We start from the raw sequence: 56,509 nt of genomic DNA, 5'->3' as shown, positions 1-56,509 counted from the left end.
CCGTCCGGCGCGCCGCCCTGCTCGTCGGCTGGGCGCTGCGCCACGACGCCGAGACCGGCCCCGGCGTCGACCCGTACGACCTGCGCCGCGAGGCCTGGATGCGCGCCCGCATCCAGGCCGCCGCGGCCGGCGGCCGACGGATCGCCGCCGTGGTCGGCGCCTTCCACGCGCCCGCCCTGCTCGACGGCCCGACCGCCACCGAGGAGCCTCCGCACCCGGACGACCCCGGCCACGTCCTCTCCCTGATCCCCTACACCTACCCGCTGCTCGACGCCCGCTCCGGCTACCCGGCGGGCATCCGGGACCCCGAGTGGCAGCACACCGTGCTCGACGCCGGCGGCGACCCCGACCGGCTCGCCGAAGCGCTCACCACCACCGCCGTCCGGATCTGCGCAGCCCTGCGCGCCCGCATCCAGGCCGCCGCGGCCGGCGGCCGACGGATCGCCGCCGTGGTCGGCGCCTTCCACGCGCCCGCCCTGCTCGACGGCCCGACCGCCACCGAGGAGCCTCCGCACCCGGACGACCCCGGCCACGTCCTCTCCCTGATCCCCTACACCTACCCGCTGCTCGACGCCCGCTCCGGCTACCCGGCGGGCATCCGGGACCCCGAGTGGCAGCACACCGTGCTCGACGCCGGCGGCGACCCCGACCGGCTCGCCGAAGCGCTCACCACCACCGCCGTCCGGATCTGCGCAGCCCTGCGCGCCCAGGACCACCCGAGCGGCCCGGCCGACGCCCGCGAGATCGTCCGGCTGGCCGGCGACCTCGCCCGGCTGCGCGGCCACGCCGCCCCCGGCCGCGGCGAACTGGTCGAAGCGGTGCAGACCGTCCTCGCCCAGGGCGAACCCCTCGGCCGCGGCCGGGCCGTCGCCCGCGCCCTCGAACAGGTCCTGATCGGCACCCGCACCGGCCGCCCCACACCCGCCGCCCCGCGCAGCGGACTCGCCCCCGCCGTCGAGACCCTCCTCGCCGACCTCGGCCTTCCCGGCCCCACCGACCCCGGCCCGCGCGACCTGCGCCTCGACCCGCTGCGCAGCACGCTCGACCGCCGCCGCGAGATCCTCCTCCACCGCCTCACCGCCTGCGACGTCCCCTACGCCGACCCCGTCGCCACCAGCGGCGCCGGTGGCACCGAAACGCTCGGCACCCGCTGGCGGCTCCACTGGACACCCGCCACCGCCGCCATGCTCACCGTCGCCGGCACCCGGGGCGTCACCCCCGCCCAGGCCGCCGAAGGCGCCCTGCGCGTCCGCCACCCCGTCGAACCCACCCCGCGCGAGATCATCGACGGCCTCACCGCCGCCGCCTCCTGCGCCCTCCCCGCCCTCACCGGAACCCGCCTCACCCAGCTCACCACCACCCTCCCCACCGCGGCCACCCTCCCCGAACTCCTCGACGCCCTCGCCCTCCTCGACCGCCTCGCGGCAGGCCACTTCCCGGGCCACACCCCGAGCGAGGAGCAGCCACCCGCCGAGGTCCCAGCGGCAGCGTCGGCCGGCGCCGGTGACGTCGTGTCGGGTGCGGCTGGGGCCGGCTCGCCTGGGGGCGTTGCCGCTGGGGCCTTGGGCGCGCCGGGGCTCGGGCAGTCCGCGTCGGCTTCGGCCGGTGGCGCGGGCGTCGCGGCTCCTGCTTCGGGCGCCGTGGCGTCCGGAGGGGAGGGCGGTGCTGCCGGGGCCGGTTCACCGGCCGTGCCTGGTGGTGGGGGTGTTGCCTCCGCGACCGTAGGTGTCCTGACGTCCGGGCCGGATACCGGAGCCGCCTCGGGCGTACCGATGTCCGGGCGAGGTGCCGGGACGGCACCCGCCACGGCGGTGGCGTCGGCCCCCGGTCGACCGTCCTCGCCGGTTCCTCCCGGTGGCGTGGGTGTCGCCGCCCTGGTGGCGGCGGTGCCGGAGGTCGGCCAGCCGCTGGGGTCAACCACCGCTGACCGCCATGCGGTCAGCGGCTCCTCCGGGCGGTCTCTGGGCGCGGCCGAGGAGGTGTTGACGGTCGCCGCGGTGCGGCAGTTGGAGGGGCTCGGCGGGTCGGACGATCCGCAGGACGCGCGGGCGCTGGTGGAGCTGGTGCGGCGGGCGGACCGGCTGGGCGGGGTGCGGTTGGCGTACGTGCTGGCGGAACTCGCCGAGCGGGGCAGCCCGTTGGTGCGGGGTGCGGCCGGAGCGGTGCGGGTGCTGCTGGGGCAGGAGACGGCCGGTGTGTTGGGCGGTCGGGCGGCCTCGTGGGTGGACGGGGCCACCGGCCCGGAGGCGCGCCAGGTGCTCGGGCGCGCGCTGGTCGGGTTGCTGACGGCGGCGGAGGGGCTGTTCGACTCCGCGCCGGAGGCGCTCGAACCGGTGTTGGAGCGGGTCACCTCGCTGCCCGACGGCGCCTTCCTGGACCGGCTGCCCGCGCTGCGCGGCGGCTTCGACACGCTCAGCCCGGCCGCCCGTGACCGGCTGCTGGCCCTGGTCGAGGAGCGCCTGGGCACCCGGCTCACCGCGCTGCCCGAGGAGGCCGGGCCCGCCGTGGTCGCCGGATGGGTGCGGGCGGACCTCGCGGCCCGCGCCGCGCTGGCCCGCCGGGGCCTGGTGCGGACGACTCCCGACGACGCTCCGGCACCGGTGCCGCAGGCGCCGGCACTCCCGTCGGCACCCCCGCTGGCCCCCGAGCGGACGAGCGGAAGAACAGTGGAGCACGCCTCCGCCAACGCCCTGGCTCCGGCCGAGCGCTGGCGGCTGCTCCTCGGCCGTCCGGGCAGCAGCGGCCTGAGCGGCCGTGGTGCCCGACTCGCCACCGCCCTGGACGAGTTGTACGGCAGCGGTCACGGCGAGGGTTCCGGTCCGGGCCTGGAGAGCCGGGGCGGCCGGGGTGGCCGCGAGGCCCCGTACCCCGGGGTGCGGGAGTGGGCCGAGGAGCTTGAGTCGCTGTTCGGTCCGGGCCTGCGGGAGGAGGTGCTGGCCGCTGCCGTCGCGCAGGGCCGTGCCGACGTCCTGGAGGCGGTCGATCCGTCGGCGGTCCGCCCGTCCGTCGATCTGCTGCGCACCGTCCTGGAGCACGCGGGCGGGTTGCCGGAGGCCCGGCTGGCGCGGCTGCGTCCGCTGGTGCGGCGCCTGGTGGACGAGTTGACCCGGGAGCTGGCGACCAGGCTGCGTCCGGCCCTGACCGGGATCGCCGTGCCGCGGCCGTCCCGCCGTCCGGGTGGCGGGCTGGACCTGGACCGGACCATCCGGGCGAACCTGGCCACCGCCCGTTCCACGCCGGAGGGCGGCACGCTGATCGTGCCGGAGCGTCCGGTGTTCCGGACCAGGGCCCGGCAGGCCAACGACTGGCGGCTGATCCTGGTGGTGGACGTCTCCGGATCGATGGAGGCCTCCACGGTCTGGGCGGCGCTGACGGCCTCGATCCTGGCCGGGGTGCCCTCGCTGAGCACCCACTTCGTGGCGTTCTCCACCGAGGTGGTCGACCTGACGGAGCGGGTGGAGGATCCGCTGAGTCTCCTGTTGGAGGTGCGGATCGGCGGTGGCACCAGCATCGCGAGCGGCTTGCGCTACGCGCGGGAGCTGGTGACGGTGCCGTCGCGCACGCTGGTCGCGGTGGTCAGTGACTTCGAGGAGGGCGGGCCGGTCTCCGGGTTGTTGGCCCAGACCCGGGCGCTGGTGGATTCCGGCGTGCACGTGCTGGGTTGCGCGGCGCTGGACGACACCGGGACGGCCCGCTATTCGAAGGCGGTCGCGGGCCGGTTGGTCGCGGCCGGGATGCCCGTGGCGGCGTTGAGCCCGCTGGAACTGGCCCGCTGGGTGGGGGAGAAGGTGCGATGCGTGTGACTGCGCGGACGAACGACTGGCCGGGTGTGCGGCCGGAGGTGGTCGCCGAGGTGGTGGCCGGGTTGAGCGCACGGCTGCAGAAGCGGCTGGACGGGGCGGCGGCGAAGCTGGCGGAGCGTCCGGTGGCCCGGGAGGGCGACGAGTGGCGGGTGGAGGTGGACGAGGAGACGGTGCTCGTCCTGCACGCCCCGGGCGGGGTGGTCGCCGGGCAGGACGGCGTCCGCTGCGGCTGTCTGCTCGCGCCGGCCTGTGTGCACCGGGCCGCCGCCGTCACCCTCTGCCCCCTCGCCGAGGCGCCCCCGGAGACCGAGACCGAGGCCACGCCGGAGACGGAAGCCGAGGCGGAGCAGCCCACCGCGCCCGCCGCGCCCACCGCGCCCACCGCGCCCACCGCGCCCACCGCGCCCACCGCGCCCACGGGAACGACGGAGGCCGCCCAGGCACCGCAGGAGCAGGCGACCCCCCTGACCGCCCCCGAACTCGCCGCCGCCCGGCACCTCCACCGGGCCGCCGCGGCCGTCCTCGCCGCCGGGGTGAGCGGCGCGGGCGCCGTGGCGCAGGCCGAGCTCCTGCGCGCCGCCCACCGGGCCCGGCTCGCGGGCCTGTACCGTCCGGCCGCGGCGGCGGTCACCGTGGTGACCCGGGTCCGGGCGGCCCGCTCCGGCGCGCCGGACCACCGGTTGGCGGACCTGGTGGCGGGCCTGCGCGAACTGCTGGGCCTCACCGCGGCGTTGACCGCGGGGGAGGGCGCCGGCGCGGTCCCGGTCGCCGAGCTGCGCGGCACGGCGCGCCAGTCCTACCGGGAGGAGGGCGGCCTGCGGTTGTACGGGCTGTTCGCCGAGCCGGTGCTGACGGCGACCCACGCGGGCGCCGTCGCCTGGGGGGTGGACGCCGACGGGCGTCTGAGCACCCTCGGCGAGGTCATGCCGCACGACGACGCGGCGGCCGCCGCCCCGCAGGCGGTCGGGGCGGGCAACCGGACGGTCCGGCTGGGGGACGCCGCGCTCAGCCACCGTGAGTTCAGCCGTGCGGGGCTGGCCGTGCAGGGAGCGACCAGGTCCGCCGCCGGGCGACTGGGGGCCGGTGCCGGCGTCCGGGCGGTCCGGGCGGCGGGTGTGGCGTGGACGGCGGAGCCGGCGGCCCGGCTCTGGTCCGAGCCGGCGGCCGCCCAGGTGGCGCGGGCGCTCGCGGCCCAGGACCTGCCGTACGAGGGCCGTCCGGCCGGGAGCGACCTGCTGTTCCTGGACGTCACCGTGCTGGGCCCGGCCCCGACCGGGCCGGGCGGGGAACCGCAGTTGCTGGCGCGGTGCGCGGAGGACGGCCCGGTGGTGGCGCTGCGCGCGGCGCACGAGCACCCCGAGCTGCCGTTCCGGGCGAACCTCGCGCTGCTCGCCACCGCGCCCGGCCTCCGGCTGCGGGTGATCGGCCGGCTGGAGCGCGCGGACCGCCCGGAGCTGCGGCTGCTGGCGATCGGCTCGCCCCCGGAGGGTCCGGACCCGCAGGGCCCCGGCCCGCTCGCCCTCACCGCCGACCGAGCGGGCCGGGTCAACCTCGGTCTGGAACGCCTCCAGACCGCCGACCTGGCGGCCCCAGGGCCAGCCCCCGAGCCCGCCCGCGAGACGGCACCGGCTGCGTCGCCCGGTGCGGTACCCGGTACGACGTCGGCGGACGGCCCCGGGCTGCCCGCGCCGTACGGTCCGCCCGTCCACGTGCTCGGGCGCCGGGTGGAGCAGACCGTCACCACCGGGCGGCACGCCCTCGGGCCGAGCGAGGCCACGGCGGCGGCCGACCGCGGTCTGCTGCGGGCGGCTGGGCTGTCCACCGCCGCCGTGCTGCTGGACGGCCTGCGGGCCGCCGCGGCGAACCAGCGGCGGGACGTGTTCGGCCGGATCGTCGCGGACGATCACGGCGCCTTCGCCCACGCCTGGTTGGCGGCGGCCTGGTACGCCGAGGAGCTGGCCACGGCGCTCTGCTCGGCGGCCTGGAGCGGGGAGGGCTGAACCAGGGACGAATCGAGGGACGAGTCGAGGGGCGCGCCGAGGGACGCACCGGAGGACGCACCGAGAGCCGAACCATAAGGCGAACTATTTGCAGGGACCGGTAAACCGCGCCGACTGGCATACTTGGGGAAGGGAGGCACCGAACAGCCGGTGCAGCGGAAAGGACGGCGCGCCATGGGGATCCGCGACGACGCGGCCGAGATCCGGGCGCGTGGCTGGCGCACGCTCGCCGCGCTGCACGGGATGATCGACACCGCGCTGGAGAAGGCGCTCCAGGCCGAGTGCAAGCTCTCGGTGGTCGAGTACACGGTGCTGGAGGCGCTCTCCCGCCAGGACGGCTGGCACATGCGGATGCAGCAGCTGGCCCGCGCGGCGGCGTTGAGCAGCAGCGCGACCACCCGGCTGGTGAGCCGCCTGGAGGACCGGGGCCTGTTGAGCCGCTACCTCTGCGCGGACGACCGGCGCGGCATCTACACCGAGCTGACGCAGGAGGGCCGTGACCTGCTGGTGACGGCCCGTCCGGTGCACGACGCGGCCCTGGAGGCGACCCTGGCCCAGGCCACCGGAGTCCCCGAGCTGGCCCCGCTGGTCGACTCGCTCGCCGCGCTGAACCCGGCGCACGCCTGAACCAGCGGACCCACGGGCTCACGGACCTACGGACCCGCTGAGCGCCCGGGCGAGCGAACGACCGCCCGGCCCGGGGCCGTCCCTCAGCGCCGTCCGGCGGTCAGGGCGTCCCGGTGCACCCGGTCGAGCAGGGCGAGCAGCAGTTCCTTGCTGGATCCCCGCTCCCGGACGTCGCACAGCACGACCGGGACCTCCGGACCGAGGTCGAGGGCGTGGCGGACCTCCTCGGGGGTGGCCTCGCGGCGGCCGTGGAAGCAGTTGACGCCGATCGCGAACGGGATGCCGCGCTGCTCGAAGAAGTCCACGGCGGCGAAGCTGGATTCGAGCCGCCGGGTGTCGGCGAGGATGATCGCGCCGAGGGCGCCGAGGGCGAGGTCGTCCCACATGAACCAGAAGCGGAACTGCCCCGGCGTGCCGAAGAGGTACAGCACCAGGTCGTCGCGGACGGTGATCCGTCCGAAGTCCATGGCCACCGTGGTGGTGGACTTCTCCTGGACGCCGTCGAGGCTGTCGACCCCGATGCTGGCGCGGGTCATCCGTTCCTCGGTCTGCAGCGGTTCGATCTCGCTGACCGAGCCGACCATGGTGGTCTTCCCAACGCCGAATCCGCCGGCGACGAGGATCTTGACCGCGCCCGGCACCAGGCTCTGGGTCGTCAATTCGGTTCTCCTGTAGGGGAGCTGGGAGAGCGGGGGGAACAATCGGGCTGGGGCGCCCGCCGCTCGCCGGTGCGACGGCGAACCGGTGAGCGGCCACCGGCGACCGGCCAGCGGCCACCGGCGGGGGGAGGTGCTCCCGTCAGAGTCGGCGGACGCCCTCGATCACGGCCTGGATCAGCGAGATGTCCGGTGCCTCGGCGAGCTGGACCGGGGCACGGGTGAGGATTAACCGGGCCTCGGCGAGGTCGTCGAGCAGTACCTTGACCACGCTGACCGGCAGGTCGAGGGTGGCCGCGATCTCGGCCACGGCCAGCGGGCGCTCGCGGCAGAGGTCGATGATCGCGGCCGGTTCGGGCGTGAGCCGGGTGGTGTCGGTGCGCGGGTCGGCGGTGACCACCAGGGTGATCAGCGCGAATCCGTCACGGACCGGTCCGGTACGCCCGTTGGTGATCGCGTAAGGGCGGACCAGATGGCCGGCGTCCTTGTCGTAGAACCAGCCCTCGTCGGCGTCGGCGGTGGTCACGCACCGCCACCCGCGCCGACCTGGCCGGCGTCGCTGCGCGGCGCCGCGGTGAGGTACTGGCCGACCTGCTTGACCAGCATGTTGATCTCGTAGGCCATCAGCCCGGCGTCCACCTGCTCGCTGGTGAGGACGGCGAGCCGGGCGCCCTGCCCGGCCGTGGTGACGAACAGGAACAGCTGGTCCATCTCGACCACGGTCTGCCGGACCTGCCCGCCGTTGAAGCGGTGCCCGGCGCCGCGGGCCAGGCTCTGCAGGCCGGAGGCGACCGCGGAGAGGTGTTCGGCGTCGGCCCGGTCGAGGTTCTGGGACATGCCGACCAGCAGACCGTCCTCCGAGAGGACGATGGCGTGGCGGGTCTCGGGTACCCGGGCGACCAGCTGGTCCAGCAGCCAGTTCAGGTCGCGCTGGGTTTCGGTGTGCTGCGTCATCACTGCTGTTCCTTGGCTTCCTGAGCGGCGGAGGCTTCCTGAGCGGCGGAAGGTACGGCCGGGGTGCGGGGGGTGGCGGGCGTGGCCGGCTCGCCCGGGTCGGTGCCGGCCGCGCGGGCGGTCCGGGTGCCGCGCTGGATGGCGGCCATGGTGGCGCGGGAGCGCTGCGGGGAGGGGTCCTCGGCGGCGGCGTCGGCGCCACCGAACCGGGGCGCGACGGGTGCGGTCGGCGCGACGGGCGCGGCCGGGCCGGCGGGTCGGCCGCCGGACGGCGGCAGCACGGCGCCGGGCGCGTGGGCCTCGCGGAGCTGCTCGGCGAGGCTGGCGTTGCGGACCCGCTGCGGCAGGACCCGCGGGGTGCGCAGCTCACCGTCCGGGCCGTGCTCCACCTGGTCCTCCTGCGGGCGGTCGTGGGTGGGCGCGGAACGGTCGGCGGGGACCCCGTCGAAGGGGGCCGCGGCCGGATCGGCCGGGAGGTCCGCGCCGCGGCGCTTGGGCAGCGGGCGCTTCGGCAGGGCTCCGTCCGTCAGGTGACTGTCCGTCGGTGGCACGTCCGCCGACGGTCCGTCGGTCAGGGCGTCCGCCGGGGCGTCGCCCGGCAGCTCGTACCGGCGCGGCAGGGCGGGCCGGGGGACGACCACGGCACCGGGCAGTCCGGGGATCTGGGCGCCGATCGGCAGTCCGCCGTTCGCGGGAGCCCCGGGAGCCCCGGGAGCCCCGGGAGCCCCGGGAGCCCCGGGAGCCTCAGCGCCCGCGGTTCCACCGTCCACCGGGCCGCCGTCGAGCAGTCCACCGTCGATCAGCCCGCTGTCGAGCAGGCCACCGGAGGGCAGGCCACCGGAGAGCAGCCTGCCGTCCGACAGCCCGTCGGCCGCCGGCAGATCGGCCAGGTACCCGCCGTCGCCCGGAACCGGCTCAGCGCCCGCCCCCGCAAGGCCCGTCCCCGCAGCGCCCTCGACCGCGGCCGGAGGGGCCTCGGGCCCGGCGGGCGCCGCCGGACCGTTGCCCAGCAGTCCGCCGAGGACGTTGGCCAGCGCGCCCGACAGCTCCTGGTCGACCTCCCCGAGGTCCTCGTCCGCCGTGGGCCGGGCCTCCGGCACCGGGGTGCGGGTGACCCGGGCGCCGGAGGGCAGTCCGGGAACGGAGGCCGGCTGCTCGGCCTGCTCCAGCAGCACCGAGGGCACCAGCACCACGGCGCGGGTGCCGCCGTACGGCGAGGGTCGCAGGGTGACCTGGATGTCGTGCCGGGCGGCGAGCCGGGCGACGACGAAGAGGCCGAGCCGCAGGTCGTCGCCGAGCGCCGAGACGTCCAGCTCGGGTGGGTTGGCCAGGTACTCGTTGAGCCGCTCGTACTCCTCCTCGCTCATGCCGAGGCCGCGGTCCTCGACCTCGACCGCGAGGCCCTTGGGCACCTCCTGCGCGGAGACCTGCACCTGGGTGTACGGCGGGGAGAAGGTGGTGCCGTTCTCGATCAGTTCGGCGACCAGGTGGATGACGTCGGCGACGGCCTGTCCGCTGAGCGAGGCGCGCGGAACGCCCTGGACGACGACGCGGGCGTAGTTCTCGGTCTCGGAGACGGCGCTGCGCAGCACGTTGACCACGGGCACGGCGTTGCGCCAGCGGCGGGCGGGCAGCGCGCCGCCGAGGATGACCAGGTTCTCGGCGTTGCGCCGCATCCGGGTGGCCAGGTGGTCGACCGCGAACAGTTCGCGCAGCAGCTCGGGTTCCTCGTGCTCGCGCTCCAGCGCGTCCAGCATGCTGATCTGCCGGTGGATCAGGATCTGGGTGCGGCGGGCGATGTTGAGGAAGACCTTCTTCGTCCCTTCGCGGCCCTGGGCCTGGTGGACGATGGCGGCGACGGCGGCCTGGCGGACGGCGGCGAGGCCGTCGGCGGTCTGCTGGACCTCGTCGCCTGTTCGGCGGGAGGGCGCCCAGGCGGGCGGGGTGGGCACCGGTTCTCCGGCGCGCAGCCGTCCGACCACCTCGGGGATCTCTCGCTGGGCGAGCGCGAGGGTGTCGGCGCGCAGTCCGGACAGCCGGCCGGACAGGGTCCGGGCGGCCCGGATGCCGCGGATCAGGCTGTAGAGCAGCACGACGGCGACGACGGCGGTGCCGATCAGCACCGCGGTGCGGTTCCCGGCGTCGCGCAGCAGGTAGGCGGCGTAGCCCCAGGCGGCGGCGAGGCCGAGGCTGGGGACGAGGACGAGTGCGAGGAGCGCGCTGCGGAGGGAGCCGGACCGGCCGGCGCGGTGGCCCGTGCGGGGGGCCGATATGCCTGGCATCTGATTCCTTGGTGCAGGGCCGAGTTGCAGGCCGGGTCGCGGGTCCGAACGGCGGGTTGGCCCGTGCGGCCCGGGCGGGCTTATGGGCGCCGAGGCCGGGGTCGCCGGACGGGGTGACGTGGCGTCACCGTCCGGGCGGGGGTACAGCCACGGCCGCCGACGGCAGGAAACCTATCAGTCCCAGGTGGCATCATCGCAACATCAACTGACGATATGTGAACGGCTGATGGCACCGGCCGGTCCTGCGGCCCGAAGCGTTCGTCGACGGATCGCAGCAGCTCAGGGCCGTGTCCGCGACGCAAACGACGGATCTCCGGGAGGCTGGGTGCGCCTCCCGGGGATCCGTCAGGAACAGGTCAAGAGTCGTACGCCGAAGGGTCGCCGCCGTCCGATCCGCCCTGGGGCCCGGCCGGGCCTCCGCTGCCGGGGCGCCGGGCACCGTCCGGTCCGACCGGACCCGGTCGGTGCCGAGTGCCGGGGATCAGCTCGCGAGCGGGATCCGCACCACCCGGGCGGTCCGTTCGTCCTTGCGCTCCGCCTCCTGCTGGTTCAGCTCGGTCCACGCCCAGCTGGCCAGGTCGGACAGTTCGGCCGACCACTGCTTGCCGTAGGTGCCAGAGGCGACCTGGCCGAGCCGCAGCCGCTGGACGTCCGAGGTGCCGGCCGGGGCGTAGATGTGGGTGGCGTCCCGCAGGTAGCGGATGATGTTGAACTCCTCCTGGGTGCCGCGGGCGGCGAGGATCTCCATCGCGCTGCGGGCCGAGTCCATCGCGTACTCGGTGTTGATGAGCTTGGCGTTCATCAGCTCGGCGTCGCAGGGCTTGCCGTGGTCGAGCAGGTGCGAGGCGTGGTACGCGGCCAGCTTGGCGGTCATCAGCTTGGACTGCAGCTCGCCGAGCTTCAGCGCGACGCTGTTCAGCTGGTTGAGCGGCTTGCCGTACAGCACCCGCTCCTCCGCGTAGCGCACGACGTCCTCGACGATCGCGACGTGGATGCCGAGCGCGACGGCGCCCAGGTTGAGGCGGCCGTACAGGGTGGAGGAGGAGTAGGCGACGTCCAGCCCCTGGCCCTCCACGCCGAGCCGGTTGCCGACGGGTATGCGGCAGTCCTCGAAGACGAGCTCGCCGAAGCTGAAGCCGTGCAGGCCGCCCTGGGTGCCGAGGGTGCCGGTGCGGAAGCCGGGGCGGTCGCTCTCGACGAGGAAGGCGGAGAGCCCCCCGCTGCCCTGGCCGGTGCGGAACACCACGCCGTGCACGTCGCCGATGTGGGAGTTGCCCACGAACCACTTGCGGCCGTTCAGCACGTACTGGTTGCCCTCGCGGCGCGCGGTGCCGGCCATGCCGAGCACGTGGCCGCCGGACTCCGGCTCGGTGACCGCGATGGTCGGCAGGGACTCCCCGGAGGCGAACCTGGGCAGCCACTTGCGCCGCTGCGCGTTCGAGCCGAAGTGGATGACCTTGGCGACGCCGAGCTGCGAGGCCTGCGCCATCGCGCCCATCGCGCCGCTGACGCGGGCCAGTTCCTCCACGATGATGGTCTTGGCGAGGTGACCGAGCCCGAGGCCGCCGAACTCCTTGGGGATGGTCACGCCGATCCAGCCGCGACGCGCGATCTCCCTCGACAGTTCGAACTCGACCTCCCGATCGGCCTCCATCCTGGCGACCTGAGGGCGAACCTCCTTCTCCGCGAACTCACGGACCTCCGCCCGGAGGCTCTCGTGTCGTTCGTCGGTGAAGTAGTCCATGGCCATGCTTGGTCCTCTCGTTTCCGGGGGAGTCGTGCCTCCGTCCATGCCGTAGATGCCGCTCGGCCGCCCCGCAGGGGAACACGGTGGGGGTGTGGGATGTGGCCGGCCGATCGCTCCCTTGCCTTCGGTGCATGCGGACCCATGGCGCGGTTTTCCGAGGGAGAGGAACACCGTCCGTGTCTTCGGCAGGGCTCATTGTCGTATGTGAACACCCCCCGCACGGCTAGTTGATCTTGGATTGGCGTGATCCCGGTCGTCCTTGTGGTTGGTGGGTTTCGTGCTGACATGGACGGGGAAATGATCTTCCCCCTTCCGGAGACCCGGCTGAGCGGCCGTTCACATGCGGCTTTGACTGATCATCGGCAAAGACGGTGGCCGGTACCGGTAGCACCGAAGAGACCGGATGTCTGATTACATGTGCGCCATGACTGATGTGATGAGCACTCAAGGCCAGTTCCCGGGTGCTGCCGGGGAGTCCGAACGGACTCGCAGGCTGCGCAGCCTGGGTCTCAACGAACCGTCCGCCGATGAGGCTTTCGACCGCTTCGCGCACCTGGCAGCCAGCATCACCCGCGCCCCCATCGCGATGGTCAACTTCATCAACGACGAGCGCCAGATGTTCCGGGGGCTCTACATTCCGCCAAACTCGCCCGAGATCGCGACAGATGAGGGCGCTTCCTGGGCGGACCGGGGCATCGCGTTCGACCTTCCCACCCGTCAGATGCCGCTGAGCCACGGCTTCTGCCCGCACGTGGTCGCCCAGCGCTCGCCCCTCGCGCTGGACGACATCCTCGCCTACCCCCGGTTCGCCGGAAATCCGGTCGTCGACGAACTCGGCGTCCGGGCCTACCTCGGCGCCCCGCTCGTCGACGACACCAACACCGTCATCGGCACCGTCTGCGTCCTCGACCGGGAACCCCGGCAGTGGGGGCGCGAGCGGCTGCGCGACATCCAGCACCTCGCCGAGGCGCTGCTCTCCGAGATCCGGCTGCGCGACAACCTGCTCGCCCAGCAGCAGGAGATGTTCGCCGCCTTCGACGGCTCCCCCTTCCCCATCATGCTCACCGACGGCCCCGGCCAGGAGATCCGCTACGCCAACGCCCAGCACGCCGACACCTTCGGCGCCCCGGTGGCGTACGGCTCGATCGGCCAGGCCTACCCCCAGCTCGGCGCGGCCGGCCTCCAGCAGGCCGTCGCCGAGGCCTACCGCACCGGCCGCGCGACCGTCCTGAACGACGTCCGGGTGCAGCCGACCCGCCCCGAGGCCCAGCGCATCCAGCAGATCTTCAGCTTCACCTGCACCCCGATGCGGACCGCGCGCACCGGCCAGGTCAACGGTGTCCTCACCGTCGGCATGGACGTCACCGCGCAGTCCCGGACCGAGGAGGAACTCGGCACGCTGGCCGCACTGCTGGTCGACCGGCTGCAGCAGAACGGCGTCGCGACCACGACCGGCCGACCGGGCATCGCCGGCGGCTCCGGACTCGTCCTGCCGAACTGAACCGCCGACCGGCCGCCCCCGCGCGGCACGACGGCCCACGACCGTACCGCCCGCTCCTACCGTTTGGCCCGTATTACCCGCATTGCTCGCACGACCCGCGTGATCCGCAGTACCCGCACTATCCGCATTCCCCGTACGACGTGCACGACCCGCACGACCCGCACGACGCGTCCGTACCGCCCACCGCCGTGGCGGGGCGCCTCTCACCCCCGAGGAGAGGCTCCCCGCCACAGCGCTGTCCGGACTAGGGCGTGTCTGACAATTCCCGCCGGGCGCGCGACGCCGGGGCACGCACCTCGCCGCGTTGTCGTCGGTCGCCGATGCTCCGCATGGACTCCCTCCTCCGCCTTGCGATGCACGCACCCCAACGCCGCGCGCTGATCCGACGCGAATTGTCAGACACGCCCTAGCCCGGCAGGTGCCCCGGCCCCGGCTGCGGCCCCGGCCGCCGCCCCCGACACCCGGCCGCGGCCCCGGCCGTACGGTGCGGCGCAGTTCGGGCGGGCCGAGTGGGTGAACCGTCCGGCGCCCGTGCTCCGGCCCGGCCCGCGCGCCGGGCGGCGGTGGTAGGCATGGGCCGCATGGACTGGTTCGCCGCCCCCGACTACTGGCTGAGCCGGCTGCTCGTCCAACGCCTGCTCGCCGCCCTCTACCTGATCGGATTCCTCAACGCCGCCGCGCAGTTCCGCGCCCTCATCGGCGAGGACGGCATGCTCCCGGTGCCCCGTTTCACCGCCCGGGTCCCGTTCCGCCAGGCCCCCGGCCTCTTCCACCTCCACTACAGCGACCGGTTCTTCGCCGCCGTAGCCCTCGGCGGGGCCGCCCTCGCCGCCGCCGTCACCGCCGGGCTCGGCGACGCCGTCCCGCTCTGGGCCTCGATCCTGCTCTGGGCGGTGCTCTGGGTCCTCTACCTCTCCATCGTCAACGTGGGGCAGACCTGGTACTCCTTCGGCTGGGAGTCCCTGCTGCTCGAAGCCGGCTTCCTCGCCGCCTTCCTGGGCAACGCCGACACCGCCCCGCCCACGCCGGTGCTGTGGCTGCTGCGCTGGCTGGTCCTCCGGGTCGAGTTCGGCGCCGGACTGATCAAGCTGCGCGGCGACAGCTGCTGGCGCGACCTGACCTGCCTGCGCTACCACCACGAGACCCAGCCGATGCCCGGGCCGCTCAGCTGGTTCTTCCACCACCTGCCCGACCCGCTGCACCGGGTCGAGGTGGCCGCCAACCACGTCGTCCAACTCGTCGTACCGCTCTGCCTGCTGCTCCCGCAGCCGGTCGCGAGCTACGCCGCCTGCGCCGTCATCGCCACCCAGCTGTGGCTGATCGCCTCCGGCAACTTCGCCTGGCTCAACTGGCTCACCGTCGCCCTGGCCCTCGCCGCCGTGGAACCCGCCCGCCTCGGCCTGCCCGTCCACGCCCGCGCCTACCCCGGCACCCCGCTCTGGTACGAAGCCCTGGTGATCGCGCTGGTCGCGGCTGTCCTCGTGCTCAGCTACTGGCCGGTACGGAACATGGTCTCCCGCGGCCAGGTCATGAACCGCTCCTTCAACCGGCTCCACCTCGTCAACACCTACGGCGCCTTCGGCAGCGTCAACCGCCTCCGCCAGGAAGTCGTCGTCGAAGGCACCGACGAGTCGGTCCTCACCCCGCGAACGGTCTGGCGCGAGTACGGCTTCAAGGGCAAGCCCGGCGACGTGCGCCGCCTCCCGCGTCAGTACGCCCCCTACCACCTGCGGCTGGACTGGCTGATGTGGTTCGCCGGCATCTCGCCCGACTACGCCCGCCCCTGGTTCCTGCCCTTCGTCGCCCGGCTGCTGGCCGGCGACCCGGCGACGCTGCGGCTGCTGCGCCACAACCCCTTCCCGGACGCCCCACCGACCCACGTCCGGGCGACCCTCCACCTCTACCGGTTCACCGATTGGCGCGAACTGCGGGAAACCGGCGCGTGGTGGCACCGCACCGCGCTGGGCGAGTACCTCGCGCCGGTCGACCTTGCCGCCCTCGGTCGGGCCGGGCACCGACCACCACGGGGCCGGCCCCGGCGGGGACTCCGCGAGGTCCCGCTGGAACGGCCTCGGCGGCCGGGCCCCCGCCCCGGTCCGTCCACCGTTCGGAGGCCGGGACACCCGCCCGGACCAGCGCCGGACCACCCGGGCGGGTCCCCCGAGTAGCGGCCAGGCGGGCGGTATGGCACACGACACCGGCCCGTCGGGGCGGTGGGTGCGTGCAAGGCTCGAACGGGCACCCGTATTCTGGCCTCCCACAACCGGCAGGCCGACCGCGCGCCCCCTCGCCCCGCCCCAGGGGCACCCCCGCGCAACCGGTCCGCCGTCCCTCGTCGTCAGCCCCGCCGCCGTCGCCCAGAACCGGACCTCACATGACAGTGCTTCACTCGCGCAACGCCGACGCAGCCGACCCGGTGGACGTCGCCGACGCCGCAGACGTCAAGGACCCCCAGGACGCCGCCGCGGAGACCGACCTCCGCGAGGACCTCGGCCGCTACGCCGAACTCGGGGCCTTCACGCTCACCGCCGACACCCACGCCTGGTACGCGGCCGTCGACACCGTCGCCACCCCGGAGGACGCCCGCGCCGCCTCCACCGCGCTCGCCGAACTGCGCGGCCGCGACCTGCAGCAGACCTGGGAGGCCGTCACCGCCCTGGCCACCGAGGTCAAGCTGGACGAGCCCGACACCGTCGCCAAGACCGCGCTCCTGGTCGAGATGCTCCAGCGGGTGCACCGCACCTCCGCGACCCTCACCACCGCCGCGTACGACGCCGACCTCGGCGCCCTCGCCGCCGCCACCGCCGACAGCGCCTGGCGCCGCGAGAACGGCGTCAAGCTGTCCTGGCTGCGCGGCCGCTCGCTGCGCAAGCAGGCCACCGCCCTCGCCACCGACCGCCGGGTCCGCCGCGAGGACCTGCACGAGGCCCTCACCTCCGCCGAGATCGAGCGCCGCGCCTGGGCCGCCCTCGCCCCGGCCGGCACCCTTCCGGTCGCCCCCGCCGACGGCGCCCTGGTCGAGCGCACCGCCCAGGCCGTCGAAGCGATCGGCACCGGCCTGCGCGAACTCGCCCGCCTGCTGCCCGACCACGACCTGGACGGGCTGCCCTTCGCCGAACTGATCGACCTCGTCGAGCGGCTCGCCGCCGACGAAGGCACCCTCTACCGCCTCCCCACCATCGGCGGCCTGCGCGCCACCCTGGAGGAGGCCGGCCTCGGCGACCTGCTCGCCGAACTCGCCACCGCCAAGGCCGACCGCCGCGCCGCCGAGGCCGCGTACTCGGCCCGCCAGGCACTGGCGAGCGGGCAGCGCGACGGGCTGGCGGGGCAGACCGCCGTCGAGGAGCCGGTGACCGAGGAGCCGGAGGTCGAGGCGTCGGAGGTCGAGGCGTCGGACGTCGAGACGTCGGACGTTGAGGCGTCGGATGCCCCGGGTGCCGATGTCGCGGTGTCGGACGTGCCTGAGACGGTCGTTGAGGAGCCGGTCGCCGAGGAGCCGGTCGCCGACCTGTCGGACGCCGAGGCCGCGGCGCGTCAGGCGCTGGCCGGTGGGCAGCGGGACGGGCTCGTCGAGGAGGCTCCGGCTTCGGTGGAGGCTCCGGCTGTTGAGGCCGACGAGGCCGAGGCCGTCGTCGAGGTCGAGCCTGAGGTTGAGGCCGAGCTTGAGGTCGACGAAGCGGTCGAGACGTCGGCCGAGACCGAGCTGGTGTCGGGCCCGGAGGCCGACACGGACGCCGCTGATGTCGAGCCGCCCGCGGTGGAGGAGCTGACCGAGGTCGAGGCCCCGGCCGCCGTGGTCTCCCTCCCGGCGCCCTCCCCGGCCGCCGACGACCTGGTCGCCGTCGCGACCGCCGCCCTGGCCGAGGAGGCCGAGCCGGTCGTCGTGGTCGAGGAGCCCGCCGTCGAGACGGACGAGCCCGCTGCCGAGGTGGAGCCGGCCGAGGCCGAGGAGGCTGCTGCCGAGGCGGTCGAGACCGTGGTCGTCGACGAGCCCGCTGACGTTGAGCCGGTTGCCGAGGTCGCGGTCGAGGAGACCGCTGTCGAGGCCGAGATCGAGGCCGTGACCGAGGAGCCTGCCGCCGAGGAACTCGTCGCCGAGGAGGCCGTGGCCACTGAGGACAGCGTTGCCGTTGAGCCGGTGGCCGAGCCCGTTGTCGAGGAGCCTGCCGGCGAGGTCGAGCAGCCGACCGCCGTGACGGAGACCCCGGCTGTCGAGCCCGAGCTCGAGGCCGTCGCCGTTGAGGTGGAGGCCCCCGCTGTCGAGGCCGAGGTCGTCCCGGAGGAGTCCGCCGAGCCGGTTGCCGAGGTCGAGCCCGAGCCCGCCGTCGAGCCCGAGGCCCCCGCCGTCGAGCCCGAGGCCCCCGCCGTCGAGCCCGAGTCCGCTGCCCGTCCCGCGAAGCCGGACTTCACGCCCGGTCGCCCCGTGACCGCCTACTCGGCCGACGAGCTGCTCGCCGTCGTGCGGTGGCTGGACGGCGACGGGGTCGAGCGGAGTGACGAGGAGCTGCTGCGGGCGGCCATGAAGGAGCTGGGCTTCGCCCGGCTCGGCCCCCGGATCAAGGAGGCGCTGGGCGCCGCCGTCACCGCCGCGCGCGGCTGACGGGGACATCGCCTGACCGACCGGGCCCGGGACGCGATCGTGCGTCCCGGGCCCGGTCGCGTTCCGGGGGCTCCGGTCAGCCCGCCTTGTTCCAGGGCTGGCCGGACATCAGCGCCTTCACGTTGGCGACGTACCCGGGGTTGGGGATGTCCAGGCTGCCGACGACCTGGCCGGTGGCCGGGTCGGTGACGGCGTTGTAGTGCACGTTTCCCGCGCCCGCGTTGTACGCGGAGATGACCAGGTCGAGCAGGGGCGTCTTGCCGGTGGCCGGGTCGGGGGAGAGGTCGTAGCCGCCGCCGAAGGAGGAGTCGCCGTAGTAGGCGACGAGCCAGTCGAGCAGTTGGGTGCCGAGCTGGACGTTGCCGGTGAGCGTGGTGGCGTCCGAGGTGGTGCCGTACTTGCCGTTCATCCAGCTGATGGTGTTCGGCATGACCTGCATGGTGCCGATGCCGCCGTCACAGGCGAGGATGCCGGACTGCCAGCCGCTCTCCTGCCAGGCGATCGCCTTGACCAGGTTGACGGGCAGCGGCGGGAGCCGGTCGGTGCCGCCGCTGGCGAGCTTGAGCGTCCGGGACTGGCCGGCGGCCGCGGTGAGGGCGGCCGCGACGGCTTCCTTGGGTTCGTCCGGCCGGGGCTTGCTGGGCTGGCAGCCGCTCTGCAGTGGCGGCACGTGCGGGGTCGGCGGCGCGGGCGGCGGCGGGGGTGCGACGGGGCCGGGCTTGGCGGTCGGCACCGGGGCCGCGATGACGGGCTTGGCGACCGGAGGCTGGGTGGGCACCCCGGCGGGCGGGTTGCCGCCGGCCCTGGCGGCGGTGCCGGGCTGGGTGCTCGGCGTGGCCTTTCCGGACTTGCCCGCGCCGGCACTCGGGCTCTGCGGGGCGCCGGGGCTCGCGGTCGCGCTCGGGCTGGCGCTCGCCGGGGCGCTCGGGCTCGCGGTGTCGGTCGCGGTCGCGGACGGTGTCGCGCTCGGGCTCTCGGTGGACGGGGTGCTCGCGGCCACCGTGGTGGTGCCCGGCCCCGCGCCCTGGTGCCGGTCGGCGTGCTGGGTGCCGCAGCCCGTCAGGACGGCGGTCGACACGGCGGCGGCCGACACCAGGGTCAGTGTCCGCCGGGTGGTGCTGGCTCTCATGTGTGGTCCCCCCTCGTCACCGGTGGGCCCGGTGAGTGGCGGTCATCCTATGAGGTGCTGGTTCCGCCCCGTACGAACGGGTGGTCGAGCGCCTGCCGAAGGACGGCCGGTGCGGTGACCAGGGACGGTCCGTACCAGGTCAGGTGCCGTCCGCTGACCAGGGCGACCGGGGTGCCCGGGAACGCCTCCGGGCCGTCCTCGGCGGTGAAGCGGTACGGCTCGTCCGGCAGCACCACCAGATCCGGTCGGACGGAGAGCAGTTCGGGCAGCGGGACGGCGGGGTAGCGCTCGGGGTGGTCGGCGTGGACGAGGTGCAGGCCGAGACGGCGCAGCAGGTCCCCGGCGAAGGTGTCGTGGCCGAGCACCATCCAGGGGCGGCGCCAGATCGGCACGATCGCCCGGGGGCCCGTGCCTGTCCCCGTGCCTGTCCCTGTGCCCGCCCCCGGTCCCGCTCCCGTCCCCTTCTCCGGCGCGGCCGGTGCCCAGGCCGCCTCCGCCTCGTCCAACCAGGCGGGGCGCGGCAGTCGGCAGGCGAGGGTCAGCAGCCGGTGCAGCGAGCCGAAGGCGTCGTCCAGGGTGCGGATGTCGGTGACCCAGACCGGGACGCCGGCCGCCCGCAGCGCGTCCAGGTCGGGGCGCCGGTTCTCCTCGTCGTTGGCGATGACGAGGTCGGGTCCGAGCGCGAGGACGGCCGGGACGTCCGGGTTCTTGGTGCCGCCGATCCGGGTGACGGCCAGGTCGGCGGGGTGGCTGCACCAGTCGGTGGCGCCGACCAGCAGCTCGGGGGCGGTGGCGGCGACCGCCTCGGTCAGCGAGGGCACCAGCGAGACCACCCGGCGGGGCGGGTGCGGCCCGAGCCGGACGGGAAGGTCGAGATCGTCGCGCGCGGTGGTGGGGTCGGCCATCCGGCCAGCCTATGTCCGCCGTGAATCCGCCCGGGGGCCGGTCGTGAATCCGCTGTGAGCCCGCCGGTGCCGGACAAGAATCCGCCGGGATCCGCCGGAACCCACCGCCCGGGCCGTCCGACTACCTGGTCCGGGTCCGCAGCACGGGCCCGAGCACGGATCACCCACCAGGAGAGTTGTCATGCGCCCACGCGTTGTCTGCGGAATCGCGGCCGCCGTCGCCCTGTTCGCCACGGCCTGCGGAAGCGGTGGCGGGGGTGGCCAGGGTTCCTCCGTCACCGCCCAGGCCGCGCCGGCCGGTGCCTACCCGGTCAAGGTCGCCGACTGCGCGGGCAAGGAGACCGTCATCGCCAAGGCACCGGCGAAGATCGTCACCAGCAACGCGTCGAGCCTGGAGATGCTGCTCCGGCTGGGCGCGGGTGACCGGGTGATCGGCACCGGCTTCCCGCCCGGCAAGGGCACCCTGCCCGCGGACCTCGCCGACCAGGGCGGCAAGGTCCCGGTGCTGGGGGACAAGGTGATCCCCAAGGAGAAGCTGCTGGGCTCCGGTGCCGACCTCTACGTCGACACCTTCAGCGCGATGCCGATGATGGGCGGCGGCGCCACCGGGCCGAGCGAGGAGGAGTACGCGGCGGCCGGCATCCAGCACGTCTTCCTGCTCTCCACCGCCTGCGCCGGCACCCCGAAGGCCGCCAAGGCGCCGCGCACCGACCTCGCCGGGGTCGAGGACGACATCCGCCGGCTCGGAGCGGTCACCGGCACGGCGGCCCGCGCGGAGGAGCTGGTGACCGGGATGGAGAAGCGGATAGGTGAGGTCCGCACCGCGCTCGCCGGCGTCCCGGAGGGGCAGCGGCCGAGCTACTTCGTCTTCGACTTCGACGCCGGGACCAAGCAGCCGGTGGCGGTGTGCGGGCGGCAGGTCGCCAACGCCGTGATCACCCAGGCCGGGGCGCGCAACGTGTTCGCCGACTGCGACGCCGACTTCAAGCCGGGCTCCTGGGAGGACGTCGTCGCCAAGAACCCGGACTGGATCCAGCTCGCGGTCCGCAACCGGGGCAGCGAGGAGGCCACCCGCAAGGCCTTCGACGACGCCGAGGCGTTCCTGAGGAGCTTTCCCGCGACCCAGGGCCTGAAGGCCGTCCAGGAGGGGCACTTCGTCCGGCTCGGCTCCGAGGTGACCACCATCGCGGGCGTGCGCAACGCCGACGCCGTCCGGCAGATCGCCGCGACCGTCCACCCCGACCTCGTCAAGAACGGGCAGTAGTCCGTGACGTCCACGTCGGTCGATCACGTCGAGGCGGTCGACAGCCCGCGCCCGGCCCGCATGCTGCGGGCCGGGCCGCTGGCCGCCGCCCTCGCCGTCGCCCTGGTGCTCGCGCTGACCGCGGCCGTCTCGCTCGGGTCGGTGGACATCCCGCCCGGCGAGGTCTGGTCGGTGGTCGCCCGCCGGCTGACCGGGCAGACCCCCGAAGCCGGCACCCGCGACCTCATCGTCTGGCAACTACGCGTCCCGCGCGCCCTGTTGGCGGGAGTGGTGGGCGCCGGGCTCGGCCTGGTCGGCACCGCCGTCCAGGCCCTGGTCCGCAACCCGCTGGCCGACCCGTACCTGCTCGGCATCTCCTCCGGCGCCTCCCTGGGCGCGGTCGCCGCGATCGTGCTCGGCACCACCTTCGGACTCCAGCTCTCCTTCGGCAGCGCGCTCGGCCTCACCGTCTCCCTGGCGGCGTTCGCCGGCGCGCTCGCCGCGTTCTCGCTGGTGTGGCTGATGGCCCGGCGCGGCGGCGGCTTCTCCCCGCTGCGCCTGGTGCTCGCCGGCATCGGCATCGCCCAGTTCCTCGGCGGCATCACCAGCTACCTCGTCCTGCAGACCCGCGACGAGCAGCAGACCCGGGGCGTGCTGTTCTGGCTCATGGGCAGCCTCGGCGGCGCCGTCTGGGCCCAACTCGCCGTCCCCGCCGTCGCCGTGGCGCTCGGTCTCGCTCTGCTCCAGGCCCGCGCCCGGGGGCTCAACGCGATGCTGATGGGCGACGAGACGGCGGCCGGGCTCGGCGTGGACGTCGCCCGGCTGCGCCGCGAGGTCTTCGTCGTCACCAGCGTGCTCACCGGGGTCCTGGTCGCCGTCTCCGGGGCGATCGGCTTCGTCGGGCTGATGGTGCCGCACGTGTGCCGACTGCTCCTCGGCGGCGACCACCGGCGCCTGCTGCCGCTGTCCGCGCTGACCGGGGCCCTGCTGCTGGTCGTCGTCGACACGGTCGCCCGGACCGCCCTGGACGGCCAGGAACTGCCGATCGGCGTGGTCACCGCCGTGCTCGGCGCCCCCACCCTGCTCTACCTGCTGGACCGACGTCTGGAGCGCAGTTGAGGATCGCCGTCGAGGACTTGAGCGTCGCCCTGGCCGGGCGGACCGTGCTGGCCGGGGTCCACCTGGTCGCCGAGGAGGGGGAGATCGCCGGACTGGTCGGGCCCAACGGGAGCGGCAAGTCCAGTCTGCTGCGCACCGTCTACCGGCACCTGCGGCCGAGCGCCGGGCGGGTGCTGCTGGCCGGGCAGGACCTCGCGGAGCTGCGGCCCGCGCAGTCCGCCCGGCACATCGGGGCGCTGCCCCAGGAACGCGGTGGGGACTTCGAGTTGACCGTGCGCGAGGTGGTCGCGATGGGCCGTACCCCGTACAAGCGGGCCTTCGCCGCCGACGACGCCGAGGACCACCGGATCACCGCCGGGGCGCTGGCCCGGGTGGGGATGGCGGCGGCCGCCGACCGCCGGTTCTCCCAGCTGTCCGGCGGCGAACGCCAGCGGGTGCTGCTGGCCCGCGCGCTCGCGCAGCAGCCGGCCGTCCTGGTGCTGGACGAGCCGACCAACCACCTGGACGTCCGCCATCAGGTCGAACTCCTGGCCCTGCTGCGGGAACAGCGCCGCACCACGTTGGTGGCCCTGCACGACCTCAACGCCGCGGCCTCGGTCTGCGACCGGCTGCACGTCCTGCACCGCGGCGCCCTGGTCGCCTCCGGGAAGCCGCGCGAGGTGCTGACCGCCGAACTGCTGGCGGAGGTCTTCGGGGTACGGGCCGCGGTGGTCGAACACCCGCTCACCGGCGATCCGTTGATCGCCTTCGACCACCGCACTCCGGTCGGTGCGGTGGTCCCCGCGGCGGAGCGGTAGGCCGGTCTCCGGCCCCGCCCTGTGGCTTTCCCCAGGGGGGCTTCCCCTCAGTGGCCCTGCGGGTGGCTCTCGTAGTGGCTCGGCCGGCCGTCGCGCAGCACCAGCCGGCCGAGCCGACCGGCCTCCTCGCTGCGCAGCAACTCCCAGGTCCCGTCCTCCCGGTGGAGCACCGAGGAGTGCCAGGGTGTGGTCCAGACGTCGGCCGCGGCCAGCAGCCGGATGCCGAACTTCGCCACCCCGGCCGGCTGCGGGTGGATGGAGAGCCGGACCGCCCGGGGGTGGTGCTCGGCGATCAACTCGCCCCAGGCACGGCTGCGCTGGATCACCCCGTAGGCGCGGCGTCGGCACTCCCGTTGCAGGGCCGAGCGGGTGCCGGGGAAGCCGACGGTGTCCTCGGTGAGGAAGCGGGTGATGCCGCGGTAGAGCCGCAGGGTCTCCTCCTCGGTCAGCACCTGCTCGCGCAGCTCCTCGACGGTGGGGGCGTACTCCTCGTGCACCCGGGCGCGCTTGTCGTCGTACGGGAGGTCGCCGAGGACGTCCCGCAGGTCGAAGGTGTCGAGGTGGTCCAGGCCCTCGCGGGCGATCATCGCGGTCAACTCGTCGGAGTACGCGTCGATGTGGTCGTCCGGGACGTTGATCAGGTCGCCGAAGACGTGACCGTCGGAGCAGATCAGGATCCGGGCCCCGGGCTCGTGGAGGCGGCCTATCTCGGCGCAGAGCCGGTCGAGGAAGGTCAGAGACAGCCGTTCGCCCTCGTCGGGCAGGTGGCCGAGCACCTTCGCGGGGTTCGGTGACTTGCACGGGAAGCCGGGCAGGGTGAACACGATCGGCTCACCGGCGGCGACGAAGGCCGCCACCTGCGCGAGCTGGAGCGGGAAGTGCTCCGGCCGGGCCTCGAACTCCGGGTCGGAGGCGCGGCGGTGCGGCAGCAGCAGGCCGAGGATGCGGGCGGCGAGCCGCTCGGCCGCGGGGTGGTCCCCGGGCCCGGTGACGGGAGCCGGGGTGGTGGGGCTGGCGCTGGGGCTCGGGGCGATGGCGGTGCCGACGGGCGGCATGGCGGATCCTCCACGGATGTGATGCGGTACGGGCTTCGGGCAGGCGGAGCCGGGGTCGGTGCCGGGGTGTTGTGTTGCTGGGGCGCCCTCGGTGCTGCGGTGCCGGGCGGCGCGTTGGGCGGGTCAGCGGCGCCGGTCGTAGGCGACGGGCAGCCGGTTGACGCCGCGGGCCAGGACGGCGGGGATCCAGGTGAGGTCCGCCAGGCCGTCGCCCGGGGCCTCTGCCGGACGCAGGCCGGACAGGCGGGAGAGCAGGGTGCCGACGGCGATCCCGAGTTCGGCCCGGGCCAGCGCCGCGCCGGGGCAGTAGTGGATGCCGTGGCCGAAGGCGAGGTGGGCGTTGGGGGAGCGGTCGAGGTCGAGGCGGTCGGCCTCGGGGAACCGCTCCCCGTCGCGGTTGGCGGCGCAGAGCGAGACGATCACCGAGTCGCCGGCCGGGACGGTGGTGCCGAACAGGTCGCTGTCCTCGGTGAAGAACCGCCAGGTGGTCAGCTCGAACGCGGCGTCGTGGCGCAGCAGTTCCTCCACCGCCCGGGCGAGCAGTCCGGGCTCGTCGAGGCCCCCGCGCAGGCGGTCGAGCTGCTCGGGGTGGCGCAGCAGGGTGATCAGCATGGTGGTGATCTGGTTGGTGACCGGCTCCTGGCCGGCGACCAGCAGCTGGAACACCATGGAGTCGAGCTCCTCGCGGCTCAACTCGCCCGCGTCGTGGGCGGCGACGAGCCGGCCGAGCAGGTCCTCGGACTCCTCCCAGCCGGGCTCCCGGCAGTCGCTCCGCTTGCGGGTGACGACGTCGGCGATGTACGTCTGCAGGCCGCGCAGCCGTGCCTCGTACGCCGGACGGCCGGGGTCCTGCGGGCCGACCGGCTGGACCACCTTGCCCCAGTCGCGGTCGAAGCGGTCGGCCAACTCGGCGGGGAGGCCGATGACTTCGGCGAGCACCTGGAAGGGGTAGTGGGCCGCGAACCCGGCCACCAGGTCGGCGCCGCCGGTCTCGGGCAGCCGGTCCACCAGGGCGTCCGCCAGCTCCTGCAGCCGGGGGCGCAGCGACTCCACCCGGCGCGGGGCGAAGGCGTCCAGGACGAGCCGGCGCATCGAGGTGTGCTTGGGCGGGTCCTGGTGGAGCAGGTGCACCTGGAGCTGGGAGTGCTGGGGCTCGGGCATGATCGACGCGAGCCGGCGCCAATTGTCGTTGCCCAGGGCGTGGTTCTTGCCGAGGCGGGGGTCGTTGAGGGCCGTGTGGGCGGCCTGGTAGCCGGTGACCAGCCAGGCGTGGATGCCGCTGGGGAACTCCACCCGGTGCACCGGTCCGGCCTCGCGCATCCGCCGGTACAGCGGGTACGGGTCGCTCTTGTACTCCGGCCCGTACAACGGGACGGGGGAGGGCAGCCGGTCGTACCCGTACGGGCAGCGCGCGGCGCCCTCGGTGGTGGCCGGGTCGGGGATCGTGTCGGTCATCTGGGCTGTCCTTCACTGCGGTTGGGGCGGTTCGGGCGGTTGGGGGCGGGCGTTTCCGGGGAGGCCCGGTCAGGTCCGGCGGTGGCGGTGCAGGGCGAGCAGGACGACGGCGGTGCCGGCGACCAGGGCCGCCAGGGAGATCCCGGCGCGGGTCCCGGTGGTGGCGCGGTCGCCGGCCAGCGCGGCGGCGGTGGCCAGGGCCGGCCCGAGGGCGAAGCCGAGGCTGCGGGCGAGCTGGACGGCGGAGCCGGCGGTGGCGAGCTTCCCGGGCGGGGAGGCGGTCATCACCAGGGCCTGGGTGGGGCCGCCGTTGAGGCCCATCCCGGCGCCGGCGAGGGCGAGCCGGGCGGCGATGTCCCCGGCGGACCAGCCGGTGTCCAGCGGGATGAGCAGGGCCAGGCCGAGGGTGGTGACGGCGGCGCCGGTGAGCGCGGTCGGGCGGGCGCCCCAGCGGTCGGCCAGCCGTCCGCCGACCCGGCCGGCCAGCACCATGCCGAGCGGGAACGCCAGCATGGTCAGCGCGGTGGTGGTGGCGCTCTCGCCCCGAGGGCCGCGCAGGTACTGGGCGAGCAGGTAGTGGCAGGCCGCGAAACCGGCGGCGAGCGCCAGCACCGAGGCGTTGACCCCGGCGGTTCCGGCGGCCCGCAGCACCTCCGCCACCGGCCGGCCGCCGGGGCGGCGCAGCCACAGCAGCACCAGCGGTGCGGCGGGCAGCACGAGCAGCAGCCACTGCGGGGCCCCGGGGGCCAGGGTCAGCCCGAGCAGGACGGCGGCGACGGCGCCGCCGATCAGGGCGGCGTCCCCGAGCGAACCCCGGTCGGGCAGCCGCAGCCCGCCGCGTCGCGGGGCATGCCGCCGCACGATGAGCACGGCTGCCAGGCAGACCGGCAGTTTGACCAGGAAGATCGCCCGCCAGCCGAGGTGGTCCAGCAGCAGGCCGCCGATGACCGGGCCGGTCACCGCGCCGAGCGGGCCCAGCGTCGCGGGCACGCTCATCGCCCGCCCGCGCAGCTCGGGCCGGACGGAGGTCGCGGCGAGCACCGGCATCAGGACGAAGAGCACGGCCCCGAAGGCGCCCTGCAGCAGACGGGCCGCGATCAGCCAGCCCGCCCACGGGGCTGCGGACGCGAGCATGCTGCAGCCGGCGAAGCAGCCGACCGCGAGCAGCAGCGCCGACCGGGTGCCGACCTGGTCCAGCCACCGGCCGGCGGGCAGGAGGAGGGCGACGAGCGGGAGTTGGTAGCCGAGGACGGCCCACTGGGCGACCCCGGGGGAGACGTGCAGACCGGTCGATATGTCGGTGAGCGCCAGGTTGACCACGTTCATGTCGAGCATCGCGACGAACGAGAGCAGGCCCGCGGCCACCACCAGGCTCCAGCGGTCGACCGGCTCGGCCTGATGGTCAGTCAGTGCTGCGGCGACCGTGGGCTGTTGCGCTGCCATGGAGTCCCTCCGTTCCGTGCTGCCGTAAACCGGACACCGCCTCGGCGGCGGGGTCCGGTACAGCAGTCGGGGGCGCGAGGGCTCCGGTTCCGAACACTTGGATGATTTTTTCGGCGGCGCTGCCCGGCGGGTGGGCGGCGGCCGACGGAGAACAGATGACAGAGAACAGATGACAGCTGACAGATTTCGAAATCTGTCAGCTGTCATCTGTTACCCGAAGTCCGTCAGTCCTCGCCCGCCTCAGCAGGCGGTGGCGAGCTCCCCGGCCTCCGCCGCGCGCAGTCGTGCCATCAGCTCCTCCCGCGCCCGGGCGACCCGGGAGCGGACGGTGCCGACGGGGCAGCCGGCGACCTCGGCCGCCTCGGCGTAGCTCAGTCCGACCACCTGGGTCAGCACGAAGGCCTCCCGGCGCTGGGCGGGCACCCGGTCGAGCAGGTCGTCGAGCGCGATGCCGTCCTCGAACCCGGCCTCCGGCGTCCCGCTCTGCCGTTCCGCCGCCTCCTGCCAGTCCGGCAGTGCCGCGAAGCGCGGCCGGGCCGCGGCCATCCGGTACCGGTCGATCACCGTGCGCCGGGCGATCGACAGCAGCCAGGTGCGGGCCGAGGAGCGGCCGGCGAAGGCGGGCAGGCCGCGCAGTGCGCGCAGGAAGGTCTCCTGTGCGAGGTCGTCCGCGGACTGGACGTCGGTCAGATGGGCGACGAAGCGCCAGACGTCCCGCTGGGTGGCGCGGACGAAGGCCTCGACGTCCGCGGCCCGGCCGGAGCGGGCGGTCAGCGCGAGCGCCGTGAGCTGGTCGTCATCCACGGCGGCCTCCGACCCGGGCGGTCCCGACGTACCCGGTCCCGGCGGGCTCGGTCCCGTAGCGGCCGGCCCCGACCCGGTCGACGCCGTCCCTGCGGCCGTGCGGGACGATGGTGATATGAGATGCGCGCAGTTCCGTACCGCTCTGTCCGCACGCCTGGACGGCGAACCGAGCGGTCTCGCCGACGCCCGGCTGGACAAGCACGTCGCGCGCTGCGCCGGTTGCCGGGACTGGCTGGAGCGGGCGGAGCGGCTGCGCGGCCGGGTCCTGGCGGCCGCCGCCGACGGTCCGTCCCCGGAGTGGTCGGCCCGGCTGATGGCCGGCCTGGAGGCGGAGGGGCTGGTCGGTCGCGCTCCGGAGGGCTCGGAGGGCCCGGAGGCCGCGGAACGGTAGGACGGTGGCGCCGGCCGGAGCCGGTGCGCCGTCGTAGTCAGGCATGGAAAGGTCCCGAGGGGAAGGCTGGGGACGGCCCCGCTCAGGGCGGCGCCGTCGGCGTCCGTGGGCGGCCGCGCAGTACCGCGCACCTCCCGGATCGACCGGTGGGAGCGGCGGCGGGCGCGGGCCCGCGCCCTGGCGGCACGGCGGCGGAGGACGCGGCCGTACGGCAGGGCGACCTGCCCGTCGCGGGGGTCCGATGGCCGGAGGAGGCCGGGGGAGCGGCGGCGGGCGCGTCAGCTGGCGAGGGCGAACGCCGGCGGTCCGCGCCGGACGACGGCATGGGTGAGCAGGACCGACCGGGGCGGCCTGGCCCGGTCGTCGGCGGGCCGGGGCGAAGCCGGGGCCCGGTGGCCGAAGGGGCGCGCGAACAGTACGAGCAGCGGGAGCAGCAGCGCCCCCGCGACGACGCCGCCGAGCGCGCCGAGCAGTTCGAAGAGCCGGACCAGCACCGCGTCACCGCGCCACAGCAGCAGCGCGCACGCGAGCGCGGCCAGCACGTGGCCGGCGGCCATGCCGGGCGACATCCCGTGGGACATGTCGCCCGCCATGCCACCTGCCATGTCGTGCGTCATCCCGTGCGCGGCGCCGCCCGTCGTCCCGGCGGGCATCCCGCCGGGCATCGGGTGCGACATGCCGGGCATCCCGGCCATTCCGGGCAGGCCCAGGTCCATGGCCGTCCCGTCGGCGGAGGCTCCCGCCGCGGACGACGCGTGGTGCAGCCCCAGGGTGGGGCGCACTCCACCGGTGGCCGGCGGGGCGTCCGGGTCGATGCCCGCCATCCGCGCCAGGTCGAGCGGTGAGAGCCCGGCGGGCAGCCGGTCCGGGCGGCAGAGCAGGAGGGAGGCCCAGTCCGTGGTGGCGAGCCGGCCGAGACCGCCGCCCCCGCGGCCGAACGCCCCGGCCTGTTCGAACAACTGGTGCAGCGCGGTCTGCGCCACGACCATCCAGGCGCTGATCACGCCGAGCCCGCGCCGCTTCCCGGCGAGCAGCCAGGTCAGTCCCAGGACCGCCGCGAACGCGCCGGCCAGTACCGTCGGCGAGACCCCGGAGCCGGCCATGGCGACGTGCGCGGTGGCGGCCGTCGCCACGCACAGCGCGGCGAAGACCACGGCGCGCAGCAGGCGGATCCGGTCGGTCATCACGATGGCACTCATCGTCGCACCCGTCCCGCCCGGCCCGTACCGCACCCTCCGGTATTGGCAGGTTCCGTCCCGTGAGACCATCCCCGGCCGCCCTCCGGCCGCCCCGGCGTTGATCCGTCGAACCGAACACCCGCTCGTACGACCATCGGTGCAGCTTGACAAGCACTCACCGCCTGCTCACTAAATGTGCACGAGCCAGTACGTTCCGTGCGTACCGGAACGGCGCCGTCCAGAAGCAGGGAGGTCCGGCCATGGAGACCCCGGCGGACACCACGGAGTCCTTTGCCAGCTTTACCAACCGTGCCGACGCTGCCGGTCCTGCCGACCGGGTCGCGGCCGTCGACCTCGCCGACCCCGCCTTCTGGCGGCTGCCCGCTCCCGCCCGTGCCGCCGCCTTCGCGGAGCTGCGCCGCCTCCCGGGCCCGGTCTACTTCGGCGACCGCGCCACCGGTCGGGGCTTCCACGCCCTGGTCCGTCACGCCGACGTGGTGGAGGCCAGCCGCACCCCCGCCGTCTTCCTGAGCGGCCCCGGCGTCACCACCCCCGCCCCGGCCCGCTGGGTCCGGCTGCTGTTCGGCGACTCGATGGTCAACCTGGACGACCCCCGGCACGCCCAGCTGCGCCGGATCGTCTCCCGGGCGTTCACCCCGCGGCTGCTCGGCAGGGTCGAGGAGGACGTCCGGCGGATCAGCACCGTGCTGGTCGACCGGGTGGAGCGGGACCGGCCCGAGGACTTCGTCAGTGCGGTCGCCGCCGAACTCCCGTTCCAGGTGATCTGCACCATGATGGGCATCCCCGAGCGGCCGCGCCGCGAGATCCTCGACCTGGTCAACCGCACCTCCGCGGACATCGGGGTGGCCCGTACGCTGAGCCGGCGGCTCCGGTCGCCCGGGCGCGGGCTGCGGGCGCTCGCCCGGATGCAGGTCATCGTGGCCGGGATCGGCCGGGAGCGCCGCCGCCGGCCGGCCGAGGACCTGATCTCCGCGCTGGTCACCGCCGACGTGGACGGCCGCCGGCTCACCGGCCGCGAACTCGGCGCCTTCTTCACCCTGCTGCTGGTCGCCGGCGTCGAGACCACCCGCAACGCGCTCGCCCACGGCCTGCACCTGCTGACCGTCCACCCCGAGCAGCGGGCCCTGCTCCTCGCCGACCTGGACGGGCGGCTCGACGGCGCGGTGGACGAGATGGTCCGCCACGCCACGCCGATCATCCAGTTCCACCGGACCGTCGCCGTCGACCACGAGCTCGGCGGGCCCGGCGGCCCGCTGCTGCGCGCGGGGGAGAAGGTGGCGCTGTACTACGGCTCCGCCAACCACGACGAGGCGGTCTTCCCCGACCCGGACGCCTTCGACCTCACCCGCACGCCCAACCCCCACCTCGGCTACGGCGGCGGCGGACCGCACTACTGCCTCGGCGCGCACCTGGCCCGGCAGGAGATGACGGCGCTGTTCCGGGAGCTGTTCACCCGGCTGCCGGAGGCCCGCTCGGTCGGCGAGCCGGAGCTGGTCCCGTCCAGCTTCGACCACCGGGTCCGCTCGCTGCGGTTCACCTTCTGAGCGTCCGGCCCGGCGTGCCTCGCGGACCGTCCGGCCGGGCGTGCTTCGCGGGGTGTTGCGCCCGGCGCGCCCGCTACTCGGACGGCTCCCACACCGCGTGGTCGTGCGCGAAGAGCACCCGGTGCGGTGCGTGCTCGGCGATCCGGTCGAGCCAGGCCCGGTAGCCGGGCAGCGGCGCGGCCACGCCCTCGTGCGCCGCCCGCCGGGCGAGCAGCGCCTGCCCGTACTCGGAGGCGAAGTCGTACGCCTGACCGGCCAGTAGGACCGGTCCGCCGCCCGAGCGTTCGACCAGCAGCGACTGGTGGCCCTCGGTGTGGCCGGGGGTGGGCAGCACCCGGACGCCGGGCCAGACCTCCGCCTCGCCGTCCAGCTCGCGGTAGTCGGCGCCGGGGAAGTCGACCAGGGCGTCGATGGTGTAGCCACCGCGCCGGGCGGCGGCCAGCTCAGTGGCCTGCACCAGGACGGTGGTGCCGGCCAGCAGCGGGTTCCCGCCTCAGTGGTCGAAGTGCAGGTGGCAGTTGACCACCAGGTCGACGTCGCGGAGGGAGACCCCGGCCGCGGCGAGCGCCTCGGGCAGCGGCCGGCGGACCGGGCGGTAGTGGGCCTCGGTCTCCGGCTCGCCGCCGCCGATCCCGGTGTCGAACAGCAGCAGCCCCTCCGGGCGCCGGACCAGGTACGCGAGCACCGGCTCCACCCGCGGTTCCGGGCCGCCTACTTCGGCGGCCGGGCGGACGAAGTAGCCCAGGTCGAGGCGGCGGATCAGGTCCAAGTCGTCCCCCACGGTGTCACGGTGTCACGGTGTCGCGGCGTGCCGGTCTGCCCCGGTACGGGCGGCTGCTGTCCGTACGCCCGTGTGTGCCGCCGGTTCGCACCCTACCGGCGGCCCCGGCGGCCAGGCCCCGGTACGGCCCCGGTGCGGTGCCGGTGGCGGGCGTCACAGCGGGTGCGTGCGAACGGGAGCAGAATGCCGGACATGACTGATCGTCCGTTTTCCGAAGGAACCTCCGGTCCCAGCGGGGCGGCCCGCTCCGTCGACCGTCCCACCGCCGACGCCTGGGCTGCCCTCGGCGGCCCGGCCGAGCTGGTGGAGTGGGTGAGCTTCCACGGCCCGGACGACGTGCTGGCCTCCGGGCTGCCGGTGCGACGCCTCGCCCGGGCCACCGTCGCGGTCTGCTCGCTCGCCGCCGCCGAGCTCGCGGCCCTCCGCGGCGGCGGGCCGGTCCCCGCCGTCCGGGTGGACCAGGGTGCCGTCGCGACCGCCTTCGTCAGTGAGCGGCACCTGACGGTCGACGGCCGCTCGCCCGTCAACTTCGCCCCGCACTCGGGTTTCTGGCGCACCGCCGACGGGTGGGTCCGCACCCACGCGAACTACCCGCACCACCGCACCCGGCTGCTCGCCGCCCTCGGCCTCGCCGCGGACGCCGGGCCCGAGGAACTCGCCGAGGTGCTCGGGAAGCTGCCGGCCGAGCAGGTCCAGGAGCGCGCGTACGCGGCGGGGGCGCTCGCGGTCGCCGTCGTGCCGGTGAGCGAGACCGTGCTCCCCCTGGTCGAGCACCGGGAAGTCGGCACCGCCGTCGTCCCCGCCCCCGCCACCGCCGCTGCCGCCGCCGCCCGTCCGCTCGGGGCGGCCCCCGTGGACCGGCCCGCCGACGGCATCCGGGTCCTCGACCTCACCCGGGTGATCGCCGGACCGGTCGCCACCCGCACCCTCGCCCTGCTCGGCGCCGACGTCCTGCGCGTCGACTCGCCCCGGCTACCGGAGTCGGACGACGCCCACGCCGACACCGGGTTCGGCAAGCGCTCCACCCGCCTCGACCTCGCCGAGCCCGCGGACCGGGCCGTCTTCGAGGAACTGCTGGCCACCGCCGACGTGGTCGTCACCGCCTACCGTCCCGGTGCCCTCGACGCCCACGGCCTGGCCCCGGAGGCGCTGTTCGCCCGCCGTCCCGACCTGGTCGTCGCCCAGATCTGCGCCTGGGGCTGGACCGGTCCGTGGGCGGGGCGGCGGGGCTTCGACAGTCTCGTCCAGGCCGGCGTCGGCATCGCCGCCCACGAGGCCGCCGCCGACGGCCACCCCGGCGTCCTGCCCGCCCAGGCCCTCGACCACGGCACCGGCTACCTCGTGGCCGCCGCCGTCCTGCGCGCCCTCACCGACCAGCGCACCGGCCGCCCCGGCGGCCGCCATCTGCGCTTCTCCCTGGCGGGTACGGCCTCCTGGCTGCTGCACGGCATCGAACGGGAGGAACCGGAAGCGGACTCCACCGAGCCGTACGACCCGTCCCGGTGGCTCGCCGAGACCGACTCCGCGTACGGGCGGCTACGCCACGCCCTGCCGCCGATCGGCTACCGGGGCGCGCCCGCCGACTGGTCGCGCCCGCCCGGGCGTTGGGGCACCGACGCGCCGGTCTGGCGCTGAGCAGGGGCGGGCTGGACGGCGCCCCGGCCCCGGCGGTGTCGGTGGGGTCCGGCATCATCGGGGCATGACCGCCGCACACGCCACCGACTACACCTGGTTCGAGCAGCGCTACCCCGTCCTGGGCGAGGCCTACTGCCTCACCCAGGTCCAGGGGATCGCCGCCGACGAACTGCTGCGCCGCTTCGACGCCCTGCCCGGCCGCGAGGTCGCCGGGCTGGACGCGGTGGTCGAGGCCTGGGAGACCTTCGACGACGGCGAGGACGAGGAGGCCGGGGCCCTGCTCGACGACGATGACGACGACCGGCTGCTCGTCGCCGTCACCGCGCTCGACGGCTGGGCCCTGGCGGTCGAGCCGTACGGCTACCTCGGCAGCCTCCACGAGCTCGTCCCCCGGCTTGCCGGCGGCACCCGGCTGGTCTCGCACTTCCGCAACGTCAACGCCGCGGACAGCTTCCACTGGTGGGAGCACGGGGGTGGCAGCCGGCTCCACTTCGAGCCGCTCTTCGCCGACCAGCGGCACGGCTCGGACGCGGAGGCCCCCGGCATCCCCGAACTGCTGACGGCCTGCGGCTTCGACCTCGGCGGGGAGCGGCACCGGCTGCACACCGAGGCCGCGTTCGCGCTGGCCGAGCGGCTGACCGACGTCCGGCTCGACGAGGAACGGCTGGAGGCCGCCACCTTCCGGATCGGCTACGCGCCCCGGCCGTAACGGCGGTGGCGGGTGGTCGAGCCGGTGGCGGCGGCCTCCGGGTCTCCGGGCCTCTGCGGCTCCTGCGGCTCTTGCGGTGTGCCGGTGGGGGTCCGTCCGCCGGGGCGCCGGTCGCTCAGACGCCCGACGGGAGCCGCTTGGCCCGGCTGCGCACCTGGATCGCCGTCGCGATCTCGACCACGCCCAGGATCAGCAGCCAGCAGCCGGCCAGGACGGTCAGCGCGGCGATCGACCCGACCGGCCAGACCATCAGGAGCACACCGGCCAGCGTGTTGGCCACGCCCGCGAAGGCCTGCCAGCCGCGGGCCGGCATCAGCGGGTCGGAGATCGCGGCGGCGAGCTGGGTGATGCCGCGGAACAGCCAGCCGATCCCGATCCAGAGCGCGAGCAGCAGCAGCGACCGCACCGCGCTGCGGAAGCAGAGCAGGCCCAGCATCACGCAGATCGCGCCGCTGATGAAGGCCAGCACCCGCAGTGCGGTGGTGGCGTGGGTGCCGAACGCGGCGACCAGCTGCACGATGCCGATCACCAGCAGGTAGAGGCCGAACAGCACGCCCACCACGAGCAGCGTCTGCCGGGGCCACGCGAAGACCACGATCCCGAGGGCGAGCGAGACGAGTCCGGCGACCAGCAGGATCTGCCAGGCGGCCTTGGCGAGCATGCCGAGCGGGCCCTGGACCGGGGAACCGTCGGGGGTGATGATCGGAGAGACCACGGTGGCGTAACTCCTCGGGCGGGGGCAGAAGACGAACCCCAGCCTCTCCGCGCCGTCGCCGTCCCGCGCGCCGGGTACGGCCGTCCGGGGGATCCACCCCGGTCGCCGGAACGACACCCTCCGGACACTCGTCGTCGATATCATCCGGCGATATGACTTCTGAAGGGTGGGGGACCCCTCCGGTCGAGCCGATCAGCCAGCACTACATCGTCTGCGGGGGCAATGCGCTGGCACACCGACTGATCCTGGAACTCGTCGAACACTACGAGGTCCCGGTCGTCGTCCTGGTCGCCGACCGGACCCGCGACCACGCGCCGCAGATCGAACAACTCGAGGGCGTCGCCGCGGTCGTGGAGTACGCCAGCATCACCGACGAGGCCCTGCGCGCGGTGTCCATCGGCACCGCCCGCGGCCTCGCCCTGGTCGAGGGCAGCGACCAGGAGAACATCCACGCCGCGCTCAGCGCCCAGAACCACAATCCGGACATCCGGATCGTGTTCCGGATGTTCAACCAGCGGCTCGGCGAGAACATCGAACGGCTGCTCAAGAACGGTGCCGCGCTCTCCGGCTCCGCCACCGCCGCCCCGGCCTTCGCCGCCGCCGCGCTCGGACGGCCCAACTCGGTCGAGATCGAAGGCCGTTACCTGCACATCGCGTTCGACGAGGCCATCACCTCGGACCGGGTCTGCGTGGTCGCCGACCAGATCGACCGGCGGGACCTCAGCAAGATCCGGCTACTGCCCGCCCAGCAGGGCGATTCGGCCGAATTCGTCCGGCTCGCCCGTGAGTTCGGCGACGACGGGCCGATCCGGCCGGGCGGCGTACGGCGCGAAGCGGCCCCGGTCGTCTCGGCGGAGGCGGTCGAGCCTGTTGAGCCGGCGGACCCGGAGAGCCCGGAGGCCCCGGTTGCCCCAGTTGCCTCTGCGGACCCGGAGACCACGGAGACCCCTGCGGACCCGGAGGTCGCGGAGACCGGCCAGGAACCCGAGGAGGAACCAACCGGCACCGCCGCGCTGCAGGTGTTGCGGATCGAGCCCCGGGTGCCGATCGGATGGCGGCGGCGCCTCCGCTGGCGGGTGCTCGACACCATGCGCTTCTTCACCAGCGCCCGGATGCGACTGGTGCTGCTCACCGCCCTGGCCGCCGTGCTGATGTCCTTCGGCGTGCTCTGGTACCTCAACCGGAACTTCGGCTGGACCGTCTACATCTCGCTGCTCGACCTGGCCGGCGCCGCCCAGCCCGACCAGCTCTCCGACATCGCCTCCGGTTCGGGCACCGGCGGAATCTGGCAGCGGGTCGCCCAGGTGGTGATCACCATCTGCGGGATCACCTTCGCGCCGGTCGCCACCGCCATCGCGGTCGAGGTGCTGGGCTCCGGGCGGCGCGGCCAGCCGCGCAACCCCGGGGCGGGCACCCGGGACCATGTGATCGTGGTCGGGCTCGGCAACGTCGGCACCCGGGTCGCGACCCAACTGCACGACCTGGGTGTGCCGGTGGTCTGCATGGAACGGGACCCGCAGGCGCGTGGCGTCGCCGCCGTCCGGGCGCTCGGGATCCCGGTCGTGATGGGTGACGGCCCGTTCGAGGAGCAGCTGCGCCGGGCCCGGCTGAAGCACAGCCGGGCGCTGGTCGCGGTCAGCGGCGACGACGCCACCAACCTGGAGGCCGCGCTGGAGGCACGCCACGGCAACCCCGAAGTCCGGGTGGTGGTGCGGCTGTTCGACGACGACTTCGCCGGGCACTTCTACAAGACGCTGGACAACGCGGCCTCGCGGTCGGTGTCCTACCTGGCGGCGCCCGCCTTCGCGGCGGCGCTGATGGGGCGCGAGGTGCGCGGGACGCTGTCGGTGTTCCGGCACGTACTGCTGATCGCCGAGCTGGCGGTGGAGGCGGGCAGCGGGCTGATCGGCCTGAACCGGCACGACCTGGAGGACGAGGGCGGCGTCCGGGTGATCGCCGTCCGGTTCGCCCCCGGCTCGCAACTGCAATGGGGGCTGCCCGACCGCACCCGGCGACTCGTCCCGGGCGACCGGATCGTCGTCGCCGCCACCCGCAGCGGGCTAGCCCGGCTGAACACGGTGACAGGTGTCAGCTGACAGAGTTCAGCTGACAGATTTCAACATCTGAAATCTGAAAGCTGAAATCTGTCAGCCGTCATCCGTCATGCCGTCACACGCCGCCGGACGCCGGACGCCGGACGCCGACCCCGGCTCCCGGTCAGCGGTTGGAGAAGGACGGCGGGCGCTTCTCGGCGAAGGCCGCCATGCCCTCCTTCTGGTCCGCGGTCGCGAAGGCCGCGTGGAAGAGCCGGCGCTCGAAGCGGACGCCCTCGGCGAGGGTGGTCTCGAAGGAGCGGTTGACGCTCTCCTTGAGCATGATCGCCGCCGGGGTGGACATCGCGGCGACGGTCTCGGCGGTGGCCAGGGCCTCGGCGAGCAGCTGGTCGGCGGGGACGATGCGGGAGACCAGTCCGGCCCGCTCGGCCTCCTCGGCGCCCATCATCCGGCCGGTCAGGCACAGCTCCATGGCCTTGGCCTTGCCGACGGCCCGGGTGAGCCGCTGCGAGCCGCCGATGCCGGGGATGACGCCGAGCTTGATCTCCGGCTGCCCGAACTTCGCGGTGTCCGCCGCCAGCAGGATGTCGCACATCATCGCCAGCTCGCAGCCGCCGCCCAGGGCGAACCCGGCCACCGCCGCGACGACGGGCTTGCGCAGCGCGCCGAGGCGGTCCCACGGGCCCAGCCAGTCGTCCAGGTAGACGTCCGGGAAGGCGTTGCCCTGCATCTCCTTGATGTCGGCGCCGGCCGCGAAGGCCTTCTCCGAACCGGTGATCACCAGACAGCCGATCTCCGGGTCCCGGTCGAAGGCGGTCGCGGCCGCGACCACCTCGTTCATCAGCTGGGTGTTCAGCGCGTTGAGCGCCTTGGGGCGGTTGAGGGTGATCAGCCCCACCCGGCCCTTGCGCTCGACCAGGATCGTCTCGTAGGTCTCGGTCTCGGTCATCGCCGTCGACTCCCATGTCCGCTGCTCGGCGCCGCGCGGGCGCGCCCTGACCACCCAACGATCTACGACGCGCCCCGTCCCGCGCCAGTCTTGGTATGCGAGACGCCGGTCACCAGTCCGGCGGGGCTGCCGGAACCGGCCACCGGTCACCGGCGGCCCCGGCCGCGAGCCGTGCGGTCAGGCCAGTCCCAGCTCGTCGCCCTCGCGCGGGGCGAGGAAGCGCGCGACGTCCACGGCCGTCACCCCGGCGAGCGTGGCGGGCTGCCAGCGCGGGTCGCGGTCCTTGTCGACCACCTGGGCGCGGATGCCCTCGACCAGGTCGTGGCCGTCCAGCGCGGCGCAGGAGACGCGGTACTCCTGGTCGAGCACGGCCTCCAGGGAGGGGAGCGTACGGGCCCGGCGCAGCGCGGCCAGGGTGGCCTTGACGGCGGTGGGGGAGTTCCCGAGGACCAGCTCGGCGGCCTCCTTGGCCTCCGGGACACCGGAGTTCAGCAGGCGCTCGACGATCTCCTCGACGGTGTCGGCGGCGTAGCAGGCGTCGATCCAGGCGCGCTGCCCGGCCAGCTCGGCGGGCGGGGCGGGTTCGGCGTGCGCGGTGACGACGTCGGCGACAAGGTGGGCGGCGACGTCGGCGGCCGCGGCGGCGGTGTCACGGGCGAGGGCGTCGAGCAGCGCCGGGAGCCTCGTCGACGGCACGTAGTGGTCCGCGAACCCGCACAGCAACGCGTCGCCGGGGCCCATCGCGGCCGAGGTGAGCCCGAGGTGGATGCCCAGCTCGCCGGGGGCGCGGGCGAGCAGGCGGCTGCCGCCGACGTCGGGGACGAGCCCGATCCGGGTCTCGGGCATCGCCACGGTGGAGCGTTCGGTGACGATCCGGACCGCGCCGTGGGCGGACAGGCCGACGCCGCCGCCCATCGTGATGCCGTCCATCACCGCGACGTACGGCTTGGGGTAGCGGGCGATCAGGGCGTTCAGCCGGTACTCGTCGCGGAAGAAGGCCCGGGTGCCGGCGCCGCCCGCCTTCGCGTCGTCGTGCATCGCGCGGATGTCGGCCCCCGCGCAGAGGCCGCGCTCGCCCGCACCGGTCAGGACGACGGCGCGCACCCGGTCGTCCTCGGCCCAGCCGTCCAGCGTGGTGCGCACGGTGGTGATCATGCCGTGGGTCAGCGAGTTGAGCGCCCGCGGGCGGTTCAGCACGATCCGTCCGACGCCGCCGTCCAGGAACGTCCGGACCTCCGCCACCTCTGCGCTCATCGGTCCCGCTCCCGTGCCCTCGTCGTTGTGGACTTCCGCTGCCCACGGTACCGGGGCGGGCGGGCGGTCGTGATCACCGGGCGGTCGTGATCGCCGGGCGGCCGCCGGCTACGGCCAGGCGCGCAGGGCGAGTTCGGCGGTCCGGGCCAGGTCGGCGGCGGTGGCGCCGTCCCGGGCCTGCTGGGACATGCCCTGGATGACGGTGGCGAGGTAGCCCGCCAGCGCCTCCGGGTCGGCCTCGGGCGGCAGTTCGCCCTCCTCCCTGGCCCGGCGGAGCCGCTCCGCGAAGACCCGGGTGTTCCCGTTGCGCAGCTCGCGCAGGTGGTCCTGGATCCCGGCGTCCTGCGCGGAGACGTTGGTGGCGGCGGAGATCACCAGGCACCCGGCCGGATGGGACGGATCGGGGTAGATCGCGGCGGCCTCGCGCAGGATGCGGGCGAAGGCGCCGTACGCGGTGGGCTCCTCCGTGAGCGCGACGGCCGCGAAGGCGCCGACGGGCGAGGTGCCGTACCGGCGCACGACCTCCTCGAACAGCGAGCGCTTGTCGCCGAACGCGGCGTAGAGGCTGCCCGGGCGCATGCCCATGGCCGTGGTCAGGTCGGTGACGGAGGTGGCCTCGTAGCCGCGCTCCCAGAACAGCCGGGTGGCGGCACTCAGGGCTTCGGTGCGGTCGAAGGCCGGCGGGCGGCCGCGCCTGGGCCGGGTGGCGGGGGCCGCGCTTCCGGTCTCCGGCGCCGTTGCCGCTGCCGTTTCCGCTGCCTTTGGCGCTGCCTTCGGCCCTGCTGTCTCCACCGCGTCCGTCATGGAGCAAATTTTAGAGCACTCATTCAAAAATCCTGTGCTAGCTTCTTTCTTGAGCGGTCGCTCAACAATAATCGGGGCAGGCAGTAGAAGGGGGCACCGCCATGGGTGCGTACGGACTTCGGGGCAGGACGGCGCTGGTCACGGGCGGCAGCAGGGGGATCGGCCGGGCGATCGCCCGCCGGCTCGGGCGGGACGGCGCCACCGTCGCGGTCGGCTACGCCCGCGACGAGGCGGCGGCGGACGAGGTGGTCGCGGGCATCCGCGCCGACGGCGGCCGGGCGTTCGCGCTGCGGGCCGAACTCGGCCGGCACGGCGACGCGGCCGCGCTGTGGAAGGCCTTCGACGCCGGGATCGGGGCGCACGCGTCGGACGGCGGCGTGGACGTCATCGTGAACAACGCCGGGATCGGGCGCGGCTCGGGCCTCGAGTCGCTGACCGAGGAGGAGTTCGACGAGGTGTTCGCCGTCAACGTCCGCGCGCCGTTCTTCGTGGTGCGGCACGGGCTGGAGCGGCTGCGGGACGGCGGCCGGATCATCAACATCTCCAGCGGCGCGGCCCGGCTGGCCATGCCGGAGCTCATCGCCTACGGCGCGACCAAGGGGGCCCTGGACACCTTCACGCTCAACCTCGCCAAGCAGCTCGGGCCGCGCGGGATCACCGTGAACTCGGTCGCGCCCGGGATCGTGGACACCGACGTCAACGCCGGCTGGCTGCGCGGCAACGCGGAGGCGGAGGCCTACGCGGCCTCGGTCGCGGCGCTCGGGCGGGTCGGGCAGCCGGAGGACATCGCGGACATCGTCGCGTTCCTGGCCTCCGACGACGCGCGCTGGGTGACCGGGCGGGTCATCGACGCCACGGGAGGCGCGGGGCTGTAGGCGGAGGCGCCGAGGCCTCGGGGCCTCAGGGGCTCGGGGGCTCGGCGGGAATGACAAATGACAGCTGACAGATTTCAACATCTGAAATCTGTCAGCTGTCATTTGTCATCTGTGATCCGTTCCCGCGCCCGGGGAGCCACCCCGGTGCGGAGGCGCTCCCTACCCCCGCACCCGGCCGGTCACCTCGCCGAACCCGACCACGACGCCGTCCGGGCCGGGCGCGGTGGCGGTGATGACGACCTCGTCCCCGTCCTCCAGGAACGTCCGGGTCGTCCCGTCCGCCAGCTTCAGCGGCTCCTCGCCGTTCCAGGTCAGCTCGATCAGCGCGCCCCGGGTGTCCGGCTCCGGCCCGCTGACCGTGCCCGAGGCGAACAGGTCGCCGGTGCGCAGCGAGGCGCCGTTGACGGTCATGTGGGTCAGCTGCTGCTGCGCCGTCCAGTACATGGTGGCGAACGGCGGACGGGAGACCAGGTGCCCGTTCAGCCGGACCTCCATCGCCAGGTCCAGGCCCCACGGCTCGCCGTCCCGGTCGTCCAGGTACGCCAGCGGCTCGACGTCGCGGTGCGGCGGCGTGACCCGGGCGTGCTGCAGGGCGTCCAGCGGGACGATCCACGGCGAGATCGAGGTGGCGAAGGACTTGCCGAGGAACGGGCCGAGCGGCACGTACTCCCAGGCCTGGATGTCGCGCGCCGACCAGTCGTTGAGCAGGCAGACGCCGAACACGTGCTCGGGGAAGCCGTCCAGCGCGACCGGCTCGCCCAGCACCGACGGCGTGCCGACGACGAAGCCGACCTCGGCCTCGATGTCCAGCCGGCGGGTGGGCCCGAAGCTCGGCGCCGGGTCGGCGGGCGCCTTGCGCTGTCCGTGCGGCCGCACCACCGGCGTGCCGGAGACCACGACGGTGCCCGCCCGCCCGTGGTAACCGATCGGCAGGTGCTTCCAGTTGGGCGTGAGCGGCTCCGAGCCCGGGCGGAAGATCCGGCCCAGGTTGGTGGCGTGGTGCTCGGAGGCGTAGAAGTCCACGTAGTCGGCGACCTCGAACGGCAGGTGCAGTTCGACGTCCGCCACCGGCAGCAGCGCCGGGGACAGCGCCTCGCGGAAGGACTCGTCGGTGAGCCAGCTGGTGAGGTCCGCCCGCACCCGGGTCCAGACCGGACGCCCGGCTGCCATCAGCGGGTTGAGCGAATCGGCGTCCAGCAGGACGGAGGGCGCGCCGGCCGCGCGGGCGGCCGCCCCGGCGTCCAGCACGAAGTCCCCGACGCGCACGCCGATCCGGCGCCGCCCGGGCCGGTCGGCGGCGGTGAAGACGCCGTACGGCAGGTTGTGCACGCCGAACGGCGAGTCCTGGGCGCTGGCGAGCCAGCTGCGGGGGGTGGTCAACGGTCCTCCTGGTGCTGTGGAGCGGGCGACGACAGCAGGCCGAGCGCGGCCAGGTCGCCCAGGGGTTCGGCGATGCTGCAGGTGCCGAACGCGGTGAACGAGTTGCGGATCACGGTAACCTGACGATCCGTCAGTGCACGCACCGCCTTGGCCAGGGCCTCGCCGTCGCGCTCCGCGAGCACCGTCACTGCTGTCGTCGGGTCGGTCTCCTGCGCGGCCAGCAGCACGTTCAGGAAGCCGTGGTGCTCGAAGCCGGTCTCCGGGTCGGTGTGCCGGACGGCGTTGTGCAGCCCGGCCGTGCACTTGTACGGGAGTCCGCGCTGCGCGCAGCCGGTGAGGAAGGCGGCCAGCTCCGCCTCGTCCGGGAACGCCTCGGCGACCAGCCCGCCGGTGCGGAACTTCGCCCGGTACGGGCTGTCCACCAGGGCGTCCAGGACGGCGTCGAGCCCGTCCCCGCGCAGGAGTTCGCGCGGCAGCTCGACGGCGGCCGGGACGTGCGGCGGCAGCAGCCGGTCCAGCTCGGCGATCGCCTCGGCGGCGTCCCGGGTGGCCAGTTCGACGCCGGCCAGGTCGAACGGCGCGGCGGCGGCGAGCGCCGGTGCGAGCTCGGCGCTGCCCCCCGGCAGCACCAGCCCGATCCTGAGCGGCGCGCCGCCCGCCCCCGCCGTGCCGCCCGCCCCCGCTGCGCCGCCCGCCCCCGCCGCGTCGCCGGACGTCGCCGTGCCGCCGGACGCCACCGCGTCGCCGGACGTCGCCGCGGCCAACTCGCCCAGCCGGCCCGCCCCGCAGAGGAGCGGGCCGACCGCCTCGGCGTACCAGGCCGCGCGGTGGACGAGGTGCGCGGGCACCGCGTCGGCGACCGGCAGGTTCCCGGGCGGGAACACCGCCGCGTCGTCGAAGAGCCCGCGGAACAGCTCGGGGACCGCGCCCCCCGGAGGCAGTTCGCTCATCGCCCGGGCCCCCGACCGGCCCAGGTCCAGGCGTAGTTGCCGTCCTCGCTGGCCCGGCCGCCCTCGCCGAGCTCCAGCGGGCGGAAGGTGTCCACCATGACGGCGAGCTCGTCGAAGAACTCCGCGCCGATGCTGCGCTCGTACGCGCCCGGCTGCGGCCCGTGGGTGTGCCCGCCGGGGTGCAGCGAGATCGAGCCCTGGGCGATGCCCGAGCCCTTGCGCGCCGCGTAGTCGCCGCCGCAGTAGAACATGACCTCGTCGCTGTCCACGTTGGCGTGGTAGTACGGCACCGGGATCGACAGCGGGTGGTAGTCCACCTTGCGCGGGACGAAGTTGCAGATCACGAAGTTGTTGCCCTCGAACACCTGGTGGGCCGGCGGAGGCTGGTGGATCCGGCCGGTGATCGGTTCGAAGTCGCTGATGTTGAAGGCGTACGGGTACAGGCAGCCGTCCCAGCCGACCACGTCGAAGGGGTGGTGCGGCACGGTGTAGCGGGTGCCCGAGATCCCCTGCGGGCCGCGGTGCTTGACCAGCACGTCGACGTCCCCGGGGGCGTCGACCAGCAGCGGGCCGACCGGTCCGCGGAAGTCCCGCTCGCAGTACGGCGCGTGCTCCAGCAGCTGCCCGTACTTGGACAGGTACCGCTTCACCGGGGTGATGTGGCTGTTCGCCTCGATGCAGTACGCGCGCAGCGGCTCGTCACCGGTCGGCACCCAGCGGTGGGTGGTGGCGCGCGGGATGATCACGTAGTCGCCCTGGCCGACCTCGATCGAGCCGAAGACGGTCTCGACCGTGCCGGTGCCGGACTCCACGTACACGCACTCGTCGCCGAGTCCGTTGCGGTAGAGCTCGCTGGGGGCCCCGGCGGCGACGTACGAGATCCGCACGTCGCCGTTGCCGAGGACCAGCCGACGGCTGCCCACGACGTCCGCGGACTTCCACTCCTGGCCCGCGAACAGTTCGTGCAGCTTGAGGTGGCGGGGGAGCAGCGGGTGGTTGGGCACGGTGGACTGGTCCGGCAGCTCCCAGGGCACCGCGTTGACCACCGCCGAGGGGATGCCCCGGTGGTAGAGCAGGGAGGAGTCCGAGGAGAACCCCTCCTCGCCCATCAACTCCTCGTAGTACAGCCCGCCTTCGGGGGTGCGGTGCTGGGTGTGCCGCTTGGGCGGGATGCTGCCCAGCTGCCGGTAGTACGCCATCTCCGTGGTCCTCCTCGACCGTTCGTCAGAGCTCTCCGACGATCACAGGTTGCCGCGTCGGTCCTGCTCGCGCTCGATCGACTCGAAGAGCGCCTTGAAGTTGCCCTTGCCGAAGCCCAGCGAACCGTGCCGCTCGATGAACTCGTAGAAGACGGTCGGACGGTCGCCGATCGGCTTGGTGAAGATCTGCAGGAGGTAGCCGTCCTCGTCGCGGTCGACCAGGATGCCGCGCTTCTTCAGCTCCTCGATCGGTACGCGGACCTTGCCGATCCGCTCGCGCAGCTCCGGGTCGTCGTAGTAGGCGTCCGGGGTGTTGAGGAACTCCACGCCGCGGGCGCGCAGGATGTCCACGGTGGTGAGGATGTCGTTGGTGGCGAGCGCCATGTGCTGGCAGCCCGGGCCGGTGTAGAACTCGAGGTACTCGTCGATCTGGGACTTCTTCTTGGCGATGGCCGGCTCGTTGAGCGGGAACTTCACCCGGTGGTTGCCGCTGGCGACGACCTTGGACATCAGCGCGGAGTACTCGGTGGCGATGTCGTCGCCGACGAACTCGGCCATGTTCACGAAGCCCATGACGCGGTTGTAGAACGACACCCACTCGTCCATCCGGCCCAGCTCGACGTTGCCGACGGCGTGGTCGAGGGCCTGGAAGAGGCGCTTGGGGGAGCCCTCCGGGTGCTGGACCCGGCTCTCCGCGACGACGTAGCCCGGCAGGTAGGGGCCGTGGTACCGGGAGCGGTCGATCAGGGTGTGGCGGGTCTCGCCGTAGGTGGCGATGGCCGCGCGGCGCACGGTGCCGTTCTCGTCCGAGACGTCGTTCGGCTCCTCGAGGACGGTGGCGCCGGACGCGCGGGCGTGCTCTATGCACTTGTCGACGTCCGGGACCTCCAGGGCGAGGTCGACCACGCCGTCGCCGTGGCGGCGGTGGTGGTCCAGCAGCGGGCTGTCCGGCTGGACGCCGCCCTTGATCACGAAGCGGCAGGAGCCGGAGCGCAGCACGTACGCCTTGCGGTCGCGGCGGCCGGTCTCCGGGCCGGAGTAGGCGACCAGCTCCATGCCGAACACGACCTGGTAGAACTGGGCCGTCTGGGTGGCGTTGCCGACCACGAACACGACCGCGTCCTGGGCGGTGACCGGGAAGGGGTCGGTGGCCTGGTCGTGCTCGACGAGGCCGACGAGGCGGCGCAGCTGGTCGGCGTCGAGACCGGCCTCGCGCTCCTCGGGGGTCAACTCAAGGGCGTGGGACTGCGTGGTCATCGGTCGTTCCTCCACTTCGGGCCTCGACTCTGAGGCATCCGCTGGATCGCGGCCGCACCGTGAATGGGTGGGCGGTGCGGTTGCGGAGAGCTTGCTCCTGTCGGGGTGGTTGGGCAACAGGTCGGTTTTTCACTGCTCAATGTGTACAAGCTGATCGGCGTTTGCCGTCCTGCACTGCGCAAAATGTGCTGCCGATCGAGGGCGACGCCCGAAGTCTGCGCAATCCGCTTCGGCGGTCCTTCGGCTGTCCTCCGGTGGCCGTCCGGTGGTTTCACGGCCGCGGAACCGGTTCTGGGAGGTGTCGCAGGAACCAGTTCCGGGCCAGCTCAGCGACCTGGTCGAGGGTTCCGGGCTCCTCGAAGAGGTGGGTCGCGCGGGGCACCACCGCCAGTTCACTCTCGCAGCGCAGCCTGCTTCCGGCCCGCCGGTTGAGGTCCAGGACGGTGGTGTCCAGCGAACCGACGACGAGCAGGGTCGGGGCACTCACCCGCGCCAGGACCTCGGACCCGGCGAGGTCCGGGCGGCCGCCCCGGGAGACCACCGCGCGTACGGCCGGGCCCAGCTCGGCGGCGGTGTGCAGCGCGGCGGCGGCGCCGGTGCTGGCGCCGAACAGGCCCAGCGGCAGGTGGCGGGTCTCCGGGACGCCGTCGACGTCATCGACGTCAGGGGCGGAGCTGGTGTCGGAGCCGGAGTCGGCGCCGGCGCCCAGGTGGCGGGCGACGGCGGTCAGCCGGGAGCCCAGCAGTCCCACGTCGAACACCTTGCGCCGGTCCGGCTCCTCGGCCGCGGTGAGCAGGTCGAACAGCAGCGTGGCCAGCCCGGCCCGGTTCAGCTGCTCGGCCACGTACCGGTTGCGCGGGCTGCGCCGCCCGCTGCCGCTGCCGTGCGCGAAGACCACGACGCCGAGCGCGCCGGCCGGCACGGTCAGCCGGCCCGCGAGGCGGACCCCGCCGGCGGTCAGCACCAGCTCGCGGTCGACCGGGGTGGCGGCGGTCGGGTCTCCGCGGGCCCGGCCGCTCTTCCGGTCCCGCTGGTTCCGCTGTTTCCGGTCCCGCTCCCGCTCCCGGGCCTCGGCGAGCAGTCGTAGCACCTCCTCGTCCCCGGTCTGCGAGAAGTCGGCGTAGAACTCGCCGATCGCGAAGAACGGGGACGGCGTGTCGACGCAGACCAGTTCGTCGGCGACCTCCGCCAGGCGGTCGGTCCAGTCCGGGGGAGCCACCGGCACGGCCAGCACCACCCGGGCCGCGCCCCGCTCCCGGACGATCCGGCAGGCCGCCCGGGCGGTGGAGCCGGTGGCGATGCCGTCGTCCACCACGACCACCGTGCGACCGCGTACGTCCGCGGGCGGGCGGTCGCCCCGGTAGCGGCGGGCCCGGCGCTCCAGTTCGGTGCGCTCACGCCGCTCCACCCCGGCCAGCTGGGCGTCGCTGACCGACGCGAGCCGGATGACCTGCTCGTTCAGCACCCGGACCCCGTCCTCGCCGATCGCCCCCATGCCCAGCTCGGGCTGGTACGGCACGCCGAGCTTGCGGATCACGCAGATGTCCAGCGGGGCGTCGAGCGCCTGGGCCACCTCGGCGGCCACCGGGACCCCGCCCCTCGGCAGCGCCACGACGACGGTGTCGGGGCCGCCCAGGTGGCCGAGGAGTGCGGCCAGCCGTCGGCCGGCGTCGGTGCGGTCGGCGAAGGGGGTGAAGTGGGTTCCGGTGACGTGCATGACACGGCCTCCGGTTCCACCGTACGTCGTTCCGGGCGGGGCCGTTCCGTCGGCCTGAGCTGGGCGGTGGGCGGACCCCGGGGGGGCGTCCGGGACAGGGCGTCGGGCCGGGGCCCGAGCAGGAGCGGAACGGCCCGGGACAGCGGGTGGGTCCGACCCGGGCCCGACCCGGGCCCGACCCGGGACCGGACCGGCAGGGCCCGGGCGGGCCCGGGATCGGGCCGGGATCACGCCGGGAGCAGGACGGGACGGAACCCCCGTGTGGCCGGGACAGCGGGCGGCGCACGGTTGGTCACAGAGGCGGACCGCAGGGCCCGCCGGCCACCGGAAGGAGCGCCCGACATGCCGGGCACCGTCATCACCGATCTCCGCCGACGCGGCGCCGTCGACCCCGGCCGACTGCTCGCGGGGCCGCTGCGCGGCGTCGGTCTGCAGCGGCTCGAACCGGGTCACAGCACCGAGGTGGCCGCCGACGGCGTCGAGCACGCGCTCTACGTGACCGCCGGCTCCGGTCTCGCCGAGCCGCCCGAACACGCGGTCCGGCGGGACCCCGCACCGGACGCCTCGCCGCGCGACGCCTCGCCGGACGACACCGACCCGCGCGACGCCTCGCCGGACGACACCGACCCGCGCGACGCCGAGCCGCGCGACCCCGAGCCGCGCGACGCCGGCATCCCCCTCGTGGAGGGCACCGCCGTCGTCCTGCCCCTCGGCACCCGGACCGTCCTCACCGCCGGCACCGCCGGGATGGAGTACTTCCACGCCGTCCTGGCCGTCCCCGCCGGCCGCCCCGCCTCACCGAGCGGAGATGAACCCGCATGATCGTCACCACCGACACCGGCGCCGCCATGGTCGTCCTCGGCCCGAACGGCGAACGCGTCCGGATCCGCTCGCTGGCCCGTCGCTCGATGCTCGCCAGCGCCTGCGAGGCCTTCGACCACCTGCGGCTGAGCCCGGGCGCCCACCACGTGCTGACCGGCCGGCCCGACGCCGAGACCGTCCTGCACGTGCTGCGCGGCGCCGCCGTGGTCGGCCGACTGTCGGACGAGCCGGACCACCTGGCCTCCGAGGGCGATCTGCTGCTGGCCCGCAGGGGCCGCACGCTGCAGCTCGAAGCCGGGCCGCTCGGCGCCGAACTGCTCTGCCTCACCCTCGCCGTCCCCCGGCACAGCGCCGGCACCCGGGCCGCCCTGGCCCGGCGCCGCGCCGCCCGCCGGGACCGGCCCTGAACCCCCCCGACCCTCCGTCCCAGGAGACACCCCGTGATCGTCGTACCCGCGGCCGTCCCCCGCACCGCACCCGTCTTCCGGCGGCTGATCGACCCGGAACAGCGGCCTTCCGTCCGCGCCGGACTGACCGTCGAGACCCTGCCGCCCGGTGTCCGGGTCGACCAACTCCCGTGCGAGTCGGCGGAGTCGGTGACCGTGGTGCTGTCCGGCCGACTCTCCGCGGCCGGCCGGGTGCTCTCGCCGGGCGAGGCGCTGCACCACCGGCCCGGCAGCAGCTGGCGGCTCACCGCCGTCCGGGGCGCGCCGACCACCGTGCTCACCGTCCGTCCCACCCCGCGCCGGGAGTCCGTCCCGGCCCAGCGGTCGGGTCCGGAGCCCGCCCGCGCCTGGCGACAGGTCGACGTGGGCACCGTGGACCTCGGCCCCGGCGGCCTCTGCGGACCGTACGAGGAGCGGGCGGCCGACGCGTTCCTGGTGGTCCTCTCCGGAGTCGGCGCCTTCCTCGGCGAGCTCGGCGAGGTGCCGGTCTTCCCCGGCGACCTCATCTACGTCCGGGCCAAGGAGCGGTACGGCCTGCGGGCCGGGTCGCGCGGGCCGGTCACCGTCGTGCTGGGCCGGATCGGCGCTCCGGGCGCCGAGTCGGGACCGGAATGGGACGTCCAGCCCATGCGCTCGGGGCGGGTCCGGCCGCAGAGTTGAGAGCGACCGGTCGACCACGATCGGTCCGTAGGAAGAATCAGGAGACCACCCCATGACGGCGAAACCGATCACCAAGGCGTTCTGTGCGGCAGGCGTGCTGGCGGGCGCACTGGCAGGTGCGGTCGCGGCGGTCACCGCGGTGCGCAATGCCTGCTCGAGCCTCTCCCCGGCGTCCGGCGCCTCCAACGCGCTGGCTCCCGGGCCGAACCCGCCGCCCGGCTGCCAGCCCGGCACCTGTGCCCAGCCTCCGGACCCCGCTTCCTGACCGGAGCCGATGGCGGCCCGCGCAGGGCGCGGGTGACGGGTGACAGATAACAGGTAACAGATGACGGAGAACAGATGACAGATTTCAGATTTCGAAATCTGTCATCTGTTCGCTGTCTGTCGTCCGCTGTCACCGGACGGCTCACGGGGGTCCACCCACCCGGCTCACCGCCCCGTCGCAGCCGAGCGCGGCAGCACCGCCAGCACCTGGGTGCCCCCGCCCGACGACAGCGGCAGGATCGAGCAGTGGCCGCCGATCTCCGCCGCCCGGTCCGCCATCGACTGCAGCCCCACCCCGCTGCCGTCCGCCCGGAAGTCGCCGTCCACCGGGGCGTCGGCGTCCGGCCGGAACCCCACCCCGTCGTCCCGGACGACCAGCGTGAGCGCCTCCTCGTCCACCCGCAGCGAGACCCAGGCCGTCCGAGCCCGGGCGTGCCGGAGCACGTTGTTCAGCGCCTCCGCCGTGATGCGGTACGCCGCGACCTCCACCGCCGCCGGCAGCTCGGGCAGCGGGTCCGGCGACACCTCCGCCGTCACGGTCAACCCGGTCCCGCCGAAGGTGTCCGCCAGCTGCCGGACGGCCCGGGCCAGCCCGAACTCGCCGAGCGGCGCCGGTCCGAGCCGGTCGGTGATCCGGCGGACCTCCTTGATCGTCATCCCCAGGCCGTCCGAGACCCCGCGCAGCGTGTCCGCGAGCCCGTCGTCCGCCGAGGTGGCCGCGTTGTCCACCCGCAGCCGCAACCCGGCCAGCGCCGGCCCGAGCCCGTCGTGGATGTCCCGTCGCAGCCACCGCCGCTCCTCCTCCCGCGCGGCGACGATCTGCTCCCGACTGGCCTGCAGGTCCTCCTGGAGCCGCAGCGAGGCGACGGCCGGCGAGGCCTGGTCGGCGAGCGAGCGCAGGATGTCGACGTCGCTGGCCTCCAGCCGCTCCTCGCCCGCCCGCAGTCCGACGGTCAACTCGCCGATCGGCAGCCCGTTGTGGACCAGGGCGAAGTCCTGGCGGTGGCCGTCCAGCCGTCCGGCGGTGGCCAGCGTGCGCCGCCCGGCCCGGGTGGTGACGGCCAGGGCGACCCCGGGCAGCCGCAGTTCCTCGGCGACCGTCGCGCACAGCGTCTCCGGCAGCCGCGCCGGGTCGACCACCTGCCGCACCCGCCCCGCGAGCGTCCGCAGCACCTGGTACGGCTGGGCGCGTTCGCCGTAGTACAGCCGGTCCACCAGGGCGACGACCCGCCGCGCCGCCCGCGGCAGGGCCGCGCCGAGCGCGTACACCAGGGCGATCAGCAGCAGCGCCGCCCCGCCGCGCCCCGGCAGCAGCCAGGTGGAGAGCAGGGCGGCGGTCGCCACGAACAGCCCGGTGACCCCGGTGCCCAGCAGCAGTCCGATCAGCACGCTGCGGGCCGCCCGGTCGAGCCGCCAGCCGCGGTCCCGGACGACCAGGAAGCCCACCGCGAGCGCCCACACCAGCCCGGTGGCGGCGAACAGCGAGTAGCTGAGCCAGTAGTGCTCGGTCCAGGTGCGCGAGTACACGTCCTGCATCCCGGCCCACAGCAGGTACGCCCCGAGCATCGCCGCCACCCGCAGCCGGTGCTGCCGGAGGTCGCTCGCGTCACCCGTCCGGCCGCGTGGACGCAGCAGGCGGGTCAGCAGGACCACGGTCACGATCCCGATCAGGCATTCGCTGACCAGCATGTCGTACGAGCCCAGCGCGTCGGCGGCGACGCCGAACCAGTGCGCGGGCGGGTTGCCGGCGAACGGGTTGGGCCGCCCGAAGACCTTCGGGAGGGCGAGCCGCTGGGACATCTCCGGCACCACGTAGACCGCGACGGCCGCGACGTACCACCACCAGCGCCGCGTGGTCAGCCGGCCGCCCGGAAGCCAGAGCGGGAACACGTAGAAGATCGTGACGTTGACCGACCGGAAGAGCGCGTCGAGGACGGCGACGGCGCCGACGATGCCGGGGTCGGTGACCTCGACCCAGATCGGGGCGGCCGCGGCGAACTGCACGATGTCGGTCAGCCCGTAGACGAGCATCACCCAGCCGAGCGGGCTGCCCGGCCGGTGGGCGTGCAGCAGCATGCCCGCCCCCGCGGTCGGCAGGGCGTAGACCAGGATCGCGAGTTCGTCGCGGGGCACCGACACGCCCGGATCGCCGAGGTGGACGAGCACGTAGCAGATCCACAGCGTGGCGGCGAGGAGGCAGACCGCCATGACGACCGCCGCGGCGGTGAGCTGTCGTTGGGCCGGCGTACGGCGCCGGACGGAGGCCACCGTGGTCATGGCACCACCTCGCAGACGGGCTGGGCCGGTGGGGTGGACTCCGGTGGTGCGACCCCCCGGCGGTACGGACTCGCGGCCGGTCGGCGGGCCGGCCGGCCGCGTGGACCAAGTCAGGTCCAGTTTCGGCGGCCCGGTGTCCCGGGCGCCTGAGGCAGCGGTCTCGGATCCTGTCCCCGACCGCGGTCCCGGTGCCCGGCCGGATCCGTCCCGCGCGCCCGCCACGCGGACGACTTCCGAGCATGTCACGGAAAGTAGCCAGTCGGGCGCTGGTAGTGTCGGCCGTGTGGATGAAGAACAGCCGCTGGCACTCGCGGACCCGGGTGAGGCAAAGCCCGTCCGTGTACTGATCGTCGACGATCACCCCCTCTTCCGGGAGGGGTTGAAGGCGGCACTGGAGAGCGCCGACGGCGTCCTGGTGGTCGCCGAGGCCGAGCGGGTCGCCGACGTCCCGGAGGCGGTCGCCCGGCACCGTCCGAGCGTGGTGATCATGGACCTCTCGCTGCCCGACGGCTCCGGGCTGGAGGCCGTCCGTCGGCTCGCCACCCAGGAGGCGCCGCCGCCGGTGCTGATGCTGACCATGTCGGACGACGACGGCAACCTGCTCGCCGCGCTCCAGGCGGGTGCGCGCGGCTACCTGGTCAAGGGTGCCGGTCGGGAGGAGGTGCTGCACGCGGTACGGACGGTCGCGGCGGGCGGCGCGGTGTTCGGCGGGGAGGTGGCCGGGCGGATCACGGCCCTGCTGGCCGGTGCCCGGATGCGCGAGGCGGGGCAGCTGTTCCCGGACCTCACCGCCCGCGAGGCGGAGGTGCTGGACCTGGTCGCGCGGGGGCTGGACAACCGGCGGATCGCCCGGGAGCTGGTGGTCGCGGAGAAGACCGTCCGCAACCACATCACGCACATCTTCGAGAAGCTGCACGTCGCCACCCGTGCCGAGGCGGTCGCCCGGGCCCGCGACATGGGCCTGGGCGACGGCTGAAACGTCGGCCGGGGCGTCGGCTGATCCGTGACCGGGTGAGACCGGGGGTGCCGGTCCGCCGACCGGCACCCCCGGGGTCCTTCCGAACGTTGCCGCAGCCGCTACGGCGCCGCGGTCGCCAAGGCGCCGCCGTCGCTACGGCTGCATCTCGTACGCGCCCGAGAGTGCCGTGACCCGCTCCCACACCCGCGCGGCCCGCGCCGCGTCCGACACCGGGCGGCGCACGTTCGCCAGCGCCCAGGCGGCCTGCTCCTCGGTGGTGGAGGCCTTGCCGTGCAGCTCGGTGGCGTGCGCGGAGAAGTCGCGGACCAGGGCGTCGAAGACCTGGTCGAGGACGTCGCCGCCCTCGTCGGACGCCGTCAGACCGGTCAACTCGGCCTGCTCCAGCACCAGCTGGCCGTAGACGATCAGCGCGAACAGCTGGCCGATCTCCAGCAGGAAGTCCAGGTCCGCCTGCTGCTCCTTGCTCGGCGCGTGGCTGAGCAGCAACTCGCAGAAGCTGTCGGCCTGTTCGCGGAACCGGGCGACGTTGGGCAGCTGCGCGTGGCGGTCGTAGGCGGCGCGCCAGTCGTGGAAGCGGATCGCGCCGAGGCCGCGGGCCGGGCCCTGGCGGAACAGGAAGGCGTCGTCGGCGGCGTCCAGGCGGGACGGCACCGGGGCGTAATCGGCCGGGGCGAAGAGGTAGTTGCCCATGAACTTGAGGATCAGCGCCAGGTTGACGTGGACGGTGCCCTCCAGCTTCGGCAGGCCGCGGATGTCCTTCGCCGCCTTGTCGAAGTAGGTGTCCGCCTCGAAGCCCTTGGCCGCGATGACGTCCCACATCAGGTCGATGACCTTCTCGCCCTCGGTGGTGACCTTCATCTTGGTCATCGGGTTGAACAGCAGGTACCGGCGGTCCTCGGCGGAGGCGGTGCGGAAGTAGTCCACGGCCCGCGCGCTGAACAGCTTCATCGCCACCAGGCGGACGTACGCGTCGGTCAGCTCCCGCTTGACGTGCGGGAAGTCGGTGACCTTCCGGCCGTACAGCACCCGGTTGTGGGCGTGCGTGACGGCCTCGTACATCGCGTGCTCACAGATGCCGATGGAGGCGGTGCAGAGGTTGAACTTGCCGACGTTGACGGTGTTCAGGGCGGCGTCGAAGGCGGCCTGGCCGGTGTGCAGCACGTCCTCGGCGCGCACCGGGTAGTCCTCGAGGCGGAACTCGCTGACGTACATCTGGGCGTTCACCACGTTCTTGACCAGGTGGTACGCCTCGTGGCGGCTGTCGGCGGCGAAGAAGACGTAGCCCTCGGGGCCCTCGACGTCCGAGCGGCGGCCGAACACCGAGACCAGGCCGGCCACGTTGCCGTTGCCGATGTAGTACTTGGGGCCGGTCGCGGTGAAGCCGCCCTCGCCGTCCGGGGTGAGGATCATGTCGGTGGAGTAGATGTCGGCGCCGTGGGTGCGCTCGGAGAGGCCGAACGCCATGACGTGGCCCTCCGCCAGGAGCCGGGCGGCGCGGGCCCGGACGGCCTCGTTCTCGCTCTGCCAGACCGGTCCGAGGCCCAGGATGGTGACCTGCCAGGTGTACCAGTAGCCGAGGCCGTAGAAGCCGAGGATCTCGTTGAGCTCGGCGATCCGCGCGGTGTCCCAGCGCTTGGCCGGGTCGGCCGCGGACGGGGTCAGGAACTCCGCGAACAGGCCTTCCTTCGCGGCGAATTCGAGGAAGTCGCCGTACCAGCTGCGGTCGATGTAGGTGTCGATCAGCGCCTTCTTGCCGCGGGACTCGAACCAGTCCACGGTCGCGCGCAGCAGCCGGCGGGTCGGCTCGTCGAACTGGGCGGGGTCGTAGGTGCGCGGGTTGAAGAGCATCACGGGCTCCCGGGGGTCGAGGGTGTGGAACGCGGGTGGAAGGTGCGGCGGCCGGCGTGTCAGGACGGCCGGTCCGCGGCGAGTCGGCGCAGGATGGCGAGCACGTCGTCGAGCCAGTCGAGGGTCATCCGCTCGTACTCGATGCCGCCGCGCAGCACCACGTGCTGCAGCTCCTGGCGGGCGTCGAGCGCGTCGAGGTCGGGGAAGTCCCGTTGCTCACCGTGCAGGTAGCGGGCGAGCAGGGCGGCGTGGCCCTCGCGGTGGCGTTCGACCTCGGAGATCAGCGCGGCCGGGTCGTCGAAGGCGGCGGCCCGGATCTTGACCGCGAGCTCGTGCCGGACGGTCTCCGGCTCGACCGGTTCCCGCAGCCAGCGGGCGAGCTCGGCCCGTCCGTCCCCGGCCGCCGAGTAGACCTTCTTGTCCGGGCGCCCGTCCTGGGCGACCTCCTCCGCGGCGATCCAGCCGTCCGCCTCCATGCGCCGCAGCACCCGGTAGATCTGCTGGTGGGTGGCGGTCCAGAAGCGCCCGATGGAGCGGTCGAAGCGTCGGGCCAGCTCGTAGCCGGAGCCGGGCCGCTCCAACAGCGAGACGAGGATCGCGTGCTCCAGTGCCATGCCCCGCATCCTGCTATGCAACGAGTTGCATAGGCAATGGCGCCTCGCGGTGTTGAGACGCAGGTCACCGGCGTGATCGGATGGTTATCGATCATTACGGACGATCGGGTGCAAAACGATGGAGAAGGGCCAGAATGGTTACGGGGCGTGCGCCTTCACGGGAGGAACGCGACCCCCAGGTTCCGGACCACAGGAGGTGGTATCGGTGGCAACCCATATCCCGACGGGCATGGAGCACCATCCGGACATCGTCGAACTTCGAGAACACTACGAGCGGGTCACCTCGACCCCCCGGGCCCAGGGCATCGAAGCCCTGGCCGTACTGGCCGGCCTCTTCCTGGCGGCATCGCCATGGATCGTCGGCTTCACCGCGTTCAGCACCCTGACCGTGACCTGCCTGATCGTGGGTCTGGCCTACACCCTGCTGATGGCCGGCTACGGCACGGCCTACGAGCGCACCCACGCGAGGGCCTGGGCGGCCACCGCGCTCGGTGTCTGGACGATCATCTCCCCGTGGGCGGTCTCCGGTTCCGTGGCGCACGGCAAGAACATCGTCACCTGCATCATCGTCGGTGCCGTGATGTTCCTGCTCGGGCTCGCGGCGATCTCGATGGCCACCATGACGTCGAACGGAGCGGCAATGCGGCGCGGCCGGGCCGGCCGAGCCAGGGGCTGATCCTCCCCGCAGCCCGTGCCGGGGCGCGGAGGGCGCAACCGCCCACCGCGCCCCGGCGCACCGCTTCGTCCTCTTCGCGGTGACCTATGGCTGGGCCATCGACCTACGGGTGAGTCATCCGCAGCACGTCCAGCGCCTCGTCCAGCTGCTTCTCGGTGAGCTTGCCCTGCTCGACGTAGCCCCGCTCCAGCACCACCTGACGGATCGTCTTGCGCTCGGCCAGCGACTGCTTGGCGACCTTCGCGGCCTCCTCGTAGCCGATGTACCGGTTGAGCGGGGTCACCACCGAGGGCGAGGACTCCGCGTACTCCCGGGCCCGCTCGACGTTGGCGGTGACGCCGTCCACCGTCCGGTCCGCCAGCAGCCGGGCGCTGTTGGCGAGCAGCCGGA

Annotated in this window: 46 protein-coding genes and 1 pseudogene (2 of these 47 only partly in view); 21 read left to right on the top strand and 26 right to left on the bottom strand. The window is 74.3% G+C overall.

The genetic code is table 11. From position 1 onward, the window contains the following. The 3 genes from ACYP53_RS38090 to ACYP53_RS38080 all read left to right on the top strand — a co-directional run. Positions 1-3,803, top strand: partial view of a DUF5682 family protein gene (locus ACYP53_RS38090; RefSeq protein ID WP_459650745.1) — the 3' portion only. It extends 604 nt beyond the left edge of the window; the window shows 3,803 of its 4,407 coding nt (coding positions 605-4,407); the start codon falls outside the window, past its left edge; it ends in the stop codon at positions 3,801-3,803. Further along, positions 3,800-5,803 carry a hypothetical protein gene (locus tag ACYP53_RS38085; protein ID WP_459650744.1) on the top strand — a complete coding sequence of 668 codons (2,004 nt, stop codon included), beginning with the start codon at positions 3,800-3,802 and terminating at the stop codon, positions 5,801-5,803. The genes ACYP53_RS38090 and ACYP53_RS38085 overlap by 4 nt, the downstream gene beginning before the upstream one ends. Positions 5,804-5,977: 174 nt before the next feature. Next, positions 5,978-6,430: a MarR family winged helix-turn-helix transcriptional regulator gene (locus tag ACYP53_RS38080; RefSeq protein WP_189913901.1), complete on the top strand. Its 453-nt coding sequence runs from the start codon at positions 5,978-5,980 to the stop codon at positions 6,428-6,430. Between the two features lie 83 nt (positions 6,431-6,513). Here the strand turns inward: ACYP53_RS38080 and ACYP53_RS38075 are convergent, their stop codons facing one another. From ACYP53_RS38075 to ACYP53_RS38055, 5 genes are all read right to left on the bottom strand, one after another. Continuing rightward, entirely contained in the window at positions 6,514-7,089 is a 576-nt protein-coding gene (locus ACYP53_RS38075; RefSeq protein ID WP_229928312.1) for a GTP-binding protein, read from the bottom strand. A gap of 139 nt (positions 7,090-7,228) precedes the next feature. After that, positions 7,229-7,612 carry a DUF742 domain-containing protein gene (locus ACYP53_RS38070; RefSeq protein WP_097235442.1) on the bottom strand — a complete coding sequence of 128 codons (384 nt, stop codon included), beginning with the start codon at positions 7,610-7,612 and terminating at the stop codon, positions 7,229-7,231. After that, positions 7,609-8,040 carry a roadblock/LC7 domain-containing protein gene (locus ACYP53_RS38065; RefSeq protein WP_189913900.1) on the bottom strand — a complete coding sequence of 144 codons (432 nt, stop codon included), beginning with the start codon at positions 8,038-8,040 and terminating at the stop codon, positions 7,609-7,611. Before ACYP53_RS38065 ends, ACYP53_RS38070 begins: the two co-directional genes overlap by 4 nt. Further along, positions 8,040-10,322, bottom strand: coding sequence for a sensor histidine kinase (locus tag ACYP53_RS38060; protein WP_459650743.1), 2,283 nt, complete (start codon positions 10,320-10,322; stop codon positions 8,040-8,042). Before ACYP53_RS38060 ends, ACYP53_RS38065 begins: the two co-directional genes overlap by 1 nt. Before the next feature lie 481 nt (positions 10,323-10,803). Beyond that, positions 10,804-12,072: an acyl-CoA dehydrogenase family protein gene (locus ACYP53_RS38055; RefSeq protein ID WP_373313671.1), complete on the bottom strand. Its 1,269-nt coding sequence runs from the start codon at positions 12,070-12,072 to the stop codon at positions 10,804-10,806. A gap of 421 nt (positions 12,073-12,493) precedes the next feature. Here ACYP53_RS38055 and ACYP53_RS38050 point away from each other — a divergent pair, with 421 nt between their 5' ends. The 3 genes from ACYP53_RS38050 to ACYP53_RS38040 all read left to right on the top strand — a co-directional run bounded on the left by ACYP53_RS38050 (position 12,494) and on the right by ACYP53_RS38040 (position 18,170). Next, the gene (locus tag ACYP53_RS38050) at positions 12,494-13,570 is read left to right on the top strand and encodes a GAF domain-containing protein (protein WP_189913898.1); all 1,077 of its coding nucleotides are present in this window, start codon (positions 12,494-12,496) and stop codon (positions 13,568-13,570) included. 581 nt (positions 13,571-14,151) lie between these two features. After that, positions 14,152-15,738 carry a lipase maturation factor family protein gene (locus ACYP53_RS38045; protein WP_459650972.1) on the top strand — a complete coding sequence of 529 codons (1,587 nt, stop codon included), beginning with the start codon at positions 14,152-14,154 and terminating at the stop codon, positions 15,736-15,738. Between the two features lie 206 nt (positions 15,739-15,944). Beyond that, on the top strand, positions 15,945-18,170 hold the full coding sequence (locus tag ACYP53_RS38040) for a hypothetical protein (RefSeq protein WP_459650742.1): 2,226 nt from the start codon (positions 15,945-15,947) through the stop codon (positions 18,168-18,170). 76 nt (positions 18,171-18,246) lie between these two features. Here ACYP53_RS38040 and ACYP53_RS38035 read toward each other — a convergent pair whose 3' ends face one another. Both ACYP53_RS38035 and ACYP53_RS38030 read right to left on the bottom strand, forming a co-directional pair. Beyond that, positions 18,247-19,299, bottom strand: coding sequence for a transglycosylase SLT domain-containing protein (locus tag ACYP53_RS38035; RefSeq protein WP_459650741.1), 1,053 nt, complete (start codon positions 19,297-19,299; stop codon positions 18,247-18,249). 47 nt (positions 19,300-19,346) lie between these two features. Beyond that, the gene (locus tag ACYP53_RS38030; RefSeq protein ID WP_459650740.1) at positions 19,347-20,204 is read right to left on the bottom strand and encodes a helical backbone metal receptor; all 858 of its coding nucleotides are present in this window, start codon (positions 20,202-20,204) and stop codon (positions 19,347-19,349) included. 181 nt (positions 20,205-20,385) lie between these two features. Here ACYP53_RS38030 and ACYP53_RS38025 point away from each other — a divergent pair, with 181 nt between their 5' ends. From ACYP53_RS38025 to ACYP53_RS38015, 3 genes are read left to right on the top strand one after another with little or no spacing between them, the layout of a single operon-like run. Continuing rightward, positions 20,386-21,468, top strand: a complete 1,083-nt coding sequence (locus tag ACYP53_RS38025) for an ABC transporter substrate-binding protein (protein ID WP_189913895.1) — start codon at positions 20,386-20,388, stop codon at positions 21,466-21,468. Between the two features lie 60 nt (positions 21,469-21,528). Next, positions 21,529-22,566 (top strand): FecCD family ABC transporter permease, encoded by a 1,038-nt coding sequence (locus tag ACYP53_RS38020; protein WP_459650971.1) that lies wholly within the window; start codon positions 21,529-21,531, stop codon positions 22,564-22,566. Then, entirely contained in the window at positions 22,563-23,363 is an 801-nt protein-coding gene (locus tag ACYP53_RS38015; RefSeq protein ID WP_189913894.1) for an ABC transporter ATP-binding protein, read from the top strand. Before ACYP53_RS38020 ends, ACYP53_RS38015 begins: the two co-directional genes overlap by 4 nt. 47 nt (positions 23,364-23,410) lie before the next feature. On the opposite strand, the gene ACYP53_RS38010 is transcribed toward ACYP53_RS38015, so the two are convergent. From ACYP53_RS38010 to ACYP53_RS37995, 4 genes are all read right to left on the bottom strand, one after another. After that, positions 23,411-24,418 carry an L-tyrosine/L-tryptophan isonitrile synthase family protein gene (locus ACYP53_RS38010; RefSeq protein WP_459650739.1) on the bottom strand — a complete coding sequence of 336 codons (1,008 nt, stop codon included), beginning with the start codon at positions 24,416-24,418 and terminating at the stop codon, positions 23,411-23,413. Between the two features lie 123 nt (positions 24,419-24,541). Beyond that, complete coding sequence (locus ACYP53_RS38005) at positions 24,542-25,873, bottom strand: cytochrome P450 family protein (protein ID WP_189913892.1); 1,332 nt, start codon at positions 25,871-25,873, stop codon at positions 24,542-24,544. A 69-nt stretch (positions 25,874-25,942) separates the two neighbouring features. Continuing rightward, positions 25,943-27,316: an MFS transporter gene (locus ACYP53_RS38000; RefSeq protein ID WP_459650738.1), complete on the bottom strand. Its 1,374-nt coding sequence runs from the start codon at positions 27,314-27,316 to the stop codon at positions 25,943-25,945. A 240-nt stretch (positions 27,317-27,556) separates the two neighbouring features. Further along, positions 27,557-28,120, bottom strand: a complete 564-nt coding sequence (locus ACYP53_RS37995) for a sigma-70 family RNA polymerase sigma factor (protein WP_189913890.1) — start codon at positions 28,118-28,120, stop codon at positions 27,557-27,559. 115 nt (positions 28,121-28,235) lie between these two features. On the opposite strand from ACYP53_RS37995, the gene ACYP53_RS37990 reads away from it, so the two are divergent. After that, positions 28,236-28,511, top strand: coding sequence for a zf-HC2 domain-containing protein (locus ACYP53_RS37990; protein ID WP_459650737.1), 276 nt, complete (start codon positions 28,236-28,238; stop codon positions 28,509-28,511). Positions 28,512-28,789: 278 nt separating this feature from the next. Here the strand turns inward: ACYP53_RS37990 and ACYP53_RS37985 are convergent, their stop codons facing one another. Next, on the bottom strand, positions 28,790-29,710 hold the full coding sequence (locus ACYP53_RS37985; protein ID WP_459650736.1) for a hypothetical protein: 921 nt from the start codon (positions 29,708-29,710) through the stop codon (positions 28,790-28,792). Between the two features lie 239 nt (positions 29,711-29,949). Between ACYP53_RS37985 and ACYP53_RS37980 the strand changes: the two genes are divergently transcribed. After that, positions 29,950-31,254, top strand: coding sequence for a cytochrome P450 (locus tag ACYP53_RS37980; RefSeq protein WP_459650735.1), 1,305 nt, complete (start codon positions 29,950-29,952; stop codon positions 31,252-31,254). A gap of 73 nt (positions 31,255-31,327) precedes the next feature. On the opposite strand, the pseudogene ACYP53_RS37975 reads toward ACYP53_RS37980, so the two are convergent. Continuing rightward, positions 31,328-32,014: pseudogene (locus ACYP53_RS37975) on the bottom strand (N-acyl homoserine lactonase family protein). Between the two features lie 213 nt (positions 32,015-32,227). Between ACYP53_RS37975 and ACYP53_RS37970 the strand changes: the two are divergent. After that, complete coding sequence (locus ACYP53_RS37970) at positions 32,228-33,670, top strand: CoA transferase (RefSeq protein ID WP_459650734.1); 1,443 nt, start codon at positions 32,228-32,230, stop codon at positions 33,668-33,670. 64 nt (positions 33,671-33,734) lie between these two features. After that, positions 33,735-34,379 (top strand): DUF6461 domain-containing protein, encoded by a 645-nt coding sequence (locus ACYP53_RS37965; protein WP_459650733.1) that lies wholly within the window; start codon positions 33,735-33,737, stop codon positions 34,377-34,379. A 115-nt stretch (positions 34,380-34,494) separates the two neighbouring features. On the opposite strand, the gene ACYP53_RS37960 is transcribed toward ACYP53_RS37965, so the two are convergent. Further along, the gene (locus tag ACYP53_RS37960; protein WP_229928310.1) at positions 34,495-35,094 is read right to left on the bottom strand and encodes an HdeD family acid-resistance protein; all 600 of its coding nucleotides are present in this window, start codon (positions 35,092-35,094) and stop codon (positions 34,495-34,497) included. Positions 35,095-35,246: 152 nt separating this feature from the next. Between ACYP53_RS37960 and ACYP53_RS37955 the strand changes: the two genes are divergently transcribed. Beyond that, positions 35,247-37,190, top strand: a complete 1,944-nt coding sequence (locus ACYP53_RS37955) for an NAD-binding protein (protein WP_459650732.1) — start codon at positions 35,247-35,249, stop codon at positions 37,188-37,190. 121 nt (positions 37,191-37,311) lie between these two features. On the opposite strand, the gene ACYP53_RS37950 is transcribed toward ACYP53_RS37955, so the two are convergent. From ACYP53_RS37950 to ACYP53_RS37940, 3 genes are all read right to left on the bottom strand, one after another. Then, on the bottom strand, positions 37,312-38,097 hold the full coding sequence (locus ACYP53_RS37950) for an enoyl-CoA hydratase (RefSeq protein WP_189913881.1): 786 nt from the start codon (positions 38,095-38,097) through the stop codon (positions 37,312-37,314). 177 nt (positions 38,098-38,274) lie between these two features. Further along, a complete protein-coding gene (locus ACYP53_RS37945) occupies positions 38,275-39,351 on the bottom strand; it encodes an enoyl-CoA hydratase/isomerase family protein (RefSeq protein WP_459650731.1) in 1,077 nt (358 codons plus the stop codon). A 108-nt stretch (positions 39,352-39,459) separates the two neighbouring features. After that, positions 39,460-40,155 (bottom strand): TetR/AcrR family transcriptional regulator, encoded by a 696-nt coding sequence (locus ACYP53_RS37940; protein WP_189913879.1) that lies wholly within the window; start codon positions 40,153-40,155, stop codon positions 39,460-39,462. A 101-nt stretch (positions 40,156-40,256) separates the two neighbouring features. Between ACYP53_RS37940 and ACYP53_RS37935 the strand changes: the two genes are divergently transcribed. Next, positions 40,257-41,030, top strand: coding sequence for an SDR family oxidoreductase (locus ACYP53_RS37935; protein WP_189913878.1), 774 nt, complete (start codon positions 40,257-40,259; stop codon positions 41,028-41,030). Between the two features lie 159 nt (positions 41,031-41,189). On the opposite strand, the gene fahA is transcribed toward ACYP53_RS37935, so the two are convergent. The 5 genes from fahA to ACYP53_RS37910 form a co-directional block, all read right to left on the bottom strand. After that, a complete protein-coding gene (gene fahA, locus ACYP53_RS37930) occupies positions 41,190-42,410 on the bottom strand; it encodes a fumarylacetoacetase (protein ID WP_459650730.1) in 1,221 nt (406 codons plus the stop codon). Continuing rightward, positions 42,407-43,360: a hypothetical protein gene (locus ACYP53_RS37925; RefSeq protein ID WP_459650729.1), complete on the bottom strand. Its 954-nt coding sequence runs from the start codon at positions 43,358-43,360 to the stop codon at positions 42,407-42,409. Before ACYP53_RS37925 ends, fahA begins: the two co-directional genes overlap by 4 nt. Continuing rightward, the gene (locus ACYP53_RS37920) at positions 43,357-44,559 is read right to left on the bottom strand and encodes a homogentisate 1,2-dioxygenase (RefSeq protein WP_189913876.1); all 1,203 of its coding nucleotides are present in this window, start codon (positions 44,557-44,559) and stop codon (positions 43,357-43,359) included. Before ACYP53_RS37920 ends, ACYP53_RS37925 begins: the two co-directional genes overlap by 4 nt. A 42-nt stretch (positions 44,560-44,601) precedes the next feature. Further along, a complete protein-coding gene (gene hppD, locus ACYP53_RS37915; protein WP_459650728.1) occupies positions 44,602-45,816 on the bottom strand; it encodes a 4-hydroxyphenylpyruvate dioxygenase in 1,215 nt (404 codons plus the stop codon). 271 nt (positions 45,817-46,087) lie between these two features. After that, entirely contained in the window at positions 46,088-47,533 is a 1,446-nt protein-coding gene (locus tag ACYP53_RS37910) for a phosphoribosyltransferase family protein (protein ID WP_459650727.1), read from the bottom strand. Between the two features lie 342 nt (positions 47,534-47,875). Between ACYP53_RS37910 and ACYP53_RS37905 the strand changes: the two genes are divergently transcribed. The 4 genes from ACYP53_RS37905 to ACYP53_RS37890 are packed head-to-tail and all read left to right on the top strand — an operon-like array spanning position 47,876 to position 49,726. Beyond that, positions 47,876-48,355 (top strand): hypothetical protein, encoded by a 480-nt coding sequence (locus ACYP53_RS37905; RefSeq protein ID WP_459650726.1) that lies wholly within the window; start codon positions 47,876-47,878, stop codon positions 48,353-48,355. Continuing rightward, entirely contained in the window at positions 48,352-48,762 is a 411-nt protein-coding gene (locus ACYP53_RS37900) for a pirin family protein (protein ID WP_189913872.1), read from the top strand. Before ACYP53_RS37905 ends, ACYP53_RS37900 begins: the two co-directional genes overlap by 4 nt. 33 nt (positions 48,763-48,795) lie before the next feature. Further along, a complete protein-coding gene (locus ACYP53_RS37895) occupies positions 48,796-49,461 on the top strand; it encodes a hypothetical protein (RefSeq protein WP_459650725.1) in 666 nt (221 codons plus the stop codon). Between the two features lie 52 nt (positions 49,462-49,513). Next, on the top strand, positions 49,514-49,726 hold the full coding sequence (locus ACYP53_RS37890; RefSeq protein ID WP_189913870.1) for a hypothetical protein: 213 nt from the start codon (positions 49,514-49,516) through the stop codon (positions 49,724-49,726). 164 nt (positions 49,727-49,890) lie between these two features. On the opposite strand, the gene ACYP53_RS37885 is transcribed toward ACYP53_RS37890, so the two are convergent. Then, positions 49,891-52,002 carry a sensor histidine kinase gene (locus ACYP53_RS37885; RefSeq protein WP_459650724.1) on the bottom strand — a complete coding sequence of 704 codons (2,112 nt, stop codon included), beginning with the start codon at positions 52,000-52,002 and terminating at the stop codon, positions 49,891-49,893. A 283-nt stretch (positions 52,003-52,285) separates the two neighbouring features. Between ACYP53_RS37885 and ACYP53_RS37880 the strand changes: the two genes are divergently transcribed. Continuing rightward, complete coding sequence (locus ACYP53_RS37880; protein ID WP_459650723.1) at positions 52,286-52,978, top strand: response regulator; 693 nt, start codon at positions 52,286-52,288, stop codon at positions 52,976-52,978. A 135-nt stretch (positions 52,979-53,113) separates the two neighbouring features. On the opposite strand, the gene ACYP53_RS37875 is transcribed toward ACYP53_RS37880, so the two are convergent. Both ACYP53_RS37875 and ACYP53_RS37870 read right to left on the bottom strand, forming a co-directional pair. After that, positions 53,114-54,829 carry an acyl-CoA dehydrogenase family protein gene (locus ACYP53_RS37875; protein WP_459650722.1) on the bottom strand — a complete coding sequence of 572 codons (1,716 nt, stop codon included), beginning with the start codon at positions 54,827-54,829 and terminating at the stop codon, positions 53,114-53,116. Positions 54,830-54,888: 59 nt separating this feature from the next. Next, positions 54,889-55,443: a PadR family transcriptional regulator gene (locus tag ACYP53_RS37870; RefSeq protein WP_459650721.1), complete on the bottom strand. Its 555-nt coding sequence runs from the start codon at positions 55,441-55,443 to the stop codon at positions 54,889-54,891. Between the two features lie 229 nt (positions 55,444-55,672). Here ACYP53_RS37870 and ACYP53_RS37865 point away from each other — a divergent pair, with 229 nt between their 5' ends. Then, complete coding sequence (locus tag ACYP53_RS37865) at positions 55,673-56,119, top strand: SPW repeat protein (protein ID WP_189913866.1); 447 nt, start codon at positions 55,673-55,675, stop codon at positions 56,117-56,119. A gap of 103 nt (positions 56,120-56,222) precedes the next feature. On the opposite strand, the gene ACYP53_RS37860 is transcribed toward ACYP53_RS37865, so the two are convergent. Beyond that, positions 56,223-56,509: the 3' portion of a class II fumarate hydratase gene (locus ACYP53_RS37860; protein ID WP_459650720.1), read on the bottom strand. The gene runs 1,120 nt beyond the window's last position; 287 of the gene's 1,407 nt are visible here — the last part of the coding sequence; its start codon lies beyond the right edge, outside the window; the stop codon is at positions 56,223-56,225.

Source organism: Kitasatospora sp. Ki12 (genome assembly GCF_054601375.1).
This window is presented reverse-complemented; position numbering and strand designations above follow the sequence as displayed.

Coding starts and splice junctions, on each gene's coding strand:
- ACYP53_RS38080 (WP_189913901.1), top strand. CDS start 5,978: ATGGGGATCCGCGACGACGCGGCCGAGATCCGGGCGCGTGGCTGGCGC.
- ACYP53_RS38065 (WP_189913900.1), bottom strand. CDS start 8,040: ATGACGCAGCACACCGAAACCCAGCGCGACCTGAACTGGCTGCTGGAC.
- ACYP53_RS38060 (WP_459650743.1), bottom strand. CDS start 10,322: ATGCCAGGCATATCGGCCCCCCGCACGGGCCACCGCGCCGGCCGGTCC.
- ACYP53_RS38055 (WP_373313671.1), bottom strand. CDS start 12,072: ATGGCCATGGACTACTTCACCGACGAACGACACGAGAGCCTCCGGGCG.
- ACYP53_RS38050 (WP_189913898.1), top strand. CDS start 12,494: ATGACTGATGTGATGAGCACTCAAGGCCAGTTCCCGGGTGCTGCCGGG.
- ACYP53_RS38045 (WP_459650972.1), top strand. CDS start 14,152: ATGGACTGGTTCGCCGCCCCCGACTACTGGCTGAGCCGGCTGCTCGTC.
- ACYP53_RS38040 (WP_459650742.1), top strand. CDS start 15,945: ATGACAGTGCTTCACTCGCGCAACGCCGACGCAGCCGACCCGGTGGAC.
- ACYP53_RS38035 (WP_459650741.1), bottom strand. CDS start 19,299: ATGAGAGCCAGCACCACCCGGCGGACACTGACCCTGGTGTCGGCCGCC.
- ACYP53_RS38030 (WP_459650740.1), bottom strand. CDS start 20,204: ATGGCCGACCCCACCACCGCGCGCGACGATCTCGACCTTCCCGTCCGG.
- ACYP53_RS38025 (WP_189913895.1), top strand. CDS start 20,386: ATGCGCCCACGCGTTGTCTGCGGAATCGCGGCCGCCGTCGCCCTGTTC.
- ACYP53_RS38020 (WP_459650971.1), top strand. CDS start 21,529: ATGCTGCGGGCCGGGCCGCTGGCCGCCGCCCTCGCCGTCGCCCTGGTG.
- ACYP53_RS38010 (WP_459650739.1), bottom strand. CDS start 24,418: ATGCCGCCCGTCGGCACCGCCATCGCCCCGAGCCCCAGCGCCAGCCCC.
- ACYP53_RS38005 (WP_189913892.1), bottom strand. CDS start 25,873: ATGACCGACACGATCCCCGACCCGGCCACCACCGAGGGCGCCGCGCGC.
- ACYP53_RS38000 (WP_459650738.1), bottom strand. CDS start 27,316: ATGGCAGCGCAACAGCCCACGGTCGCCGCAGCACTGACTGACCATCAG.
- ACYP53_RS37990 (WP_459650737.1), top strand. CDS start 28,236: ATGAGATGCGCGCAGTTCCGTACCGCTCTGTCCGCACGCCTGGACGGC.
- ACYP53_RS37985 (WP_459650736.1), bottom strand. CDS start 29,710: ATGAGTGCCATCGTGATGACCGACCGGATCCGCCTGCTGCGCGCCGTG.
- ACYP53_RS37980 (WP_459650735.1), top strand. CDS start 29,950: ATGGAGACCCCGGCGGACACCACGGAGTCCTTTGCCAGCTTTACCAAC.
- ACYP53_RS37970 (WP_459650734.1), top strand. CDS start 32,228: ATGACTGATCGTCCGTTTTCCGAAGGAACCTCCGGTCCCAGCGGGGCG.
- ACYP53_RS37965 (WP_459650733.1), top strand. CDS start 33,735: ATGACCGCCGCACACGCCACCGACTACACCTGGTTCGAGCAGCGCTAC.
- ACYP53_RS37955 (WP_459650732.1), top strand. CDS start 35,247: ATGACTTCTGAAGGGTGGGGGACCCCTCCGGTCGAGCCGATCAGCCAG.
- ACYP53_RS37950 (WP_189913881.1), bottom strand. CDS start 38,097: ATGACCGAGACCGAGACCTACGAGACGATCCTGGTCGAGCGCAAGGGC.
- ACYP53_RS37945 (WP_459650731.1), bottom strand. CDS start 39,351: ATGAGCGCAGAGGTGGCGGAGGTCCGGACGTTCCTGGACGGCGGCGTC.
- ACYP53_RS37940 (WP_189913879.1), bottom strand. CDS start 40,155: ATGACGGACGCGGTGGAGACAGCAGGGCCGAAGGCAGCGCCAAAGGCA.
- ACYP53_RS37935 (WP_189913878.1), top strand. CDS start 40,257: ATGGGTGCGTACGGACTTCGGGGCAGGACGGCGCTGGTCACGGGCGGC.
- ACYP53_RS37925 (WP_459650729.1), bottom strand. CDS start 43,360: ATGAGCGAACTGCCTCCGGGGGGCGCGGTCCCCGAGCTGTTCCGCGGG.
- ACYP53_RS37920 (WP_189913876.1), bottom strand. CDS start 44,559: ATGGCGTACTACCGGCAGCTGGGCAGCATCCCGCCCAAGCGGCACACC.
- hppD (WP_459650728.1), bottom strand. CDS start 45,816: ATGACCACGCAGTCCCACGCCCTTGAGTTGACCCCCGAGGAGCGCGAG.
- ACYP53_RS37910 (WP_459650727.1), bottom strand. CDS start 47,533: ATGCACGTCACCGGAACCCACTTCACCCCCTTCGCCGACCGCACCGAC.
- ACYP53_RS37905 (WP_459650726.1), top strand. CDS start 47,876: ATGCCGGGCACCGTCATCACCGATCTCCGCCGACGCGGCGCCGTCGAC.
- ACYP53_RS37900 (WP_189913872.1), top strand. CDS start 48,352: ATGATCGTCACCACCGACACCGGCGCCGCCATGGTCGTCCTCGGCCCG.
- ACYP53_RS37890 (WP_189913870.1), top strand. CDS start 49,514: ATGACGGCGAAACCGATCACCAAGGCGTTCTGTGCGGCAGGCGTGCTG.
- ACYP53_RS37885 (WP_459650724.1), bottom strand. CDS start 52,002: ATGACCACGGTGGCCTCCGTCCGGCGCCGTACGCCGGCCCAACGACAG.
- ACYP53_RS37875 (WP_459650722.1), bottom strand. CDS start 54,829: ATGCTCTTCAACCCGCGCACCTACGACCCCGCCCAGTTCGACGAGCCG.
- ACYP53_RS37870 (WP_459650721.1), bottom strand. CDS start 55,443: ATGGCACTGGAGCACGCGATCCTCGTCTCGCTGTTGGAGCGGCCCGGC.
- ACYP53_RS37865 (WP_189913866.1), top strand. CDS start 55,673: ATGGAGCACCATCCGGACATCGTCGAACTTCGAGAACACTACGAGCGG.